Source organism: Dokdonella sp. (genome assembly GCF_035511235.1).
Taxonomy (GTDB): domain Bacteria; phylum Pseudomonadota; class Gammaproteobacteria; order Xanthomonadales; family Rhodanobacteraceae; genus Dokdonella.
Map to the genome: position 1 here is coordinate 1 of NZ_DATKFQ010000024.1, position 56604 is coordinate 56604.

Sequence of the window (56604 nt, forward strand, 5' to 3'; positions counted from 1 at the left end):
GGCCCGTCCGATTCTCCGAACGCCGAGATCGTTGTCGCTCGCGGCGGGTTGCCGGGCGGTTGGAATGTCCTAACCGCACGCTAACGGAGCGCCGCAGCGGCGTTCAGCGGCTTCCGGCGATCCGAGCGTTCGACGGCGGCGACTGCAGATCGACCGGGATCGGCCGGGCGCCGGCCAGCGAGCGGGCGTGCTGCAGCGCCTCGGCCCAGGTCTGCCGGTGGCCGAGCGCCTGGTGTATGCGCACCTGCAGCAGGGCACCTTCGAAGACGTCCGACGCGGCGGCCGGCAGGCGCCCGACGACCGCACTGGCGGCCTCGGCGCGGCCGCTGCGCAGCAGGTACGGCACGATCGACACGGCGACCGCGAGCGACTGGGCCGGCACGTCGCGGGCATCGGCGTCGGCCTGCGCCGCCGCGAACTCGTCCGCGGCCGACGGCTGGCCGGTGGCGGCGGCCAGCTCGGCGCGCGCCAGACGCAGGCCGATCGGCATGCGGCCGTCGAGCGTCGCGCCGAACATCGGCGCGGCCGCCGCCAGCGCAGCCGCCGCCTCCTCGCCGCGCCCCTGGTCCAGCAGCGCGCGCTGGCCGAGCAGCAGCACCTCCGCCGCCGCGTCCGGCTCGCTCGCCGCGAGCTTGGCGACCGCCGCGCGTGCGGCATCGGCCGCGGCCGCCGCATCGCCGCGGTCCCAGGCCCAGCGCGCGCGCAGCGCGTCGCGGCGGCCGTCCAGACGGGCGTGATCGGCGAGGCCGAGCGCGGCGAGCGTCTCGAACGTCGTATCCAGTTCGGCGTAGCGACCGTCGGCGATCAGCAGCGCGGCGCGGTCGATCAGGATCTCGGCCCGGCTCAGCGGATCGCCGATCCGCGCCAGCAGCGCGCGCGCGGCCTCGTTGGCAGCACGTGCGCCGGCCAGATCGAGCAGCGCCAGCCGTGCATTGACCAGGGCCGAGTAGCCGTGGGCGCGCTCGTTGAGCGCGCCGAACGGTTCCAGCTGGTTCAAAGCCTCGGTCAACGCGGCCACCGCCTGGGCCGGCCGGTCGCGCAGCAGCAAGGCGATGCCGTAGTTGAGGTTCAACCGGGCCAGTGCCAGGCGGTCGCCGGCCTGTTCGAGCAGCACGCGTGCCTCGCCGAGATCGTCCAGACCCTCGCCGACGCGGCCGAGCGTCAGCCGCGCGCCGCCGCGGCCGGCGAGCGCCTTGCCGTAGTCCAGGCGCTGGCGCTCCCGGTCCAGCGACTGCAGCGACTGCTCGAACGCCTGCTCGGCCACCGCGGCCCCATCGCGCATCATCGCGATCGCGCCGAGGCCGTAGTGGATGCGGCCGCGCAAGGCACCGTCGGCCGCAGCGGACTCGTCGTCGAGCAGGTCCTGCAGCATCCGCGCGGCCTCGTCGAGCCGCCCGGCCCGGTGCGCCAGCGAGGCGAGCTGGTAGCGCAGCTCGGGCTGCGCGGAAGCCGGCAGCGGCGTGTCGGTCAGAATGCGCGCGGCGCCTTCGAGGTCGTTCTCGAGCATCGCCGCCTGCGCGCGCTGCAGAACCTCCTCGACCGCCGGATCACGCGTCGCAGCCGGCGGCGCGCTCAGACCGATTTGCGCGAGCAGCGCGTCGGTCGCGACCTGCACGGCGGTCAGGACGTCCTCGGCCTCGCCGGAGGCGATCCGCTGCCGCCCGCCGGCATCGGTCGCGCGCAGGCCGACGCGCCAGCCGCGGGCACTGCGGTCGGCCCGGCTGGCGACGATCCAGCTCGCACCGACGCGCCGTGCCAGCGCGTCGAGGTCTTCGGCAGCGGGCTGCACGGCAAGCAGGGCCAGCGTGGTTTCGCTCGGTGCCACGGCGAGCCCGGCCGCGCGCAGACGCTGCGCGATTATGTCCATCGCCCCCAGCCGCACCCAGGCGTGATCGCGCCCGCTGCCGACCTCCACCGGCACGACCAGCGCACCGGACGGCGACACGGCCGGCAGCGCCGACGGCGCAGGCGCCGGCTGCTCGCGCCAGATCACGGCCAGCGCCAGCGCGGCCAGGATCGCCGCCAGTGCGGCGACGGTGGTGCGCCATCGGAGCCGCGGCTTCGGCTCGGCGTCCGCAGGCGCCGCGGCGGCCGATGCCTCGACCACCGGCTCGCCGCTCGCCGGTGCCGCCGGCACGGACGCCGGCGTGTCGGGCTCGGACGGCGCGACGCTCACCTCGCAGGCCCAGCGATAGCCGAACTTCGGAATCGTGCGGATGCAGCTCGGCTGGCCGCTGCCCTCGCCGAGCAGACGCCGGGCGCGCAGGATCGCCTGCGTCAGCTGCGGCTCGGACACGTCGGTGCGCCCCCAGACGGCCGCACCGAGCTCGTCGCGCCCGACCGCGCGGTCGCGATGCTCGATCAGGTAGACCAGGCAATCGAACACGCGCGCCGGCACCGGCAGCACGACGCCGCCCTGCCGGAACTCGCGCGTGGCCGGGCACAGAAGAAAGTCTCCGAATCGGTAGAGGATGCGTGCGCTCATGCCCTCTCGGCGACGGCGTCGGTGCGGACGGCGACTTTAGCCCAAGCGGTCGCCGAAGCACGCTGCCGGCCGGTCCCGTGGCGCGCGCGCCGCCTGCGCACGCTGACGCCTGCGGGCGATCGGCCGGTCCGGTGCGGTCAGGCCACCGCGCGCAGCGGCTCGGCGCTCGCGACGGGACGGCGCGGCTCGACCGGCTGATGGCGCGCGATCACCTCGAGCAGGTCGGCGAAGACGCCGGCCGCGGTGAGATCGATCCCGGCGCCGGGTCCGGCCACCGTCAGCGGCGCGGCGCGGTAGTAGCTGCTGGACAGGCGCAAGGCGTTCTCGCACGGCAGCAGCCGCGCCAGCGGATGACCGAGCGGCACCCGCTCGGCGCGCAGCCGGGCGACGCCCTCGTGCCAGCTCGCGCGGTAGATCCAGCATTCGCCGGCCGCACGCGCTTCGGCGACGGCCTGCCGCCAGTGCGCATCCTGATCGACCAGCGCATCAAGCAGCCGCGCCGCATCGGGCTCGGCCAGATGCTCGGCGCCGACCAGCGGCTGCAGGTCGATCGCGTCGAGATCGGCCGTGACGCCGAGCGCGCGCAGCAGGATCACCAGCTTGCGTGCCGCATCGGCGCCGGACAGGTCCGCGCCCGGATGCGGCTCGGCGTAGCCGAGCGCGACCGCCTCGCGCACCGCCACCGAGAACGGCACGTCCTGCTGCACGCGGCCGAGCACGTACGACAGCGTGCCCGACAGCACCGCTTCCAGCGTCTGGACGCGATCGCCGGCCGAGGTCAGCTCGCGCAGCGTGCGCAACAGCGGCAGCTGCGCACCGACCGTCGTCTCGTGCAGCAGGCGCGCGCCGGACTGGCGCTGCGCGGCGGCGATCGCATCGGCCAGCGGCGCCGCTGCCGACGGGCCGTGCTTGTTCGGCGTGACGATGTCGATGCCGGCCGCGAGCCAGTCCGGATACTGCGCGGCGACCTCGGCGCTGGCGGTGCAGTCGATCAGGATCAGCGGCCGCTCGGGCCGGCCGAGCAGTTCGTGCGACCACTGCGCCAGCGTGCGGTCCTCGGCGGCGGCGAGCCGTGCCGCCAGCGTGCCGGCTTCGAGGCCCGATGCGTCGATCAGCGCCTTGCGCGAATTGGCCGCGGCGATCAGGCGCAGATCGAAGCCGCGTGCGCGCAAGGCGGCGTGCTGTTCGGCCAGCAGCGCCAGCAGGCGTCCGCCGACACGGCCGCTGGCGCCGATCACGGCCAGGTGCACCGGCACCGGCGCATCGCCGGCGATCAGCTGCCGGTGCAGCGCGCGCAGCGCCGGCTCGCCGTCGGCGGCGGCCAGCGCGACGCGCACGCAGCGCTCGCGCCGCGACCACCACAGGGCCAGCGGCGCCAAGCCGCCGACGGTCAGGGCGTCGCGGCAGCGCGATGCGAGCGACGCGCCGGCGGTGTCGTCGAAGACGCTGAGCAGGGCCACCGGCACTGCGTGCTCGCCGGGCGCAGCGTCGGCGGCGACCAGCGCCGCCGGCGCATCGGCGTAGACGTCGTCGCCGTCGTCGAACGCGCCCGGCGCCGACAGCGCACGGGTGCCGCGCAGCAGCGCCAGGTCGTGCCGCAATGCGAGGCCGCGCAGGGGTTCGCTGAGGTCGCCGCCGATCCGCGTGCTCTGCGCATCGGCAGCGAAGCTGTTGACGATCGTCAGCGGCACCGGCCGCTCGAGCAGCGGCTCCAGCGTGCGCGCATGGATCACGCTGGCGCCGGCATGCGCGAAGCGGTTCGCGTCGGCCAGCGAGAGGTGGCGCAGCAGCTGCGCGCCGGCGACCAGGCGCGGATCAGCGCTGTAGCAGCCGGCGACGTCGGTCCAGATCTCCAGCGGCCAGCCGAGCGCGGCGGCCAGCAGGGCGGCGCTGTAGTCCGAGGCATTGCGTCCGAGCGTGGTCGTGCGGCCGTCCGCCGCCGCGCCGGTGAAACCGGGCACGATGCGCACCTGCGTGCGCCAGAACGCCTCGCCGCGCGCGGCGATCGCCGCATCGGTGGCGCGGCGGTCGACCTCGGCGTGGCCGGCGCGGCCGCCGGTGCGGATCAGCACCTCGGCCGGCACGATCGCCGCCTCGACGCCGCGCGCCTGCAGCGCGCCGAGCATCAGCCAGGCGCTGAGTTTCTCGCCGCCGGCGAGCACGGTATCGGCCGCCGCCGCGTCGCCGGCGGCCACGCGCGCCAGCGCGTCCTCGAGCTGGCGGCCCAGACGCTCCAGCGTCCACGGCAGGTCGCCCTGCGGCGCCCCGCCGAGCTCGGCGGCGACATCGGCGTGCCGGTCGAGCAGGCCGCGCAGCGCGGCGACCGCCTCGTCCCGCCCGGCCTGCTCGACGAGGCAGGTCAGCCGATCGGTCACACCGGCCATCGCCGACACGACGACCGCGGCAGCGCCGCGCGTGCGGGCCGCCGCGACCGCGTCGGCCGCACGCCCGATCCGCCCCGCGTCGCCGAGCGAGGTCCCGCCGAACTTGACCACCTTGCCGATCATGATCCTTCCTTATGGACGTATGGACGTCTATACGTCCAAAAAGAGGCGCGCATTCAAGCATCCGCCGCCAGGCAAGTCAAGAAAGCCGTCTCGAAGCCGCGGCGCGGCGCCCCGACGGGCGCGCAAGCGCACACGGTGCGGCGGAAAGCGGAATCGGAACGGAGGAACGGCGGCCGCGCGGGTTCGCGGCCGGACCGAAGCGCGCGACGGCGCGGACGCGCCGTCGCGGATCAGGCCGCGCGGAACGCCGCCAGCGCGGCGGCGTGCAATGCCGGCGAACCGGCCAGCGCGCTGCGCGTGGCGAGATCGACCGGCGCACCGTCGAGCGCGGTGAAGACGCCGCCCGCCTCGCGCACGATGACGACCAGGGCGGCGATGTCGAGGACGTTCAGATCGGACTCGATCACCAGATCGATCGCGCCGCGGGCGAGCAGGTGATAGTGCAGGAAGTCGCCGTAGCCGCGGATGCGTCCGCTGCGCCGGATCAGGTCGGCCAGCACCTGCCAGCGGCCGTCGCCGGCCAGCGACTTGAGATTGCCGGTCGAAATCGCGGTCCGCGGCCCGAACTCGGCGATGTCGCCGACGCGCAGCGCGCGCGGCACGCCGCCCTCGCGGCGGTCCTCGATGAAGGCGCCACCGCCGCGCACCGCCCAGGCGCGCTCCCCGTACTCGCCGGCGTCGGACACGCCGAGCATCAGCTCGCCGCGGTGCATCAGCGCGATCTGCGTCGAGAACATCGGGTAGCCGCGCACGAAGGCCTTGGTGCCGTCGATCGGATCGATCAGCCACAGCCAGTCGCCGTCGCCCTCGCGCCCTTCCTCTTCGCCGTAGTAGGCATGGTCCGGAAACTGCGCGCGCAGCACGCGCTTGATCGTCGCCTCGGCCTCGCGGTCGGCCTCGGTGACCGGCGTCTGGTCGTCCTTGGTGACGACCTCGAACGCGCGCTGCCGGTAACGCGGCGCGATCACCGCGCGCGCGGCGTCGGCCGCGGCCAGTGCCACGGTCAGCGCCTGCCGCAGGAACGCCGTATCGCTCATCGCGCCGGTCCGCTCAGAGCAGCGGAAACATGCGGCCCTGCACGACCAGGTGCGAGGAGCCGTCGGCCTGCGGCTGTCCGACGTAGCGCAAGGCCTCGCGCACGCGCACGTCGTCGTTGCGCGCGGCCAGGCGCGCCTCGGCGTCGAAGCGGTCGGGGCGCACGTCGAACACGCCCTCGACCTCGAGGTTGCCCTGCCCGTCGTCGCGCACGACGCCGCCGATGCCGCCCTCGGGCTTCGACGAGAATTCGACCAGGATGTCCGAGAAACGCGCCTCGGCATGACCGGACACGCCGGCGTCGCTCCAGCGGCCGGCGCCGGTCGCGCCCTGCAGGCGGCCCTCGGCGATGCGCGCCTGGCTGAGCACGCCGTTGAACGTGCCGAGCAGGTTCAGCGCGGGAATGTCGAGCGCCGGCGCGGCCAGCTGCGCGGCGAAGCGGAACCGCACGTCGCGCAGGTCGAGGCTGCGGTCCAGATGCCGCGTGACCAGGCCGGCGGCTTCGACGTCGGCGCCCTTGACGTGCACGTCGAGGCGGACCTGACCGCGCAGCAGCGGCGCCTTGTCGATCGTCCACGACAGCTCGCCGAGGTCGCGGCCGAACACGCTCATGCCGTCGGCGCGGCCGTTCCAGATGCTGCCGCGCACGCCGGTCAGCACGACCGGCGCAAAGCGGTGGCCGCCCCAGCGCCAGGCCAGTTCGGCCGGCATCGTCCAGACGAAGACGCCGGCAGCGACCAGCAGCAGGAGGACCAGCACGATCAGGACTTTGAGGATGCGCATGAGTACCGGGAGAGTGAGCGATGGCGAAAACGAGGGCGCGACCGCGCGAGGCGGCGGTGGCGGCCGTGCGACCTTACCTCAGGGCACGTCCTGCAATGTTACCCGTGCGTTGACCAGACCGACGCCGTCGACGCGATCGGCCGAGAAGTCGCTGGCCTGGATGCCGTAGTCGCGCGCCAGACCCTCGAGCCAGGCGGCCAGATCGTCGAACGAGGCGTATTCGAAACTCACGCGCACGCTGCCGCCCGAACCGGGCTCGACGCGGCGCAGGGCCGACTCGAGGCCGGCGCCGCGCGCAGTCGCATCGGCCAGCGCGAGCAGCGACTTGCCCTCGCGGTCGGCGCGCGCCTGCACGCCGGTCGTGCGCAGACCGCCGAGCTCGGCAGCCGCGCGGCGCACCAGCAGCAGCTGCTCGCGCTCGCCCTCGATGCGCAGCGCCAGATCCTCGCGCTGGCGGCCCAGCGGGTGCCAGACCAGCGCCCACAGCAGCAGCGCCACCGCGACCGCGGCGCCGATCGCAAGGATGCGCCGCTCGCGCGGCGGCCGCGCCGTCCACCAGGCCGCGTTCATGCGCCCGCTCCGCTGACGCGGATGCGCGCGTCGACACCGCCCTGCGCGCCATCGGCCGGGCTGGTACCGGTGATCTCGGCGCGCAGGCCCGGCAGCATCGCCAGCCGCTCGCGCAAGGCATCGAGCGCCTGCACGTCCGGTGCGCGCAGCCCGAGCTCGAGCGCGCCGTTGCGGTATTCGATGCCGCGCGTCTGAATGCGCGTGCCGCTGGTCAAGACCGGTGCGATCCGGCCGAGCAGGCCGAGCAGGCCCTCGTCGCTGCCGCCGCGCAGCGTTTCCAGCCGCCGCTGCAGCAGCTGGCCGGGCTCCACCCCGGCCAGTGCGGCGCCGTCGAGCTCCGGCAGGGCTTCGTGCAGGTGCCGGTCGATCGCGGCCTGCAGCGCGGCCGATTCGCGCCTCAGCTGCAGCACGCCCAGACCGCGCTCGGTCAGGCCGAGCAATACCACCAGGGCCGCCAGTGCGGCAGCCAGCCGCCAGAGCCGGCTGCCGGCAGCACGCCGGTGCGCCGGCGCGAACGCGCCTTCGAGCAGATTGCCGGCCGCCGGCAGCGAGGGCGCGAGCAGGCCGAGACCATCCCGTGCGCCGGGATGCGGCGCATCGCCGGTCTGCAGCGATCCCGGTGACCGGATGTCGCTCGATGTCGCACCGATCGGTGCCGGCCCGGTCGCGGCAGGCCGCAGATCGTGAACCGTCAGGTCCGCGGCCGGCACGCCGGTCTGGCGCAGCCAGTCGGCCAGATCGGCGGCCGGGCAGGCGAAGGCCGCATCCGGCGCGAGGCGGACCAGGGCGCGATCGGCTTCGATCAGCGCGGTCGCCGGCAGCAGTGCCAGGGTTTCGGGGATCAGTACGTCGGGGCGGATGCCGTCGGCCGCGAGCCGGTCCAGCCATTCGCGCAGGCGCGTGCGTGCGACGACCAGAACCGCGCGGCGATCGCCTTCGAGGCCGGGCACCACTACCGGCACCACGTGCAGATCCTCGACCGGCGCCAGTAGCCCGTCCTCGACCGCGAACGGCAGCGCGCGCAGCAGTTGGGCCTGGCTGCGCGCCGACAAGGTGGTGCCGGTCAGCAGCACGTCCTCGGAGGGCACCAGCACGACGATACGGCGCGCCTGATCGAGCCGCTGCCGCGGCGGCACGCCCGGCACGGCACGGCCGGTGCCGCCGAGCCAGGACAGGCGTCCTTCGGAATCCAGGCGCAGCAGCAGACGGTCGGTATCGGCGGAGGCCATCGGCAAGCGATCAGTCGGTGGGCGCGGCCGGCGCCCCTGGCCCGACCGAATCGGCCGACATGATCACACAGGACGCCGTGCGAACACGATATTGAGGCTTTCGCAGCGAATGCTTGACGAAACGGCGGGCACACTGCCGCGCCTTTCCGCCGGAGCGCCCCTCACCGATGATCCGTCCGAACCGCCGCGGCCGTGCCGACCGGCCGACGCTGCTGCCGCGCGCCACGCCCGCGCCGACCGCCGTGCTGACCGCCTGCGCACTGGCCGCATCCGCGGCCGTCGGCGCCGGCGTGCCGCCCGACGGCGGTTTGGCCGCGCCGCCGCGCTGGCAGGCCGATACGACTGCCCGCGCCGCCGCGGCCGCCGCCACCACGGCCGACGATGCCGCGCGCGTCTGGATCGACCCGACCAGTCGCGACTCGGTCGCCAACGCGTATTTCGGCCTGTTCGTGCCGCAATCGGGCGTCGCCGCCGGCTGGACCGGCTCGCTCGCCAGCTGTACGTCCGGCACCACTGCGGCGGCCTATCACGCGGCGACGATCGAGCGCGTCAACGTCTTTCGCGCCCTGGCCGGCCTGCCCGGCAACGTGACCGCGATGGCCGCCGGCGCCGTGCAGGGCGCACAGGACGCCGCCTTGATGTTCACCGCCAACGGTCAGATCAGCCATGCGCCGCCGCCGAGCTGGCGGTGCTACACCGCAGCCGGCGCCGGCGCGGCCGCCGCGTCGAACGTCTCGCTGGGCCTGGCCGGGCCGGAAGCGGTCGTCGCCTACATGGACGACTACGGCAGCGGCAACGGCATGGTCGGCCATCGCCGCTGGATCCTCTATCCGCCGCAGGCGCAGATGGCCTCGGGCAGCGTCGACGGTGCGGACGGCTGGCCGTCCAATGCGCTGCGCGTGATCGGCGGCTTCGGGTCGCGGCCCGACACGCCGGCCGGCGTCGCCTGGCCGCCGCCCGGCTACGTGCCGTGGCAGCTGCTGCCGAGCGTGTCGAACCGCTGGTCGTATTCGTGGCCCGGCGCGAACTTCGCGAACGCGCGCGTGACGATGACGCGCAACGGCCAGGCACTCGGTGCGGTGAGCTACGAGCCGCTCGCCAACGACGTCGGCTACGGCGACAACACCCTGGTCTGGCTGCCGCAAGGCGTGAACTACGGCCAGCCGGCCGGCGATACGGTCTACCGCGTCACGATCGACGGCGCCAGCGGCAACGGCATTCCGGCGAGCCTGTCCTACGCCGTCGTGGTATTCCATCCGGAAGCGCGGCCGGAGCGCGTGTTCGGCGACGGCTTCGACGGCTGAGCGAGGCAGCTCGGGACACCGAACCCGTGCCGCGCGGCGCGACGATCAGAACGGAATATCGTCGTCCTCGAACGTATCCGGCGGACGCTGCGAAGCCGGCGGCGCCGAACGCGTCTGCTGCGCCGGCGCGCCGCGCGCGGGACCGCGCTCGCGGCCGTAACCGCCGCCACCACCGCCCCCGCCCCCGCCACCACCGCCGTAGCCGCCACCGCCGCCACCCTCACCGCCGCGCTCGCCGCCACCGCCGAGCATCTGCATCTCGTTGGCGACGATATCGGTCGTGTAGCGCTCGATGCCGTCCTTGTCGGTGTACTTGTTGGTGCGCAGCGAGCCTTCGATGTAGACCTGGCGGCCCTTCTTGAGGTACTCGCCGGCGATCTCGCCGAGCTTGCCGAACAGCACGACGCGGTGCCACTCGGTGCGCTCCTGGTTCTCGCCGGTCTGCTTGTCGCGCCAGGCCTCGGAGGTGGCCAGGCGGATGTTGGTGATCGCGCCGCCGTTGGCGGTGTAGCGGGTCTCCGGATCAGCGCCGAGGTTGCCGACGAGAATGACCTTGTTGATACCACGTGCCATGAACAAGAACCTCCGGAGAATGCGGCCGCAGCGCGCTGGGCGATAGGTCGAGCATAGTACCGCGAAAGCGGCCGCGGCCAGCGCCGATCGCCGCGCCCGGCTGTACGAATCGGCCTCGCCGGCGCCCTGCCGCGGCCATGAAAGCGCCCGGCTTCGCCGTTGCGTTCTGCTGCGTCGCACGAAAGAATGCCGGCCCCGCCGGCCGACCCGTCGCCGGCGGCCCGCAGCTGCCGTTGCGGCGGCATCTGCCTGCTCTGTTCTCTCTCGACACGACGAGGATGCGACCACACCCGTGAACACCCCCCCTGCCCTGCTCCCGGCCGACGCGCCGTGGATCGTGATCAAGTTCGGCGGTACCAGCGTCTCGACGCGGCCGCGCTGGGACAACATCGCACGCATCGCAGGGGCGCACCGAAAACAGGGCAAACGGGTGCTGATCGTGGTATCGGCCTTGTCGGGCATCACCGACCAGCTCAAGGCGATCGGCGAGGCCTGCGCCGACGCGGCGCGCTGCCGCGAGCTCTACGTCGGCATCGTCGAGCGCCACCACAGGCTGTTCCGCGAACTCGGACTGCCGCTGCGCAATGCGCTGGACGGCTGGCTGGCGCGGCTCGACCAGCTGCTCGGCGATCCGCGCCGGCCGGCCGGCGCGCTGTCGTGGCAGGCCGAGGTGCTCGCGCATGGCGAGCTGCTGTCGAGCACGCTCGGCGGCCTGTATCTGAATGCCGGCGGCCTGCCGACGCGCTGGATCGATTCACGCGACTACCTGCGCTGCCGGCCGCTGCCGAACCAGAGCGACTGGGGCCGCTGGCTGTCGGCCTCGGTCGATCCGGTGCCGGACCCGGCCGCCGCGGCCGCGCTGGCCGCGCGCGGCGACGTGTTCATCGCGCAGGGCTTCGTCGCACGCAACGCCGAGGGTGCGACCGCGATCCTCGGCCGCGGCGGCTCGGACACCTCGGCGGCGTACTTCGGCGCCGTGCTCGGCGCCGCGGCGGTCGAGATCTGGACCGACGTGCCGGGCATGTTCAGCGCCAATCCGCGCCAGGTGCCCGACGCGCGGCTGCTGTCGCGCCTGGACTACGCCGAGGCGCAGGAGATCGCGACCACCGGTGCCAAGGTGCTGCATCCGCGCTGCATCCATCCGCTGCGCGAGGTCCGCGTGCCGCTGCTGATCAAGGACACCAACCGGCCCGAACTGCCCGGCACCGCGATCGGCTGGAGCACCGTGCAGGCCGCGCCGTCGGTCAAGGCGATCAGCTCGCGCAAAGGCATCACCCTGGTGTCGATGGAATCGATCAGCATGTGGCAGCAGGTCGGCTTCCTGGCCGACGTGTTCGGCGCGTTCAAGGCGCACGGCCTGTCGGTGGACCTGATCGGCTCGTCGGAGACCAATGTCACGGTCTCGCTCGATCCGTCCGACAACCTGCTCGACTCGGACGTGCTGGCGCGCCTGTGCGCGGATCTGGAGTCGTTCTGCCGCGTCAAGGTGATCGCGCCGTGCGCGGCGATCACGATGGTCGGCCGCGGCATGCGCGCGATGCTGCACAAGCTCTCGGCGGTGCTGGCCGAGTTCGGCGCGCTCGACGTGCATCTGATCTCGCAGTCGTCGAACAACCTCAATCTGACCTTCGTCGTCGACGAGGGCCTGGCCGATGCGCTGATCCCGCGCCTGCACGCGCTGCTGATCCGCGCCGAGGCGATGCGCGTGGACGATGCGGCCGTGTTCGGGCCGAGCTGGCGCGAGCTGGCCGAAGGCGCCGTCGCGGCGGCGCGGCCGGCCTGGTGGCGGCAGCGCCGCGAGGCCCTGCTCGCGCTCGCCGAGTCGGGCAGTCCGCGCTATGCCTACGACCTCGGCGAGGTCCGTACGCGCGCGCGCGACCTGCGCGCACTCGGCGCGGTCGACCGCTGGCACTACGCGCTCAAGGCCAATCCGCATCCGGCGATCCTGCGGGCGCTGCACGAGGAGGGCTTCGCGTTCGAGTGCGTGTCGTGGGCCGAGGTCGAGCACGTGCGCCGCACGCTGCCGGCGCTGCCGCCCGAGCGCATCCTGTTCACGCCGAACTTCGCGCCGCGCGAGGAATACCGCGCGGGCCTGACCGCCGGCGTGCGCGTGACGCTCGACGCCCTGCATCCGATCGTCGAATGGGGCGCGGACTTCGCCGACCGGGACATCCTGCTGCGCGTGGATCTCGGCAGCGGCCGCGGCCACCACGACAAGGTCAAGACCGGCGGCGCGCAGTCGAAATTCGGCGTCGCGCTGGACGAGATCGAGACGTTCCGCGAGCATGCGCGCCGCCATGGCGCGCGCATCGTCGGCCTGCATGCGCACCTGGGTTCGGGCATCCTCGATGCCGGCCACTGGCGCGGCGTCTACGCGCAGATGGCGAGCCTCGCCGAGCGCTTCAACCGCATCGAGATTCTCGACATCGGCGGCGGGCTCGGCGTGCCGTCGCGGCCCGAGGACGCGGCGCTCGATCTCGCCGAACTCGGCGCGACGCTGGCCGAAGTGCGCAGCGCCTATCCTCAGTTCAAGCTGTGGATGGAGCCGGGCCGCTATCTGGTCGCCGAGGCCGGCGTGCTGCTCGGCCGGGTGACCCAGGTCAAGCGCAAGGGCGAGGTGCACTACGTCGGCATCGACGCCGGCATGAACTCGCTGATCCGCCCGGCGCTGTACGAGGCCTGGCACGCGATCGTCAATCTGACGCGGCTGGACGAGGCGCCGACGGACCTGGTCCAGGTGGTCGGTCCGATCTGCGAGACCGGCGACGTGCTCGGCCACAACCGGCGGCTGCCGCCGTGCCGCGAGGGCGACGTGATCCTGATCGCCGAGGCCGGCGCCTACGGCGCGGTCATGAGCTCGCGCTACAACCTGCGCGAGCCGGCCGCGGAGGTCGTGCTGTGAGCGCCGCCATCGCCAGACACGACCGCCCCGGCGCCGATCCTATGAGCGGCACGCGCGATCGCCGATACTCGCCGCGCGCCGCGCCCCGGCCCGGCGCCGCCCGCCCAGGAGTCTCGCCTTGAGCCTGCCCGACCCGCGCGCCGCGCGCGCGTTCCGCTTCATCGGCCGCGACTACGTCGACGGCGAGGCGCGCCTGCGCTATGCGTTCGACGACGGCCCCGAGCTGGTCGAGCGCATCGGCTTTCCGGGCGCGCCGGCGCCGGCCGCGGAAAGGCGCGCGGCGTTCGACCGCGCGCTCGACCTGCTGCACTGGATCGCCGGCGTCAGCTACTACAAGGCCGGCGTGCCGCCGCAGATCCGGATCGAGGGCGCGCTGCCGGACGCGCCGACGGCGGCCTTCCTCGACGCGCTGTACCGGCATGGCCTGGGCGAATTCGCTTGGCACAACCGGCTCGATCTCGGCGCGCGCATCGCGTTTCCGGCCGCTGCCGAGGCGGCGCCTTCTGCACCGGCGCTCGGCCTGCCGAACCGCAGCCTGGTGCCGATCGGCGGCGGCAAGGATTCGCTGGTCAGCGTCGAGATCTTCAAGCGCGCCGGCGAGGCCGCGACCGCGACCTGGATCGGCACCTCGCCGCTGATCGAGGCCTGCGCGGCGCGGACCGGCCTGCCGACGCTCAACGTCACGCGCCAGGTCTCGCCGCTGCTGTTCGACTACAACCGTGCCGGCGCCTGGAACGGCCACGTGCCGGTGACCGCGATCAACTCGGCGATCCTCGTCGCCGCGGCGATCCTCTACGGCTACGACGCGATCGCGTTCTCGAACGAACGCTCGGCCTCGAGCGCGACGCTCGAGTACGAAGGCCAGCCGGTCAACCATCAGTGGAGCAAGAGCTGGGCGTTCGAGCACGCATTCGCCGATCGCGTGCAGGCCCTGGTCGCGGCGGATCTGCACTATTACTCGCTGCTGCGGCCGCTGTCGGAGCTGGCAGTCGCCGAGCGCTTCGCGCGCGAGAACCGCTACGACGCGGTGTTCTCCAGCTGCAACCGCAACTTCCGCATCCTCGGGCCGAAGCCGGCCGACCGCTGGTGCGGGCAATGCCCGAAATGCCACTTCGTGTTCCTGGCGCTGGCGCCGTTCATGCCCAAGCCGCGCCTGCTCGGCATCTTCGGCGCCAACCTGCTCGACCAGCCGGCACTGGCGCCGGGCTTCGATGCGCTGCTCGAATACCGCGACCACAAGCCGTTCGAATGCGTCGGCGAGGGCCGCGAATCGCGCGCGGCGATGGCGTTCCTGGCCGGCCGCGCCGAATGGCGCGAGGACGCGCTGGTCGAGCGCTTCGCAAGGGAGATCCGGCCGCAGCTGGCCGGCGAGGATCTCGCGCTGGCGCCGCTGCTGGCGCCGGCCGGCGAACACCGGATTCCGGCGCGCCTGCTCACCTGGGTCGAGCGCGGCTGAGCCATGCGCATCGCCGATCTGGCCGGCCTGCGCGTCGCGATCTGGGGCTACGGCCGTGAAGGCCGCGCCGCCCTGCTCGCGCTGCGTCGGCGCCTGCCGGAACTGACAGCGACGCTGATCGGCTCGGCAGCCGAGCGCATGCAGGCGCAGGCCGACCTCGATGCGGCCTGCGGCGGCGATGCCGCCGGCACGCTCCAATGGCTGGCCGCGCCGCCCGATGCGGCCGTGCTGTCGGCGTTCGACGTCGTGATCAAGTCGCCCGGCATCAGCGCCTGGCTGCCGGATCTGCTCGACGCGCGCCGCAACGGCACGCGCTTCACCTCGGGCACCGCGCTGTGGTTCGCCGAGCACCCGCAGGCGCGCGTGATCGCGGTCACCGGCACCAAGGGCAAGAGCACGACGACCGCGCTGATCGCGCATCTGCTGCGCGGCCTCGGCCGGCGCGTGGCGCTGGCCGGCAACATCGGCCTGCCGCTGCTCGAGCTGGTCGATCCGCCGCAGCCGCCGGACTGGTGGGTGATCGAGCTGTCGAGCTTCCAGACCGGCGAGGCCGGACCGCTCGCGGTCGGCGTCGTCACGCGGCTCGACGAGGAACACCTGGACTGGCACGGCAGCCGCGAGCGCTACGTCGCCGACAAGCTGCGCCTGGCCGATGCGGCGCGTGTCCTGGTCGTCAACGCGCAGCAGCCCGAGCTGCTGCGGCTGACCGAGCGCCACGGCGATCGAAGAACCTTCGCGCATGCGGCGGGCTGGCATGCCAGCGACGCCGGCATCGCGCGCGGCGCCGCCGAGATCGCGCCGCGCGCGGCATTGGCGCTGCCGGGCCCGCACAACGTGCTCAACGCCTGCGCCGCGCTGGCCGCGGTCGAGGCCGCCGGCGAGGACGCCATTGCCGCCGCGGCGGCGCTGCCGCGGTTCCGGCCGCTGCCGCACCGGCTGCAATGGCTCGGCGAAAGCGAGGGCCTGGGCTACGTCGACGACAGCATCGCGACGACGCCGCAGGCGGTGCTCGAAGCGCTCGGCAGCCTGCCCGACCCGGCCCGCGCGACGCTGATCGTCGGCGGTCACGAGCGCGGCCTGGACTGGCAGCCGTTTGCGCAGGCGGTGCGGCTGCGGCCGCCGCAGGCGATCGTCGTCAACGGCGCCAATGCCGCGCGGATCGGCGCGGTGCTGCGCGAGACCGGCGGTGACTACCAGCTGCAGGTGGTCGCGCGGCTGGCCGACGCGATCGCGGCCGCGCGTGCGTGCACGCCGCCCGGCGGCACGATCGTGCTGTCGCCGGGCGCGCCGAGCTTCGACCAGTTCCGCGACTATGCCGAACGCGGCCGGGCGTTCGCGGCACTGGCCGGATTCGATCCCGACGCGATCGGATCGATCGAAGGGCTCGGCATCGCCTGAGCCGGCGCGCGCCTCGATCTCGAGGCCGCCGTCGCGGTACGCGCAGCGGGCAGCCGAAGCACGCGCGTACAATCGCCGCCTGCGCGGCCGCGCACGATACCGATGAACGACCGATGCTCGAACTGATTGGATTCGACGGCGACGACACGCTCTGGCACAGCCAGGACTACTACGACGCGGCCCAGGCCGAGTTCGAGCGCATCGTCGGCGCCCATGTCGACCTCGCCGACGCGCGCGTGCACGAGCGGCTGCTGGCAATCGAGGCCGGCAACATCGCGCTGTTCGGCTACGGCGCCAAGGGCATGACCTTGTCGATGATCGAGGCCGCCTACGACATCACCTGCGGGCGCATCGGCGCCGCCGACCTGCACCGCCTGGTCGGCCTCTGCAAGGAGGTGCTCGCACATCCGGTCGAGCTGCTGCCGGGCATCCGTGCGGCGGTCGAGGCGGTCGCCGCGCGCTACCGCGTCGTGCTGATCACCAAGGGCGACCTGATCCATCAGCAGGCCAAGGTCGCGCGCTCCGGGCTCGGCGACCTGTTCCATCGCATCGAGATCGTGACCGAGAAGGACCCGGCCGCCTATACGCGCGTGCTGCGCGAATGCGGCAGCGCACCGGCCGCATTCGCGATGGTCGGCAACTCGCTGCGCTCGGACATCGAACCGGTCGTGACGCTCGGCGGCTGGGGCGTCTACATGCCGTACCACTCGACCTGGTCGCTGGAGACCGACACGACGTTCTCGGCCGAGGATGCCCGCGTGGTTCAGGTCAGCGACGCGCGCGGCATTCCCGAGGCGATCGGCCTGATCGCCGGACAGGTCGCCGTGGCGCCGGCCGGCGCCGTCTGACCGGCCCGGCTCGACCGGCGCCACACGAAGAATCCCGCCGCCGCGGCTACGGCGGCCGCACCTGGTCCATAATCGACCGGTCGCTTCGTAGGATGCGCGGGCTTTGCAGCCGGTCCGCACGGGGAACCGGAGCGACGGGGCTGCCCACTCCAGGGGAAGATTTCCGATGCTCCGCATATCCAAGGCCGCGATCGCCGCGCTGCTGGCGTTCGTCGTGCTGCCCGTCCCGGCGATCCAGCCGTACGAACCCTCCCAGGCCGATCCGGCCTCCGACGCCGCCTACCGCGTGCCGTCGCATCAGGTCCACGACAGCGCGCTGGACGTCACGCCGTCGCTCGGTCTCGATGCGGCGCGCGACGCGCAGCTGCAGTCGCGGCTGGCGACGTTCTCGCAGCGCTACGGCCGCGACTGGGAGGTACGCTGGGATGCGCGCGGCGACCGCCCGAACCTGATCCAGGGCAGCGGCGTCGCCCTGATTCCGGGCCGCGGCAACACGCTGACGCCGGCGGCGTTCGGCGTCGCCGATGCGGCCGCGCTCGATCGCGACCGCGTCGCCGCCGAGGGCCTGCGCTTCGTCGGCGAGGTCGCCGACCTGCTCGGCACCTATGGCCTGGACCTGCGCCTGGACGAGGAGCGCTCGGTCGCGTTCGGCGACGGCAACCCGCGCTGGTTTCTCGAGTATGCGCAGTACCACCAGGGCGTCCGCGTCGATGGCGCGTTCGTGTTCGTGCGCATCGCGCACGGCAACGTCGTGCAGTTCGGCGCCGAGCGCATCGCCGACGTCGCGATCGACGCGCGGCCGTCGCTGACGCGCGACGCGGCGTTCGCGGCGGCCTGGAGCGCGCTCGGTTTTCCGGCCGGCACGCGCCTGGCCGAGACCGTCGAGGCCGGTGCGCTGGCGATCTACCCGACCCGTCCCGACGGCGAGAGCCCGGGCGAGGCCTATGCCGGCGTGCGCGGCGGCGGCTACCGCCACGTGCTGGCCTGGCGCCACGTGTTCCGCGTCGAGGGCAATCCGTCGACCTGGCAGGTGCTGACCGATGCGCACAGCGGCCGCCTGATCGACGTGCGCGATCTGAACGTCTACGCCGACGCGACCGTCAGCGGCGGCGTCTACGCGACGACCAATACCGATCCGGAGCTGGTCGTGCCGTTTCCGTTCACGGCGGTCACCAACAACGGCAGCAAGATCACCGATACCGACGGCGTCTACGACTACAGCGGCGGCACCGCCAGTTCCACGTTGAACGGCCGCTACTTCCGCATGAGCGACAGCTGCGGCTCGATCTCGCTGTCCAACAACAGCACCGGCAACCTCGCGTTCGGCAGCGGCAGCGGTACCGACTGCGCGACGCCCGGCACCGGCGGCGCCGGCAATACGCATGCCTCGCGCAGCGGCTTCTACCACCTGACGCGCATCAATGAAAAGGCGCGCGCGATCCTGCCGGGCAACAGTTGGTTGCAGAGCACGGTCACCGCCAATATGAATCTCAACCAGACCTGCAATGCGTACTGGAGCGGCGGCACGCTGAACTTCTTCAAGTCCGGCGGCGGCTGCTCGAACACTGGCGAGATCGCCGCGGTGTTCCTGCACGAGTGGGGCCACGGTCTCGACAGCAACACCGGCGGCGCCGCCAACGAGTACGGCAGCGGCGAGGCAGTCGGCGACACGTTCGCATTCCTCGAGACGCGCGACAGCTGCATCGGCCCGAACTTCCGCCCCGGCGGCCTGTGCCACAACTGCACGAGCTGCACCGGCGTGCGCGACGTCGGCGACTTCAGCCTGCTCGGCACGCGCACGCTGGCGACGCCGGCCAACGTCACCGCCTCGTCCGGCATCAACTGCGGCGCCTACATCGGCCTGACCGGCGTGGCCTGCCCGTACGTGGCCTCGAACGGCTCGGCCTATCGCGGCCCGATGGGCTACGAGGGCCATTGCGAGAGCTACATCGCGTCCAGCGCGAACTGGGACCTGACCCACCTGCTGGTCGACGCGCACGGCGAGGAGGCCGGCTGGCAGCAGATGGACCAGATCTGGTACGCCAGCCTGACGCCGTCCAAGAGCGCCTATCAGGTGCAGAGCGGCGGCCAGTGCAATCCGTCGGCCACCGTCAACGGCTGCGGCGCGACCAACTGGTACACGGTGTTCGTCGCGGCCGACGACGACGACGGCAATCTCGCCAACGGCACGCCGAACGCCTGCCGGATCTGGGATGCGTTCAATGCGCACGGCATCGCCTGCGGCACGCGGCCGGCCTGCAGCGCGGGCGCGGCCGACTTCTCGCTCGGCGTCACGCCGTCGTCGCAAGCGGTCTGTGCCGGCAGCGCCACCAGCTACACGATCCAGATCGGCGCGCAGGGCGGCTTCAGCAATCCGGTCAGCCTGAGCGCCTCGGGCCTGCCCAGCGCCGCATCGGCGAGCTTCTCGCCAAACCCGGCCGCACCGGGCGCGAGCTCGACGCTGACGCTCACGACCGGCGCGTCGACGCCGGCCGGCAGCCATACGATCACGATCGCCGGCAGCGCCAGCGGCAGCGGCGGCCACAGCGCGCAGGCGACGCTCACGGTGTCGACCGCGCTGACCGCCGCGCCGACGCTGCTGACGCCCGCGAACGGCGCGACCGCGGTCGCCAGTCCGGTCGCACTGAGCTGGACCGCGGTGCCCGGCGCGACGGCCTACACGGTCGAGATCGCCAGCGACGCCGGCTTCACCGCGATCGTGACCAGCGCGCCCGGCGTCGCCGGCACCAGCTACGCCGCGCAGGGATTGAACCCCGCCACCACGTACTACTGGCGCGTGCGCGCGACCAACGGCTGCGGCAACGGGCCGCTGTCGAGCGTGTCGAGCTTCGGTACGGCGAGCCTGGTCTGCGCCGAGCCGGCGCTGGCGATTCCCGACAACAACACGACCGGCATCAACAGCACGATCAGCGTGTCCGATCCGAGCCTGCTCGACGGCATGCGCCTGCACGTCAGCAGCACGCACACCTATCCGGGCGACCTGAAGTTCACGCTGAGCCGAAACGGCACCCAGGTGCTGGCGATCGACCGGCCCGGCGTGCCGGCGACGACGTTCGGCTGCGGCACGCCGGCCATCGACGTCGTGCTCGACGATGCAGCCGCCAATCCGGTCGAGAACGCCTGCGCGACTTCGGCGCCGGGCATCGGCGGCACGCTGCGGCCGAACAATCCGCTCGATAGCGCGTTCACCGGCCAGGCGTTCGCCGGTACCTGGACGCTCAACGTCAGCGACAACGCCAGCGGCGACACCGGCACGCTGACGCGCTGGTGCCTGGAACCGAAGATCGCCGCGCCGGCCACGCACACGGTCGGCGGCACCGTCAGCGGCCTCGCCGGCAGCGGCCTGACGCTGCGCCTCAACGGCGGCACGCCGCTGGCGATCGGCGGCAACGGCAGTTTCACGTTCCCGACGCCACTCGCCAGCGGGGCATCGTACGCGGTGGCCGTCGAGGCTCAGCCGTCCGGCCCGAGCCAGACCTGCACGGTCAGCGGCGGCAGCGGCACCGTCGGCAGCGGCGACGTGACCAGCGTCGCCGTCGTCTGCACGACGCGCACGTTCACGGTCGGCGGCACGGTCAGCGGACTCGCCGGCGACGGACTCACGCTGCGGCTCAACGGCGGCGCGCCGCTGGCGATCGGCGGCAACGGCGCCTTCACGTTCCCGACCCCGGTCGCCAGCGGCGCCGCTTATGCGGTGACGGTCGGCACGCAGCCGAGCGAGCCGAGCCAGACCTGCACGGTCAGCGCCGGCAGCGGCACGGTCGGCGACGGCGCGGTCACCAATGTCGCGGTCGCCTGCACGACGCGCACGTTCACGGTCGGCGGCACGGTCAGCGGCCTCACCGGCAGCGGCCTCACGCTGCGCCTCAACGGCGGCGCGCCGCTGGCGATCGGTGGCAACGGCGCCTTCACGTTCCCGACCCCGGTCGCCAGCGGCGCCGCTTATGCGGTGACGGTCGGCATGCAGCCGAGCGATCCGAGCCAGACCTGCACGGTCAGCGCCGGCAGCGGCACGGTCGGCGACGGCGCGGTCACGAACATCGCCGTCACCTGCACGATCCGGACGTACTCGGTCGGCGGCACGGTCAGCGGCCTGCTCGGCCAGGGCCTCACGCTGCGGCTCAACGGCGGCGCGCCGCTGGCGATCGGCGGCGACGGCGCCTTCACGTTCCCGACCGTGGTCGCCAGCGGCGGCAGCTATACGGTGACGGTCGGCACGCAGCCGACCGTCCCGGCGCAGACCTGTACGGTGACCGGCGGCAGCGGCACGGTGAACGCGACCGACGTCACCGACGTCACCGTCGTCTGCCGCAACGACGTGACCGACCGTCTGTTCGCCGACGACTTCGAGGCCGACGGCGACTGAACGTCCGGACGGAACGGGGGGCGCCGCAACGGCGCGCCCCGTTCCGTTCAACTGCGGTTGGCGGCGCGCTGGCGACCATGCGCGCCATGACCGCACCCGCCTCGTCTTACACGTTCGGCATCGAGGAAGAACTGTTCCTCGTCGATCCGGTCAGCCGCTGCGCGGTCACGCGCATGCCCAAGCGCTTCCTGTCCGACTGCCGGCGCGAGCTCGGCGAGCGGATCGGCCGCGAGCTGCTGCAGTCCCAGATCGAGATCGTCTCGCCGGTGTTCGCCGATGCTGCCGAGGCGGCCGCGACGATGACCGACCTGCGCCGGCGCCTGGCCGGCATCGCCTGCCGGCACGGCCTGCGCATGCTGGCGGCCGGCACGCAGCCGCTGACGACCTGGCGCAGCCAGGCCGTCAGCCCGAAGCAGCGCTACGAGCGCCTGCTCGACGACTACCAGATTCTCGGCCTGCGCAACCTCGTCTGCGGCCTGCACGTGCACGTCGGCGTGCCCGAATCGATCGACCGCGTCCGCGTGATGAACCGGATGCTGCCGTGGCTGCCGGTGTTCCTCGCGCTGTCGGCGTCCTCGCCGTTCTGGAGCCGGCAGCCGACCGGCCTGCACAGCTACCGGCAGGCGGCGTATGACGAATGGCCGCGCACCGGCATTCCGGATGCGTTCGAGGATCAGGCCGACTACGACGCCTTCGCCGATCTGCTCGAAAGCAGCGGCGCGATCGAAAGCCGCCAGTCGCTGTGGTGGGCGATCCGTCCCTCGCACCGCTTCCCGACGCTGGAAATGCGCATCGCCGACAGCTGTACGCGACTGGACGATGCCCTCGCGCTGGCGACGCTGTATCGCTGCCTGGTCCACGCCCATGCCGAGAACGACGCCCTCGGCCGCAGCACCGGATCGGCCGCCATGCTGCGCCGACTGACCGACGAGAACCGCTGGCGCGCCAAGCGACACGGCGTCGCCGCGGACTTCATCGACGACGGCGGCCGCCGCCGCGACATCGCCGCCGTGCTCGGCGAAGCCGAACCGTGGCTGCGCCGCTCGGCCGAGGCGCTCGGCGTCGCCGACGTGCTCGGGCCGGTCCGCGCGATCCTGGTCCGTGGCAGCAGCGCCGACCGCCAGCTGGCGATCTATCGCGACGCGCGCGCGGCCGGCGCCGGCCGCATCGAGGCGCTGCACGCGGTCGTGGACTGGCTGATCGCCGCCAGCCTGCCGGCGCCGGGCTTGTCGCGGACCGGCCGTCCGGACGACGATAGCGGCGGACCGCGCCATACGGAACCCGCGCTCGCTGCCGCTCCATGACCGTACCCGATTCACCGCGCAAGCTGATCATCGGCGTGTCACCGCGCATCCTGCGCCAGGTGCCGCGCGAGCTCGGCTTCCGCGGCAAGACGCTGCAGTATCTCGAGCAATCGGTCGCGCACTGGGTCATGGCGCTGGACGCGGTCGTCTTCATGGTGCCGACGGTGGAGCGCGAAAGCATGATCCGGCGCGCCCACATCGACATCCCCGATATCGTCGCCGCGCTCGACGGCCTGATCCTGCAGGGCGGCGCCGACATCGACCCCAGCGCCTACGGAGAGGCGCCGACGCACACCGTCGGCGCCGTCGACGCGCTGCGCGACCGCTTCGAGCTGGACCTGCTGCGCGCGTTCGCGGCGGCCGGCAAACCGGTCCTCGGCATCTGCCGCGGCATGCAGCTGATCAACGTCGCATTCGGCGGCACGCTGCATCAGGACCTGCGCGCCGACGGCGCGACGCCTGCCAGCCACGTCCACGCCGAGCTCTACGACGAGCACAAGCACCCGCTCCGGCTCGACCCCAGGACCTGGATCGGCGCGATCTACGGCGACACCGAGGAAGGCTGGGTCAACTCGATCCACCACCAGGGCGTCAAGGCGCTCGGCCGCGGCGTCGTCGCCGGCGCCTGGTCCGACGACGGCGTGATCGAGGCGATCCGCGTCGAGAGCCCGGCCTTCGTCGTCGGCGTGCAGTGGCACCCTGAGTTCCACGACGGCCGCGACGCCGATCTGCTCGCGGCCGATCCGCTGATGCAGGCCTTTCTCGATGCCGCCGAGCAGGCGCGGCGGCGCTGATTGGAAGCCGGCCGCACCGCGCGGCGCGCGTACGGCACTCGAGCTGACCGAAGTTGCGCACGCCGCGCGCACGGCGTGCAGGCCGCCCCCGTACGGTCGATCCGGCGCGAGCCGCGCCCGGCATGTCCGGGCGGCTTCTGAAACAATCGGGCTTTCCCTGCGAGGACGGCGCCGCGTGAACCGGAACGGCAGCGAAGACGCCGATCGTGGCGGCGCACCGGCGATCCCGAGCCGGCCCGGACGCCGCGATGACTGAACGCGGCATCGACGGCACCACCCTGCTGGCCTGGCGCAACCTCGCGCACGATCGCGCGCGCTTCGCCGCGACGATCGTCGGCGTGGTCTTCGCGGTCATGCTGATGGGCGTGCAGCTCGGCCTGCTGGTCGGCTTCACGCGCACGACCTCAGGCCTGGTCGATCACACCGACGCACCGCTGTGGATCACGCCGGCCGGCACCACGAACCTCGACATCACCGGCCGCCTCGAATTGCGCCGCCGCTACGAGGCGCTCGGCGTACCGGGCGTGGCGCGGGTCGATCCGCTGATGATGCAGTTCGGCTTCTGGACGCGGCCGGACGGCGGCAGCGAGAGCGTCGGCTTGGTCGGCTTCGATCCGGTGCGTGGCGAAGGCGCCCCGTGGCGGCTGGTCGAGGGACGCCTGGCCGATCTCGAACAGGACGACGCGGTCGTGATCGACCGCCTCTACGCCGGCAAGCTCGGCGTCGCGCGCATCGGAGACACCGTCGAGATCAACCGCCGCCGCGCGCGCGTGGTCGGCTTCACGCAAGGCATCCGCACGTTCACGCAGAGCCCGTACGTGTTCATGCACCACCGCCACGCGCAGCGGCTGGCCGGATTCCCCGACACGCAGACCACGTACCTGCTCGTGCATACGCGCCCCGGTGCCGACACCGAGACGGTCCGCGCCGCGCTCGAGCGCCGGCTCGGCGCGGTCGACGTCTGGCACGCGCGCGACCTGGCGCGGCAGGCGCAGACCTACTGGATGATCACCACCGGCGCCGGCTCGGCGCTGCTGCTGGCGGCCGTGCTCGGCCTGATCGTCGGCGTCGTCATCGTCGGCCAGACGCTGTACGCGACCACGATGGACCGCCTGCCCGAATACGCGACGCTGCGCGCGATCGGCGCGCCGACCGCCTATCTCAACCGCGTGATCCTCAAGCAGGCCGCGATCAGCGCCGCGATCGGCTATGCCGGCGGCATGCTGGCGGTGCTGATCGTCGTCGCGCTGTCCTCGCGCACCAACGTGGCGGTCGCGATGCCGCCGTGGCTGGCGGCGGTACTGGCCGCGCTGACGGTGCTGATGTGCGCGTTCGGCGCGGTGGTCTCGGTGCGGCGGCTCATGCGGATCGATCCGACGGCGGTGTTTCAATGAGCGATGCCCCGGTGAGCGGCCGCCGCGTGGTGCATCTGCGCGACGCGCGCGTGACCTACGGCCGCGGCGCGACCGCGTTCGAGGCGCTGCGTGGCGTCGACCTCGGCATCGACGCCGGCGAGCTCAGCCTGCTGCTGGGGCCCAGCGGCTCGGGCAAGACGACGCTGCTGCAGGTGATGGGCTGCCTGCTGCGTTCGAGCGGCGGCGAGGTCGCCCTGTTCGGCCATTCGCTGGCCGGCCTCGACGCCGAGGCGCTGGCGCGGCTGCGGCTGCGCCACGTCGGTTTCGTGTTCCAGCACTACAACCTGTTCCCGACCTTGCGCGCCTGGGAGAACGTCGCGATCGCGCTCGATCTGAAGGGCGTGCCGCGCGCGCGCCGCCGCGGCGAGGCCGAGCGCCTGCTCGACCGGCTCGGCCTGGCCGACCGGCGCGATCACTTTCCGGCCGAGCTCTCCGGCGGCCAGAAGCAGCGCGTGGCGATCGCGCGTGCCCTGGCCGGCGCGCCCGAACTGCTGCTCGCCGACGAGCCGACCGCGGCGCTGGACGGCCGCACCGGCCAGGAAGTGGCCGCCGTGCTGCACGAGCTGGCGCACCGCGAAGGCTGCGCGGTCGTCGTGGTCAGCCACGATCCACGCATGGAGCGCTTCGGCGACCGTATCCTTCACCTGGAGGACGGCCGGCTCATCGACGATCGCCGTCCGTCCGCGCCGGATGCCGGCGCAGGTTTCGTCCACGGCCCAAGTCCCTGATGCGCGCCTACGCTCCGCTGTGCCTGTTGCTGCCGTTGCTCGCCGCCTGCGCGCGCGCGCCGGATTCTGCGCCCGCGCCCGCGGCCGAGGAGCCGCGCGTCGCCGCCGGCGGCCTGGTCGAGCCGGCCGGCGAGGAGCGCGTGATCATCCCGCAGCTGTCCGGACGCCTGGCGCGCGTGCTGATCGACGAGGGCGACGCGGTCAGCGCCGGCCAGCTGATCGCCGAGATCGAGAACGCCGAGTATCGCGCCGCGCTGGCCGCGGCCGAGGCACAGGTCGCGCTGCGCCGCGCCGAGCGCGAGCGGCTGCGCAACGGCGCGCGCCGCGAGGACGTCGACCAGGCGGCCGCGGTGCTGGCCGCGGCGACCGCGCAGCAGCGGCTGGCGGCGGCCGAGGCGAAGCGCCGCGCGACGATCGCCGAGCGCGGCCTGATCAGCGCCGAACAGCGCGAGCAGGCCGAGGCGCAGGCCGCCGCGACCGAAGCCGAACGCCGCCGCGCGGCCGCCGCGCTGGCCCTGCTCGAGGCCGGCGCGCGCCGCGAGGATCTGGACGCCGCCGACGCGGCGCTGGCCGCGGCCGAGGCCGAGCGCGATCGTGCCCAGGCGCTGCTCGAGAAGAGCCTGATCCGCTCGCCGATCGACGGCACCGTGCTCAAGCGCGACCAGCGCGAGGGCGAGACCGTGGTCGCGCTGGCGCCGATACCGCTGGCGCGCATCGGCGACCTGCGCCGCCTGCAGGTGCGCGCCGACGTCGACGAGCTCGACATCGGCCGCGTCCGCGCCGGCCAGGAGGCGAGCGTGTATTCCGACGCGTTCGCCGGCCAGCGCTTCGCCGGCCGCGTGAGTCATGTCAGCCGGCGCATGGGGCCGCGCAACCAGTCCTCGGGCGATCCGGCCGAGAAGCAGGACGCCAAGATTCTCGAAGTGCTGATCGCGCTGGACGGCCAGCCGCCGCTGCCGGTCGGGCTGCGCGTGGACGTGTTCATCCGTGCGCTGCCGGTCACGCAGAGCGAAGACTGAAGCGGCGGGGTGGCACCGGTGGCGCCGCCCCGCTTGCGAGGACTGCAGCGGGTCCGGCCGGCCGGACCCGCGCGTGCATCAGGGCTGCGCCAGCTCGACATCCTGCACGAAGACCAGCCCCTTCGGCGTCGCCTCGATGCGCTGGTCGAAGTGCTTGAACCACTGCTCGTACAGCGCGTACATGCGGACCTGGCCGTCCATCATCGCACGCTGCTCCTCCGGCATCGCCTCGGCGAAGCGCTTGGTGGCATCGCCGATCAGGCCGTAGAGCCGGCTGCTGTAGCGGAACGACAGCAGCTGCGCGTCGGTCGCGGCCGGCTCGGCGATCCAGCTGCCGAGGTCGCCGCCGGCGCTGCCGGTGCCGAACGCGATGCCCAGCGCCTGCGGCACCATCGCGGCCTGCGCGAACTCGACGAAGCTGGCCGCTTCCGGCGGCAGCACCAGATCGACCGGCGTGCCGTCGGGACGGATCTGCACGTCGCGCAGCGCCGGCACGGCGAGCTGCGCCATGCTGACCAGGGTCGCCGGATCGCCGCTGGCGACCAGCAGCTTGGCGGCGAAGTCGGGCTTGTCGGCGGTCCAGTCGAAGCGGTCCAGACTGATGCGCAGACCGGTCAGATCGCTGAGCGGCGGCGGCACGGTCTGGCCGATCTTCGCCTTGAGGTCGGCCGCGCTGCCGTTGAGCGAAGCCAGGGCCTCGCACTGGTACGGCGCGGCGAGGATCGCGTCGGCCTGCTTCTCGACGAAGTCCTTGAGCTTGAGCACCGGCACCGACAGGCTCAGATCGAGCAGGTTGCGGGCGGTCGAAGCCGAACCGGGCGGCGGCACCGCCAGCGCCTGCACCGACTGCGCGAGGGCTGGGTCGAGCTCGAGCAGGCTGCGCATCGTCATGTGCCCGGCATCGAGCGCGGTGTAGCCGAAGCTGGCGCGCGGCATGTGCGCGACGATCGCCTCGGCCTCGGCGCGGCAGGTCGCGTCGAGCGCCGGCGGCGTCTCGGTCGCCAGTTTCGCGAAGGCCTGGTAGCCCGGGTCGCGGTCGATCAGTGCGACGACGCGGCGCAGGTCGACCCAGCCGCTGCCGTACGGCAGATAGCCTTCGGCGGTGTTCAGCGCAACCAGCTCGCCGGAGGCGGCCAGCGAGGATTCGGGCCGGTCCAGGCCGAGCAGGCGGCGCTTGAGCGCCTCGTCGGCACTGGTCGGCGCCAGCGTCGCGACCAGATGGCGGCCCTGGATCGCGATCAGCCCCTGCACCTCCTCGGCACCGACGATCCACAGATCCTGCTCGCCGATGCGGCCGGTGCCGAGCTTCGCGCCGGCCTTGCTCTCGACGCGCGCGACGGCGGCGCGGAACGCGTCCGGATCGGCCAGCTCCACGCGCAGCACCGGAATCAGGCCGACGCCGTAGAACGCCGAGCGGATCTGCATGCCGAGGCCGATCTCGGCCAGCTTCTCGGGCGTGTCGCGCGGCGCGAGTTCGTCGTACAGCGCGCGCACCACGCGCGCCGCGTCGGCGTGCTTGGGATCCTTCTCCAGCTCGGTCACGACCGGCGCGAGCTGCTCGAACATCGCCGGCCAGAACACCTTCATCTGTGCCGCGAAGACCTGCACGGTCGCCTCGGGCAGCGGCTCGACGTTGGCGACCACGTACGGCGTGTCGGCCGGAATGAACGCGAGCGGATCGGAAATGTCGGCCTTCTTGCCGCAGGCGGCGAGGGCCAGGGCCGCGCAGGCGATCGCGAGGCGTTTGACGAGGATGTCCATGGGTGTCTCCCTGATGATGAAGATGAGAGGGCCGGCGGCCCGGCGCGGGCCCCGTCCCCAGATCGGCGCAGCCGGCCCCGGCAACGAGCCCCGGCCGTTCCGCGCGCCGGCAGCCAGGCCGTCGGCGTGCGGTTGAAACCCGACGCGGCGGCCCGTCAGCGCTCCAGCAGCGCGGCCAGCACCGCCATGCGCACGAACACGCCGTTGGCGACCTGCTCGAGCACCAGCGACTGCGCGCCGTCGGCGACCGCGTCGGCGATCTCGATGCCGCGGTTCATCGGCCCCGGATGCAGCACGACCGCGCCGGCGGCGGCGCGCGCGAGCCGCGCCGTGTCCAGGCCGTAGCGCGCGTGGTACTCGCGCTCGTCGGCGATCATCGCACTGGCCATGCGCTCCTTCTGCAGGCGCAGCATCACGATCACCTCGGCGCCTTCCAGCGCCGCGTCGAAATCCTCGAAGCGCGTGCAGCCGGGGAACGCGTCCGGATCCGGCAGCAGCGCCTGCGGACCGCACAGGCGGATCTCGCGTGCGCCGAGCGCGGCGAACACGTCGGCGTCCGAGCGGGCGACGCGCGAATGGCGCACGTCGCCGCAGATCACGACGCGGCGCCCGGCGACCGCGCCGAGCCGGTCGCGGACCGACAGCGCGTCGAGCAGGCCTTGGGTCGGATGCGCATGATTGCCGTCGCCGGCGTTGACGATCGAGGCGGCGCGCGCGTGCCGGGCCAGCCGCTCCGGCGTGCCGTTCTCCTTGTGGCGCACGACGAACGCGTCGCAGTCCATCGCCTCGAGCGTCGCCAGCGTGTCCTCGAGCGTCTCGCCCTTGCTGGTCGAGGAGGCGGCGATGTCGAAGTTGACGACCACCGCGCCGAGCCGCCGCGCGGCCAGCTCGAAGCTGGTGCGCGTGCGCGTGGACGGCTCGAAGAACAGGTTGGTGACGGTGCGGCCGGCCAGCAGCGGCGGCAGCGCGGCGCCGCCGCCGCGGCGCTGCGCGTCGCGCAGGTCGGCGGCACGGTCGAGCAGGGCGGTGATGCGCGCGGCGCCCAGGCCGTGCAGCGAGATCAGGTGGCGCAGGCGTCCTGCGGCGTCGAGTTGGTCGGTCATGACGGGATCACGGCAACGGAATCGTCGGGGGCGGCCATCCAGGCTTCGAGGATGACCTCGGCGGCGAGCGCGTCGATCGACGCGGCGTCCTTGCGCCGCGCGGCGCCCTGGGCGCGGCGGTCGGCAAAGCGGCGGCTGGCCTCGCGCGAGGTATAGCGCTCGTCGGTCGCATAGACGACACGGCCGTAGCGCCTGCCGAGCGCGGCGGCGAACGCGCGCGCGCCGCGCGTGGCGGCCTGTTCGCCGCCGTCGAGCGTCAGCGGCAGGCCGACCACGAACGCATCGGGCTTCCACTCGCGGACCAGGTCGTCCAGGCGCGTCCACTCCGGCGCGGCGCCGTTGCCGATCGTCGTCAGCGCGCGTGCGCTGCCGGCCAGGCGGTTGCCGACCGCCACGCCGATCAGGCGGCTGCCGTAGTCGAAGCCGAGCACGGTGAGGATCGGGTCAGGCGTTGCCGACATAGCCGGCCAACTGCACCAGGTCGCTGACGCCGAGGATCGCCGCGGCGGCCTGCCAGCGCCGGTCCAGCGGCGTCTCGAACAGGATCTGTTCGCTGACCGGCGCGGTCAGCCAGGCGTTCTCGCGCAGCTCCTGCTCGATCTGGCCGGCGCCCCAGCCCGAGTAGCCGAGCGTCACCAGCGACTGGCGCGGCCCGTTGCCCTCGGCGATCGCGGCGAGGATGTCGCGCGAGGTGGTCACGCTGATCCGCTCGGAGATGCGGAACGAGGATTCCCACTCGCCGTGCGGCGAGTGCAAGACGAAGCCGCGCTCGGGCTGCACCGGCCCGCCGATCAGCACCGGCGCGTCGTTGACGTCGGTCAGTTCCGAGCGCATCGACATCTGGTCGAGCAGGTCGCCGAGACGGTACTCGGACAGGCGGTTGATCTGCAGGCCCATCGCGCCGTCCTCGCCGTGCTGGCACACGAACGTGACGCTGCGCGCGAAATTGGCGTCGCGCAGCCCGGGCATCGCGATCAGCAGTTGGTTGGCCAGTCCGCTCGAAGCTTGCATGGGCCGCATTGTACGGCGCCGCGCCCGCCCTGCGCGCACCCGGCATTCACCGGACGGACAGCGAACGCGGCCCGATCACTGCGTGCGCAGCACGTCGCCCGGCAGGAACTGCCAGGTCCGCGTGATGTAGAGCTCGTCGACCTTCTCGGCGGTGTCGGGCACGGCCGGGAACGGCGAAGACAGATGGATGCTGCGCTCGGCGGCTTCGTCGAGCGCCTTGTGGCCGCTGGACTTGATCACGTCGACGCTGCGCACGCTGCCGTCGCGGTTGAGACCGACCGTCATGATGACCTCGCCCTTGAGCTGGTGGCGGCGCGCATCGTCGGGGTAGTTGAGGTTGCCGACGCGCTCGACGCGGGCGACCCAGGCGCGCATGTAGGCCGCGAACGCATGCTCGCGCGTATTGGCCGAGATGTACTTGCGCTTGGGCCGCTTGGCGTAGCGCTGCGACTCGCGCTGCAGCTCCTCGGCCAGCCGCGCCATCTCGAGCCGGCGCTGCAGCGCCTCGCGCTCGGCGAGCTGCGGCACCGGCTCGGTCTGGGGCGCCTCGCGGTCGGTCCGCACGCTGAAGTCCGAGCGCTCGCGCGTCAGCATCTCGGCCCGGCGTGCCGTGCTCGGCCGCGGCGCGCCGTCCTCGGTCGGCAGCGGCGCGATGCCCTCGGTCGCCTTCGGCACCGGACTCGACAACCGCTCGCTCGGCCGCAGCGGCTGGTCGGCGTCGCCGCCGCCGCTGTTGGCGGCCTGGGCCAGGAAGTCGGCCTTGTCGGGCTGCTCGCCGCTGGCCGACTGCACCAGGATCACGTCCAGCGACGGCAGGTGCGGCGCGGCCTTCTCGTACTCGAACGTCAGGCCCAGCGCGATCACGGCGTGCGCGACCACCGAGAACAGCAGCGTCACGCCGAGCCGGTCGGCGATGCCCGGCGCCGCCATCAGCGCGGGCCGGCCTCGAGCCGGTCGAACAGCTGGCCGGCGATGTTGAGCCCGTACTGCGCGTCGAGCTCGCGGATGCAGGTCGGCGAGGTGATGTTGATCTCGGTCAGGTAGTCGCCGATCACGTCGAGGCCGACGAAGACCAGGCCGCGCCGGCGCAGCTCGGGCGCGACCTCGGCGGCGATCCAGCGGTCGCGCTCGGACAGCGGCACGCCGACGCCCTTGCCGCCGGCGGCCAGGTTGCCGCGGAACTCGTCGCCCTGCGGAATGCGCGCCAGCGCATACGGCACCGGCTCGCCGTCGATCAGCAGGATGCGCTTGTCGCCGGCGTCGATCTGCGGAATGAACTGCTGCGCGATCGCGAGCTGGCGGCCGTTCTCGGTCAGGGTCTCGAGCAGCACGTTGAGATTGGGATCGCCGTGGTGCGAGCGGAAGATGCCGCGGCCGCCCATGCCGTCGAGCGGCTTCAGCACGACCTGGCCGTGCTCGGCCGTGAAACGCTTGAGCTCGGCGGCGTCGCGCGCGACCAGGGTCGGCGCGATGCACTGCGGAAACTGCAGCGCGAACAGCTTCTCGTTGGCGTCGCGCAGGCTGCGCGGGTCGTTGACGACGCGGGCGCCGCCGCGCTGCGCGAGCTCCAGCACCATCGTGTCGTAGACGAACTGCGCGTCGACCGGCGGGTCCTTGCGCGCCAGGATCAGGTCGATCGTGCGCAGGTCGCGCCAGACCGCGTCGCCGCGGCGGAACCAGTCGTCCGGATCGTCCTGGACCGACAGCGGCGCCAGCCGCGCGTACGGCTCGGCGCCGCGCAGCGCGAGATCGCCCTGGGTCATGTAGAGCAGCGTCCAGCCGCGCCGCTGCGCCTCGAGCAGCATCGCGAACGTGGAGTCCTTCTTGACCCGGATCTTCTCGATCGGATCCATCAGGACGGCAAGGGTCGAGGGCATGGGCACTCCGCGTCGGGCCGTCGGCCGGAAAATGGGATGGGCACACCGTTTCCGGTCGTCACCCGCGGCATATACTACAGCCACGATCGCGAGGGGACGCCGGCCGGCCAGGTCTCGAGCCTGGCTTTTTGTCGTTCTTTCTTGCGCTTACAAAAGAAACTTGACAGTCTCGCTAAGCGACGGTTAAGAAGCTCGACTCGGCTTGGTGGTTGGGGAATCCGCAGGTGGACGAGGCAAGAACTGACAACCTGGGCGGCCTGAAGGTCATGGTCATCGACGACTCCAAGACCATCCGCCGCACCGCCGAGACCCTGCTGCGCAAGGAAGGCTGCGACGTCATCACGGCCACCGACGGTTTCGAGGCGCTGGCCAAGATCTCCGACCAGCAGCCGCACATCATCTTCGTCGACATCATGATGCCGCGCCTGGACGGCTATCAGACCTGCGCGCTGATCAAGAACAACCAGCTGTTCAAGTCCACGCCGGTCATCATGCTCTCGTCGAAGGACGGCCTGTTCGACAAGGCGCGCGGCCGCATCGTGGGATCCGAGCAATACCTGACCAAACCGTTCACGCGTGAGGAACTGCTCGGCGCGATCCGCCGGCACGTGGACCTCAAATGAGTGGACCGGCCATTCGACGCGATGGGGGCACGCGATGGCACACATATTCATCATCGACGACTCGCCGACGGAAGTCCGCGTGCTCACCGGCTTCCTCGAGAAGGCCGGGCACCGCGTCAGCAGTGCGCCGAGCGCCGAGGAAGGCATCGACCAGGTGCGCCGGGCGAGACCTGATCTGGTGATCATGGACATCATCATGCCGGGCATGAACGGGTTCCAGGCCACGCGCCAGCTCAGTCGCGACGCGGCCACCTCGGCGATCCCGGTCGTCATGGTGACCACCAAGTCGATGGAGACCGACCGCATCTGGGCGCTGCGCCAGGGCGCCAAGGCGTTCATGACCAAGCCGGTCGCCGAAAAAGAACTGCTCGGCCAGATCGACGACCTGCTGTCGGCCTAGAGGACCTCACGATGTCGACCTCCGCCCCTGCCTTCCTGAGTCCGTTCGAAGCCCTGGCCGAGTACGAGCGCCGCAGTCTGGCGCACGCCGCCGGCGCGCCCGAGCAGGCCGAGGCGCCGGGCCTGTGGCGCGGCATCGGCTTCCGCGTCGGCCAGCGCTACCTGGCCAGCACGATCGGCGAGGTCAACGAGATCCTGACGCTGCCGGCGATCGCGATCGTGCCGGGCACGCGTTCGTGGCTGCTCGGCGTCGCCAACGTGCGCGGCAGCCTGGTGCCGGTGATCGATCTGAAGGATTTCGTCGAAGGCACGCCGACCCAGCTGACCGAGAACAGCCGCGTGCTGATCGTGCGCCAGCAGGCCGGGCGTGTCGGCCTGCTCGTCGACGAGGTGCTCGGCCAGCGCAGCTTCGCCGACGAGCTGCGCGAGCAGGCGGTGGCCGAGGACGACGCGCGCTACGAGCGCTACGTGCGCGAGCGCGTGCCGCTCGGCGAGGTGCTCTGGGGCATGTTCAGCATGGCGGCCCTGGTGCGCGCACCCGAATTCCAGCAAGCGGCGGCGTGAAGCAGCGCGCCTCGCCGCCGACCGGACCAGCCGCGGCGCGCAGCGCGCGGCGGAACGCGAAACGGGCTGCGCCGCCGACGGCGGCGCCGGTCACCAGGAGAGTCATGCCAGGTATGGCAAGGGGGCGTACGGATGTCCTGATGACGCTGATCTGGCCGTATCGAGTTTCACGTTGAGGTAGAGAACCGATGAGCACTACTAGCGGCAATCTGGCGGCGAAGGAGCGGGGCGGCAACTGGTGGCAGATCGTCCTGCTCGGCCTGCTGCTGGCGTTCGTGATCTTCAACTTCGGCTGGATGTACATCAAGAACGGTCAGGACCGCCAGGCGGTGGCCTACACGACCGAGATCCAGGTGAAATCGCAGGAGCTGGCCAAGTTCGCCTCCGAGGCGGCCGGCGGCAACCTCGATGCGTTCAACCAGCTCGACGCGCGCCGCAAGGAGATCGACGCGCGCGTGCGCTACCTCAACGAGGGCAACCCCGAGGTCGGCATGCCCGGCTACCAGGGCGAGGAAGGCGCCAGCGCCGCGCTGGCCAAGCTCAGCGACGGCTGGCGCGTGCTGTCGGCCAAGGCGGCCGGCATCCTCAGCCGCAAGGAGCTGGTGCTCGACGCGACCGCGACCGCGTCGGACTTCAACACGCGCATGCCGGTGCTCAACTCGCGCATGAACGAGGTCGTCAACATCCTGACCGACCGCAATGCGCCGGCCTCGCAGGTCTACATCTCGGCGCGCCAGATGCTGCTGGCCGACCGCATGATGCGCCGCCTGCAGGAAATCCTCGCCGGCGGCCAGAGCGAGGCCGCGGTCGGCGGCTTCCAGCGCGACGCGCGGCTGTACGGCACGGTGCTGTCGGGCCTGATCAACGGCGCGCCGGAACTGTCGATCCGCCCGCTCGACAACGCCAACGCACGCACGATCCTCGACGACGTCAACGAGCAGTGGGGCATGCTCGGCAATCCGGTGCAGCGCATCATCGACGCCGGCCCCGGCATCGACGAGGTCAAGGCGGCCTCGATCGACGCGTCCAACGAGAGCGGCAACGTGCTGATGCGCGCCGCCGAACTGGCCACGGCGATCGAACGGCTGCCGAACGCGCGCCTGCTGCCGAACCCGATCTTCGGCGCGGTCGCCGGCGCAGCCTCGCTGCTGATGCTGCTGATCCTCGGCTTCAGCCTGATCCGCGACCAGCAGAAGCGCTACCACGTCACCGCCGAGCTCAACCACCGCAACCAGGAGGCGATTCTGCGCCTGCTCGACGAGATGGGCTCGCTGGCCGAAGGCGACCTCACCGTCAAGGCGACGGTCACCGAGGACATCACCGGCGCGATCGCCGACTCGGTCAACTTCGCGGTCGAGGCGCTGCGCTCGCTGGTGACGACGATCAACGAGACCGCCGTACAGGTGGCCGCCGCCGCGCAGGAGACGCAGGCGACCGCGATGCATCTGGCCGAAGCGGCCGAACACCAGGCGCAGCAGATCACCTCGGCGTCGGCCGCGGTCAACGAGATCGCCGTGTCGATCGACGAGGTCTCGCGCAACTCCTCCGAGAGCGCGGACGTCGCGCAGCGGTCGGTGGCGATCGCGACCAAGGGCGTGACCGTGGTGCGCCAGACGATCGACGGCATGGACTCGATCCGCGACCAGATCCAGGAGACCTCCAAGCGGATCAAGCGCCTGGGCGAATCCTCGCAGGAAATCGGCTCGATCGTGGAACTGATCAACGACATCGCCGAGCAGACCAATATCCTGGCGCTCAACGCGGCGATCCAGGCCGCGTCGGCCGGCGAGGCCGGTCGCGGCTTCGCGGTGGTCGCCGACGAGGTGCAGCGGCTGGCCGAACGCTCGGCCGGCGCGACCAAGCGCATCGAGACGCTGGTGCAGACGATTCAGTCCGACACCAACGAGGCGGTCAGCTCGATGGAGCAGACCACCGCCGAAGTGGTCTCCGGCGCGCGCATGGCCGAGGACGCGGGCCTGGCGCTCGGCGAGATCGAAAAGGTGTCCAACGATCTGGCGGACCTGATCCAGAACATCTCCACCGCCGCGCGCCAGCAGTCGCTGGCGGCGACCAACATCTCGGCGACGATGAACGTCATTCAGGAAATCACCACCCAGACCTCGGTCGGCGCCAGCCAGACCGCCGAGTCGATCGGCAATCTGGCCGAGCTCGCGGCGGACCTGCGCCGGTCGGTCGCGGACTTCAAGCTGCCGGGTTGATGCCGGCAGCCGACACCGCCGGAAGATCCCGAGGAGGCATGATGATTGCATTCGTATCCATCATGCGCAGCGAAGGCGACTTCCCTGCCCGTCGCCCAGAGAACGAACGATGAAGCTGCAAGACGACATCGAATTCACGAGCCTAGGCTGGATCAAGCACGAGCTCGACTCGACGCTGCACCAGGCCCAGGAAGCGCTGGAGGCCTACGTCGACACGCCGGCCGACAGCAGCCTGATGCGGATCTGCGGCGGCCACCTGCACCAGGTGCAGGGCACGCTGCGCATGATCGAGCTGTACGGCGCAGCGCTGGTCGTGGAGGAGATGGAGCAGCTGGTCAAGGCGCTGCTCGACGACGCGATCGGCGAGCGCGACGAGGCCTATTCGGTGCTGATGCGCGGCATCGTGCAGCTGCCCGACTATCTGGAACGCCTGCAGGGCGGCCACAAGGACATCCCGATCGTCCTGCTGCCGCTGCTGAACGACCTGCGCGCCTGCCGCGGCGAGAAGCTGCTCTCCGAGTCGGCGCTGTTCGCGCCGGACATGGCGGTCGAGCTGCCGGCCGGCGCCGCCGGCGCGGCTCAGCCGCTGCCGGTCGAACAGCAGCGCCAGGCCGCCTCGCGGCTGCGCCTGGCCTACCAGGCCAGCCTGCTGCGCTGGTTCCGCGGCGAGGACGAGGCGGCCGCGCTGCAGCGGCTGATCGGCGTGCTCGACCGCCTGCGCGAGCTGTCCAGCCGCGTCGAGCCGCGCCGGCTGTGGTGGGTCGCGGCAGCCGTGGTCGAGGCGCTGCAGGACCGTGCGCTCGACGTCGGCGTCACGCTGAAGCTGCTGTTCGGCCGCATCGACCTGGAGATCAAGCGCTTCGCCGAAGGCGGCGAGGACGCGCTGCACGCGCGGCCGCCGCGCGAACTGCTGCAGAACCTGCTCTATTACGTGGCCAACTCCGGCGGCCGCGGCGGCCGCGTCAGCGAGGTCCGCGCGACCTACCAGCTCGACGGACTGCTGCCGAGCGCACGCGAGGTCGAGCACGCGCAGGGCGCGATGACCGGCCACAACCGCAACCTGCTCGACACCGTGTCGGCTGCGATCAAGGACGACCTGCTGCGCGTCAAGGAAGTGCTCGACATCTTCCTGCGCACGCGCGACGCCGATCCGGCGACGCTCGGCGCGCAGACCGAGATCCTCGACCGCGTCGGCGACACGCTCGGCATGCTCGGCCTCGGCGTGCCGCGCCGCGTGGTCGGCGAACAGCGCCAGATCGTCGACGAGATCGCCAACGGCAAGCGGCCGGTCGACGAGAGCAGCCTGCTCGACGTCGCCGGCGCCCTGCTCTACGTCGAAGCCTCGCTGGACGACCACATCGAGCGCCTCGGCGCCGGCGGCCCCGGCGACGAGGACGCCGCCGAGGGCAAGGAGCTGCCGCGCGCCGAGGTGCGCAAGATCCTCGACGCGCTGATGCGCGAGGCGGCGATCAACATCCAGCAGGCCAAGCACGACATCGTCGCGTTCATCGAGTCGCCGTGGGATCACAGCCGCGTCGAGCTGATCCCGCGCCTGCTCGAGGAGATCGCCGGCGCGCTGCGCATGCTCGGCCTCGAAGCCGCGGCGGACCTGATGCCGGGCGTGGTGCGCTTCGTCGAGATCGAGCTGATCCGGCACCGGCGCATCCCGACCGTCGAACAGATGGACAAGCTGGCCGACGCGCTGGCCTCGATCGAATACTACCTGGAGGCCACGCGCGAGCAGCGCAGCGGCCGCGAGCGCATCCTCGACGTCACCCGCGAAAGCCTGGCCTCGCTCGGCTACTGGCCGGTGCCGGCCGCGCCCGAGGCAGCGGCGGCACCCGAGCCGGCGCTCGAGCCTGCGGCGGCGACGCCCGCGGCCGGGCCGGACTGGAGCTCCGATGCGCCGGAAGCGCCGCTCGAGCTGCCCGCGGTCGAGCTGCCGGCGGTCGAACTCGACACCGCGGTCGAGATCGCGCCCGGCGACGACCTGCGCGACCTGATCCTCGGCAGCACGCACAGCCCCGAGCCGCACCGCCACGAGATGGCCGGGCTGCGGCTGACCGATACCGGCTCGGCGCCGCCGGCCGACGAGCAGACCTGGATCGAGATCGAGGAAGAGATCGAGGAGGACGTGCCGGGCGTCGAACCGCTCGCGCTCGGCTTCCAGAACGCGGCCTCCGACGATATCGACGACGACATCCGCGAGGTATTCCTCGACGAGGTCCAGGACGAGGTCGACAGCCTGCAGCGCGTGCTGCCGGGCTGGAGCGCCCAGCTCGGCAACCTCGACGCGGTCAAGACGATCCGCCGCTCGTTCCACACGCTCAAGGGGTCCGGCCGCCTGGTCGGCGCTTTGACGCTCGGCGAGTTCAGCTGGAAGATCGAGAACATGCTCAACCGCGTGCTCGATCGGTCGATCGAGCCGTCGCGTGCCGTGTTCGCACTGACCCAGACCGCGATCTCGACGCTGCCGGACCTGCTCGGCGCGCTGCGCGGCGAGCGCGCGGCGGACGTCGACCTCGCCGGCATCATCGAGACCGCCGATCGTCTGGCCGCCGGCGAGGACGCCTGGCTGCCGCCGGCCGCGGCGCGCCGCACCGTCAAGCGCCTGGTGCGCCGGCGCGTGCCGGCCGTATGGCCGCACTCCGGGGCCGATCGCAGCGACGCTGCGGCCGGCGCAGCCGAGACGATCGCCGTGGACGCCGCGGGTAGCGGTCCGGCGATCGATCCGGTGCTGTACGAGATCCTGCGCAACGAGACCGATACGCATCTGGCCACGGTCGAGGCCTGGCTCGATGCCGGCGATGCGCTGCGCCCCGGCGCGGACGATCCGGTACAGCGCGCCGTGCACACGCTGCACGGCGCGATCGCGATGGTCGACATTCCGGTGCTGACCGCGGTGCTGTCTCCGCTGGAAGGTTATCTGAAGCGGCTCGGCGCACAATCGGCGCCGCTGCCGCCGGCCGGCCGCGCCGCGCTCGGTGACGCCTGCCGCTTGACGCGCGAGGTGATCGCGCGGATCGGCGTCGGCGACCTGTCGGTACCCGATACGGCCGACCTGGCCGAGCGTCTGACCGCATTGCGCGATGCCTTGCCGGAACCCGGCTTCGACCCGCTGCGCGCGGGCTTCGACGAAGAAGCCTTCGAGCCGGCGCCATCCGGCGCGGTTGTCGAGGCCGCGCAGAGCGACGAAGCCGCGCAGAGCGTCGAGGCCGATGGCGAAGCGGCCATCGACGAGGCGGCCGGGACGGACCGGACCGCTGCGGACCGGACGATCGGCGACGAGACGGTCGACGACGCGGCCGCCGAGACGGCGGCCGAGGATCTGCGCGAGCGTGCCGCGCAGGTCGACGCCGGTGCCGAGCTCGAAGATTTCACCGATATCCTGATCGCCCGCTACACCGACGCCGGCACGGACGCGGCCGACACGGCCGGTTCGCCGGCCGCGACCGCCGCGGACGCGCCACTCGAGGCACTGTCCGCGAGCGCACCGCCGACGCCCTCGCCGAGCGATGCCGACGATCGCCCCGACCCGCTGGCCGAGGAGATCGAATGGCTGCTCGCCGAATCGGCGGCCGCGCCGGCAATCGGTGCCGACGCGCCGTTGGACACACCGGCCGAAACCGAGCCAGCCGAAACCGAGCTGACCGGAACCGAGCTGATCGAGATCGAGCTGAGCAGCGACGACATGGCCTGGCTGTCCGACGACGCGGAAGCGGAAGCGGCGCCGCCCGTCACGGCCAACGCCCAAGCTTCTACGCCGTCGTCCACCGAGACGCCGGACCGGGAACCGGCGTTCGAACCGTACCCGCTGCCGGCGTTCGAGGTCGGCGAACCGGTCGCCGAGAGCGCCGCCGCGACACCGGACCCGATCGCGTCGGACGCGCCGGTTCCGGCCGCCGAGCCGGTCGCGGCGGCGGCGAGCCTGTCGACGCGCTGGTGGGATGCCGAGCGCGAGACGCCGCTGATCGCGGACGATCCGCTGCCGGACGGCGCGCTCGCGCTCGACGACGCCGACGAGGACCTGCTCGAGATCTTCGTCCAGGAAGCCAGCGACATCCTCGATCACTCCGATTCACTGGTGGCGCGCCTGCACGAGACGCCCGAAGCCTTCGATCTGCTGTCGGGACTGCAGCGCGACCTGCACACGCTCAAGGGCGGTGCGCGCATGGCCGGCCTGACGCCGATCGGCGACCTCAGTCACGCCATGGAGTCCCTGCTCGAGGCGATCCACGCCGGCGCGCGTCGCATGGACCGCGCCGCGATCGAGTCGTTCGAAGGCGGCTTCGACCGCCTGCACGGCCTGGTCCAGCGCGTCGGCCAGCGCCAGGCGATCGCGATGCCGCAGCATGCGATCGCGCGTTTCGAGCAGCTGGTCGCCGGGCAGACGCCGGCCGGTGCCGAGGATGCCGAGACGCCACAGCCGGTGGCCGCGCCCGCGCAGCCGGCCGCATCCGCGGCGGCAAGCGCCGCAGCGGCGGCACCGGCATTCGCGCCGGCACCGCCGGCCGACGACGACGAGGCGACGCGGGCGCCGCAGGAGATGATCCGCGTCCGCTCCGAGCTGGTCGACTCGCTCGTCAACTACGCCGGCGAGGTGTCGATCTACCGCTCGCGCCTCGAGCAGCAGATCGCCTCGTTTCGTTTCAACCTCGTCGAGTTCGAGCAGACCGTCAACCGCCTGCGCGAGCAGCTGCGCAAGCTGGAGATCGAAACCGAAGCGCAGATCATCGCGCGCTACCAGCGCGAGAACGAGGAATCGGGCGCCGCCACGTTCGACCCGCTCGAACTCGACCGCTTCTCGCAGCTGCAGCAGTATTCGCGCGCGCTCGGCGAGTCGGTCTCGGACCTGGTCTCGATCCAGGGCGTGTTCGACGAGCTGACGCGCCAGTCCGAAACCCTGCTGCTGCAGCAGTCGCGCGTCAGTTCGGACCTGCACGAAGGCCTGATGCGCACGCGCATGGTCACGTTCGATTCGCTGGTGCCGACGCTGCGCCGCACGCTGCGCCAGGCCGCGCAGGAGCTCGGCAAGCGCGCCCAGCTGCGCGTCGAAGGCGCGCAGGGCGAAATGGACCGCAACCTGCTCGAGCGCATGAAGGCGCCGTTCGAGCACATGCTGCGCAACGCGCTCGCGCACGGCATCGAGCCGACCGAGCAGCGCTTGGCCGCCGGCAAGCCGGCCGAGGGCACCGTCAACATCGCGCTCAGCCGCGAGGCGACCGAGGTCGTGCTGAAGGTGTCCGACGACGGCCGCGGCCTGGACCTGGCCGCGATCCGCCGCCGCGCGATCGAGCGCGGCCTGCTCAAGGCCGACGCGCAGCTGTCCGACCGCGACCTGCAGGGCTTCATCCTCGAGAGCGGCTTCTCGACGACCGACCAGATCACCCAGCTCGCCGGCCGCGGCGTCGGCATGGACGTGGTCGCCAGCGAGATCAAGCAGCTCGGCGGCACGCTCGGCATCGACTCGCAGGCCGGCCGCGGCACCGCGTTCACGGTCCGCCTGCCGTTCACGCTGGCGGTGACGCAGGCGATCCTGGTCAGGCTCGGCGAGGCGACCTACGCGATCCCGATGTCCTCGGTGCAGGGCGTGGTGCGCATCGACCGCGACGAACTGCGCCAGCGCCTGCTGGCCGGCAATACGCGCTACGCGTTCGGCGGCGAGGATTTCCATTTCCACGATCTGTCGCAGCTGCTCGGCGTGCCGGGCGGGCGCAACCTCGACGAGACGCAGCTGCCGCTGCTGATGACGCGCACCGGCGACCAGCGCGCGGCGATCCGCGTCGACGCGGTGATCGGCTCGCGCGAGGTCGTCGTCAAGTCGGTCGGTCCGCAGATCAGCTCGATTCCCGGCATCTTCGGCGCGACGATCATGGGCGACGGCTCGGTCGTGATGATTCTCGACCTCGCCCCGCTGGTGCGCCGTGCGGCCGCGCTGCGCGAGGACCAGGGCGCCGACGGCGGCACGATCCTGCCGGACCTGATGATTCCCGAGGCCCAGGCCGAGGTGCGCCAGCAGCCGCTGGTCATGGTCGTCGACGACTCGATCACGATGCGCAAGGTCACCACGCGCGTGCTCGAGCGCGCCAGCCTCGAGGTGGTCACCGCGAAGGACGGCCTGGACGCGGTCGAGAAGCTGCAGGACCGCGTGCCGGACCTGATGCTGCTCGACATCGAGATGCCGCGCATGGACGGCTACGAGCTGGCCACCTACATGCGCAACGACGTGCGCCTGCGCGAAGTGCCGATCATCATGATCACCTCGCGTACCGGCGAGAAGCATCGCCAGCGCGCGCTCGAGCTCGGCGTGCAGCGCTACCTCGGCAAGCCGTACCAGGAGGCCGATCTGATGCAGAACGTCGTCGAGGTGCTGGGGCTCGAACCGTGATGGCCACCGAGACGTCCGTCCCCGTCGCCCTGCTGTTCCAGACCGACGAACTCGGCCGGCATCTGCGCGCGGTGCTCAACGACATCGGCACGCCGATCGTCTACGAGTCCACCACGCATGCGATCGACCGCGTCTCGCTCGAGCAGTCCGGCGCGCGCGTCGTCGTCGTCAACCTCGACTCCGAACTCGACGGCGATCTCGACCAGGTCTACGACCTGCTCGGCGACGGACCGTATCGCGTGCTGATCAACGAAGGCCACGTGTCGAGCCGGCTTTCCGGCTGGGACCAGGCGCGCTGGATGCGCCATCTGGCCGCCAAGATCCTCGATACCCCGGCGGAGACCGATCCGCCGCGGCCTGCCGACGCCGAGCCGGTGCCGGCCCCGCCGGCGCCGGCGAGCGCCACGCCGGCGGACGAGTCCGTCGCTGCGATCGACGGCTCCGCCGTATCGCAGCCCACGACCGCCGAGGCCGCGATCGGCCGTCTCGAGGAGGCCGTCCCGGCGCCGTCCGAAGCGCTCGAAGCGGCAGACCTGCGCGTGGCCGATATCGACGAGGACGAGCCGTTCTCGTTCGACGATCTCGACGTCGCGCCGCCGCTGGCGCCGCCGGAGGCCGGCGAGGCGGCGCAGACGCTCGCGTACGAGACGCTCGAGGCGGTGTCGCTCGACATCGAACCGCTCGATGTCGACGCTCTCGACGTCGCGCCACACACATCCGCATCGACCGACGCCGCGCCGCTCGATTCCGAGCCGATCGATCTCGATCCGCTCGACGCGCGGCTCGTATCCGACGCGTCCGAATTCGATGCGGTCGCCGCACCGCGCATCGCCGCATCGGCCGCGGCCGATGCGGACGCGCAGGTCGATGCCGTCGCGTTCTCCGACGAGGAGGCGCGGCTGTTCGCGGCGTTCGATACCGCCGGCGACGGCGAGCCGGCGCGGCGCGACGCGCCCGCGGCCGATCTGGACGACTGGCTGTCGCGCGCGATGGCCGACGATCCGGACGCCGCGATCGAGCGGCCACACTGGGAAGAAGAGCCGGCCGAGACCGAGGCGCCGGTCGCGCGGCTCGACACCCAGCCGGTGTTCTCCGAGAGCTTCCAGCCGGCCGGCGACGACCCGAAGCCGGCAGTCCCGGCAGTCCCGGCGGTACCCGACTGGAACCTGGTCTCGTTCGATCTCGACGACGAGGGGGCGCCGCAGGCGCCGCCGGCGCCGTTCGGCGTCGAGAAGATCTCGGCCGCCGAGTACATGGCAGCCGCCTCGCCGTATGCCGGCGAAGAGGCCGAGGAGACGATCGAGACCGACGGCCTGTCGTTCGAGCTGGTGCCGATCGAGGACGCGATCGCGCCGCAGCCGGCGCGCGCGGCGCACGAGGTCTGGCTGGACGCCGACGCCGTCGCCGCCGCGAGCGCCGTGCCCGACGCGAAAGCCGGCGCCGCCGTCGATCGCGTCGTCGTGCTCTGCGCGTCGATCGGCGGCCCCGAAGCGATACGCGAGGTGATCGGCGCGATACCCAAGCGCTATCCGGCGCTGTTCGTGCTGGTCCAGCACATGGGCGAGGAATTCATCGACCTGCTTGCGCAGCAGCTGGCAAGGGCCACCGCGCTGACGGTGCGCGTGCCGAGCCACGGCGAGCGCGTCGCGGCCGGCGACCTGCTGATCGCACCGCCGAACCGCGAGCTGCGCATCCAGCGCGACGGCACGGTGCTGATCCAGCCGCAGAACCCGCCGGCGCCGCACCAGCCGTCGATCGACCGGATTCTCGAGTCGGTCGCCGCCACGTTCGGCGCCGACGTGCTGGCGATCGTGTTCTCCGGCATGTCCGACGACGGTGCCGCCGGATGCCGCCAGGTCGCCGAGGCCGGCGGCCAGGTCTGGGTACAGGATCCAGCCACCTGCGTGGTCAGCGAGATGGTCGAGAACGCGCTGGCGACCGGCGTCGTCGGCTTCCAGGGATCGCCGACCTCGCTGGCCGAGCATCTGGCGGGCCTGCGCGACGGCGCCGCCGAGGCGTCCGCATGACGAAACGCCCTGCATTGGCCGCACCGTCCCCACTTCGATTCGAGGACCTCCGCTCCCATGGCTGATCTGCCCCGCGAAATCCGTGGCGTCCTGATACCGGTCAGCAACGGCCGCGTGCTGCTGCCGAATGCGACCGTGGCCGAGGTCATCACCTACGCGACGCCCGAGCGCATCGCCGACGCGCCGGAGTGGCTGCTCGGGCGCCTGGCCTGGCGCGGCTGGCGCCTGCCGCTGTTCTCGTATTCGATGCTGACGCAGGCCAGCCCGACCGAGGGCTACAGCAACGCCAAGGTCGCGGTCCTCAAGGCGCTCGGCGGTCAGGCGCGCATGCCGTTCCTGGCGCTGCTGACGCAGGGCTTTCCGCGCCTGGTGACGGTCACGCAGGATCTGCTGATCCCCAGCGGCGACGCGCGCGAGCGCCGCACCGGCGTACTGGCCGAAGTGCTGGTGCGCGACGATCACGCGCAGATCCCCGATCTGGAGGCGATCGAGGGCCTGGTCGCGCGCGCGCTCGCCGCCTGATACGGCGGCGGACCGAAGCGCGCGCACGCGCCGCTATAATCGGCCGGACCCGATCCGGAATCCGCCGCTCTTGAGTTCATCCGCCCCTTCCGAAGCGCTTCGCCCGATCGCCGACATCGCCGCCGTGCAGGCCCATGCGGCATCCGGCATGCGCGCGGTCGACGCGCTGATCCGCCGCCGTCTGGCTTCGGACGTCGTCCTGATCAACCAGATCGCCGAGCACATCATCGGCGGCGGCGGCAAGCGGCTGCGCCCGATGCTGCACCTGCTGGCCGCCGAAGCGGCCGGCTACGGCGGCGACCACCACATCCCGCTGGCGGCGCTGATCGAGTTCATCCACACCTCGACCCTGCTGCACGACGACGTCGTCGACGAGTCGGACCTGCGCCGCGGCCGCAAGACCGCCAATGCGCTGTGGGGCAATGCGGCCAGCGTGCTGGTCGGCGATTTCCTGTACTCGCGCTCGTTCCAGATGATGGTCGAGCTCGACGACATGCGCATCATGCGCATCCTCGCCGACACGACCAACCGTATCGCCGAGGGCGAGGTGCTGCAGCTGCTCAACATCGGCAATGCCGATACCAGCGAGCAGGCCTATCTGGACGTGATCGAGCGCAAGACCGCCGTGCTGTTCTCGGCCGCCACGCGCCTGGGCGCCGTGCTGGCCGGTCTGCCGGCCGCGCAGGAGGATGCGTTGGCGCGCTACGGCATGGACCTGGGCTTCGCATTCCAGATCGCCGACGACGTGCTCGACTACGTGTCCGACGCGCAGACGCTCGGCAAGAACATCGGCGACGACCTGGCCGAAGGCAAGCCGACGCTGCCGGTGATCCGCGCGATCGCCGGCGCCGGACCCGAGCAGGCCGCGCTGCTGCGCGGCGCGATCGAATCGGGCGACACCGGCGCGCTCGACGGCATCGTCGCGGCGATCCGCGACTCGGGCGCGCTCGACTACGCGCACGATCGCGCCGCCGGCTATGCGCGCTCGGCCCGCGCCGCGCTCGCCGCGCTGCCGCCGTCGCCGGCGCGCGATGCACTGGCCGTGCTCGCCGACTACGCGGTCGATCGCCGTACCTGAACCGGGTGCGGCGCTCGCCATATCGATATGGCGAGCGCGACGGAGCCGGCACGGCCGCGACGCGCGATCATCGGTCCATTCCGATCCGGAGGCCGCCGATGGCAACCCGTTTTTCGCTCGCACTGTGCGCGTGGATCGCGCTCGCCGCGCTGCTGCCCATCGCGCGCGCCGCCCCGCCCGCACCGGACGAGGCCGTGATCACGGTGCTCTACGACGCATTCGGCCAGGACGCGAGCTTGCGCAAGGACTGGGGCTATGCGGCGCTGATCGAGTACGGCGGCAAGCGCATCCTGTTCGACACCGGCAACGACCCGGCCGTGCTCGAGCACAATGCGCGCGCGCTGAAGATCGACCTCGAGCGCCTCGATTTCGTCGTGATGTCGCATCGTCACGGCGACCACATGGGCGGCCTGGCGCACCTGCTCGCGATCAATCCGAAGGTGCCGATCTACGCGCCGAAGGAAGGTTTCGGCGTCTACGGCGCCGACCTGCCCGGCAGCTTCTACCGCAAGGATCCGACGCTGCCGGCCGAACGGCGCTACTACGACGGTGCGCCGCCGGCGACGCTGAAGTTCGGCGCGGCCTGGCCCGGCGCCGACTTCCGCCTGGTCGAGGAGACGACGCAGATCGCGCCCGGCATTCATCTGATCGCGTTGGTCTCGGACAAGGCCGGCACGCGCGAACTGCGCGAGCTGAGTCTGGCGCTGGAGACCGGCAGCGGGCTCGTGCTCGTCGTCGGCTGCTCGCATCCGGGACTGGACCGCATCGTCGCCGCGGCGGCCGCGATCGATCCGCGCGTGCACCTGATCGCCGGCGGCTTCCATCACGTCACGGCCGACGATGCGGCGATCGCCGCGCTCGGCCGGCTGCTGCACGATCAGTATCGCGTCGCCTATCTCGCGCCGGGCCACTGCACCGGCGAGCCGACGTTCTCGGCGCTGGCACGGGTCTACGGCGAGCACTATCTGTACGCCGGCCTCGGCAACCGTCTGCGCATCGGCGCCGATCCGGCAGCGCTGGTCGCGCTCGGCGCGCGCCGCCTCGATGCCGAAGACCGGCGCGCGTATCGCAGCGCGCTCGCGACCGGCGACGATCACGGGCATGCGCATCTGGCGCAACACTAGCGCGAGGCATCGCGAAGGACGGGCCTGCGCGTCTCCCGACCGGCCGACGCCAAGCAGCGCTCGGGCGGTGCAACGCGGGCATCTCGCCTGGGACGCCCGCAGCACTCGGCTATGCTAGCGGCATGGAGATCACGCCCCTCAAGGCCGACGCGCTCGGCCGCATCGAGCTGTGCCGCGACGGCGACCGCTGCTGGATCCGGCGCGACACGCGCGAAGTACACGTGCTGCTGCGTCCGTTCGCGCGCAGTGCGGCCGCGCGCGAGGCACGCGTGCTGACCGCACTGGCCGGCATCGACGGCGTGCCGCAGCTGATCGCCTGGGACGACGGCCAGCTTGAGCGCAGCTATCTGGCCGGCGAGCCGATGCAGCGCGGCCAGCCGCGCGACCCGGCGTTCTACCGTGCCGCACATCGCCTGCTCAAGCGGATCCGCGAGCGCGGCGTCGCGCACAACGATCTGGCCAAGGAACCGAACTGGCTCGTGCTCGGCGACGGCCGCCCCGGCGTGCTCGACTTCCAGATCGCCTGGCTGAGTCGGCGCCGCGGCGCGCTGTTCCGGCTGCTGGCGCGCGAGGATCTGCGCCATCTGCTCAAGCACAAGCGCACCTACTGCCCGGACGCGCTGACGCCGACCGAACGGCGCGTGCTGCGCCGCCGCTCGTGGATCACGCGCATCTGGCACGCGACCGGCAAGCGCGCCTACAAGCTGATCGCGCGCAAGCTGTTCGGCTACTGGGACAACGAGGGCCAGGGCCGCATCCGCGACAACGGCGGCTGACCCTCGAGGCCGCCTCGGGATTCTCCGGCACGGCGCCCCGACCCTGCGCCGCGTCATGTCACCGCAGCGCGGCCGGATGCCACCCGGTGATGCGCGTCGACGCAGCGCGATCGCCGCCGCGCCGCATCTAGTGATGCGCGCGCTCGAGCAGGTCCGCGACGTCGGCCATGCACTCGCGCACCGCGAACAGGATCGAGCCGAGCACGGTTTCGGTCGTGGTCTGCACGCACAGCAGCAGCGGCATCTGCGCATCGGTGATGTCGCGGACCAGCAGCCGGCCGAGCGTGCCGTTGATGATGATGTCGGTGCACGCACCGCTCGAGGTCTCGGCGGCCATCGAGCTGCCGAGCGCCTGCAGCGAGCTGGCCATCGCGGCCACGCGGGCCGGCGACAGCGCGCCCTGGCGCTGCGCATAGGCCACCTCGAAGCCGTCATGCGTCGCGACCACGGCGGCCAGAATGCTCTCGTGCTCGGCCAGCAGATCCTGCAGCCGCCGTGTCAGCAGGGCGGTCTCGACCTTGTTCATCGGTTTCATCCGAACGCTCCGGAGCGGGGCAGTCGCGTCGATCGGCACAGGCAGGCATACCCGTGCGCGCTGCCGATGGCGTGCCGGTCCGAGCCGGACGCGTGCAGCCGTGCCGGCCGCCGCGCGACGCGCATCGCGGCGCGGGCATCGGCGTTCGAGCCGCCGTTCGATCGTCGAGGATGCTGCGCTGCCACCGCTTCGCGGAGTCGATGCGGCGCATCGCGCGCATCGTGGCGATACCGATCAGGCGAGCCGATCGTCCGCACCCGGGATGTCCATCCGTCCATCGAATGCCCTTTGCTCGCGCGTCGTCCGGTTGCGCCGATGTCTCAGGTTCCTGCGCGCCGCGGCGATCGGCGGCCCGCATCGTCGAACGAGCAAGGTCCGTGCCGGCAGCACCGCGATGCGCGTCTCAGTCGCCCCGCGGCGGAATGCGATCGCGTTCGCAGTACGCAGACGCCGGTGACAGCTTCTGACAGCCATCGTCAGCTCGCGTCGCCTCGATGCGGCGAGGCCACGCCGAGCCGCCTCGGCGCACGACCGCATCAGGCTCGCGCCGGCAGTCGAAACATCACCGGCACGATGCCGACCGCTGCCGCCGGCGCGCCACCGACGAGGGGCGGCCGGAAGCGCCATTGCCGCACCGCGTCGCGCGCGGCGCGATCGAGCCGCGACGAGCCACTGCTGCGCTCGATCTCGACGCGCTCGATCGACCCGTCCGCAGCTACCGATACGCGCAGCAGCACGGTGCCCTGCTCGCCGCGCCGCAGCGCATCGGCGGGATAGACCGGCTCGCGCACGAACGCGTAGGCGAGTGCGCCTTCGGCGAGCACCGGCGGCGCCGTCGCGGTCGCTATCGCCGTCGCTGCCGGCGCATCGGCGCTCGTCGAGGCGGCATCGGCAGGTGCCGCCTGCGATGCAGGTTCGGAAGCCATGGACGGATCCGACACCGGGATGGGTGTTGCCGGTGACGGTACGGAAGGCGCCGGCGAGACCGGACGCGGCGGCGGCGCGGGCGGCGGCGGTATGGGTGGCGGCGGCAGCGGCGCTTCGACCGGCTCGACCGCACCGATCCATTGCAGCGGCGGCGACGGGTTCACGCGCAGGCGGTCCGGCAGTACCGCCGGCGCACAGACCACCGCGATCGCCACGACATGCAGGGCCAAGGTCGCCCCGAACCCACCCACGCGAACCCCATCGCATCGTGTCAGCGCCTTCATCGCGTCGCCTCCTCGCCGGTTGTCGTGCGAGCCTGCAACGCCGGACCGGTGGCGGCGGGGTCGATTCGATCGATCGGCGGCCAGCGGGCCGCCCGCGATCAGGCGATCACGAGGACAGGCCGGACAGCGCTTGCAGCCGCGGGCGCTGCGCAGCGGCCCATCGGCCTCGCCCGCGAACGGCGGGCTGCCGCGATACGACGGAGGCGCCGGCCGGCGCCGCCGCGGATGCGATGGTTACTTCAGATGCTGCCAGAGGAACGTATAGGCAAGCGCCTGCATGAAAGCCGCCTGCCGATTGTCGGCTGCGCCGCCGTGGCCGCCCTCGATGTTCTCGTAGTAGGTCACGTCGTGGCCCTGCTCGCGCATCTTCGCCATCATCTTGCGCGCGTGACCCGGATGGACGCGGTCGTCGCGCGTCGAGGTCGTGAACAGCACCGGCGGATACTTCACGTCCTTGCGCACGTTGTGGTACGGCGAGAACGTGCGGATGTAGGCCCATTCGTCGGCCTTGTCCGGATCGCCGTACTCGGCCATCCACGAGGCGCCGGCCAGCAGATGGCTGTAGCGCTTCATGTCGAGCAGCGGCACCTGGCAGACCACCGCGCCGAACAGCTGCGGATACAGCACGGTCATGTTGCCCATCAGCAGACCGCCGTTGCTGCCGCCCTGGATGCCCAGGTGCTTGGGCGAGGTGATCTTGCGCTTGATCAGATCCTCGGCCACCGCCGCGAAGTCCTCGTAGGCGCGCAGCCGGTTCTGCTTGAGCGCGGCCTGGTGCCAGCGCGGCCCGTACTCGCCGCCGCCGCGGATGTTGGCGACCACGTAGACGCCGCCCTTCTCGAGCCAGGCGCGGCCGGCGACCGCGGCATAGCCGGGCTGCAGCGGCACTTCGAAACCGCCGTAGCCGTACAGCAGCGTCGGATGGCTGCCGTCGGCGCGCAGGCCGCGCGGCGAGACGATGAAGTACGGTACGCGCGTGCCGTCCTTGGATTTGACGAAGTGCTGCGCGACCTCGAGCCGCGAGGCGTCGAAGAACGCCGGCGTGCGCTTGAGCACCTCGGGCTCGGCCTCGCCGATCACGCCGCGGTACAGCGTGGTCGGCTCCAGGTAGCCGGTGACCGTCATGAAGTAGTCGTCGCTCTCGTCGGCGTCGATCGCCGAGGCCGAGACCGTGCTGAGCTTCGGCGCGCCCGGCAGCGCGGCGCGCTTCCAGGCGCCGTCCTGCGGCGTCAGCACGCTCAGCACGCTCTTGACGTCATCGAGCTGGTTGACGATCAGATGATGGCGCGTCCACGAATAGCCCGACAGCGAGGTCGTCTCGGTCGGTTCGAACAGCACGACCAGGTCGCGCTTGCCGGCCATGAAGTCGTCGAACTTCGCCGCCAGCAGCGCGCCGCCCGGATAGGTCTTGCCGCCGACCGTCCACGGCGTGCGCGTTTCGATCGTCAGCCATTCGCGGTGCACGCTGCCGTTGGCGTCGTCCGGGATCGGCAGCTGCACGCGCTTGCCGTCCTTGCCGAGCACGAAGGTCTGGCTGCTGTAGAAGTCGATCGTGCGCCGCACGAAGTCGCGCTCGAAGCCCGGCGTGTCGTCGTGATAGGCATTGATGCTGAGATCGTCGGCACTGCCCTCGTAGACGACCGGCGCATCGGCGACCGGCGTGCCGCGCTTCCAGCGCCGCGCGACGCGCGGATAGCCCGAACGCGTCATCGCCTCGCTGCCGGTGTCGGTGCCGACGAACAGCGTGTCGGCGTCGATCCATGCGACCGAGGACTTGGCCTCCGGCAGCGTGAAGCCGTCGGCGACGAAGTCGCGCGTCTTCAGATCGAACTCGCGCACGACACTGGCGTCGGCGCCGCCGCGCGACAGCGACAGCAGGCAGCGGCCGTCGTACGGACGCAGGCACTGCGCACCCTTCCAGACCCAGTTCTCGTTCTCCTTCTTGCCGAGCGCGTCGAGGTCCAGGATCGTCTCCCAGGCCGGCTGCTCCTTGCGATACTCGGCGAGCGTGGTCCGCCGCCACAAGCCGCGCTGATGCGTCTTGTCGCGCCAGAAGTTGTAGTAGTAGTCACCCATCTTGACCACGCCGGGAATGCGCGCGTCCGAATCGAGCACCTCGAGGATGCGCTCGCGCATGCGCTCGAAGTCCTTCGATTCGGCCAGGGCGGCGGTCGATTCGGCGTTGCGCGCCTTGACCCAGTCCAGCGCCTTGTCGCCGCCGACGTCCTCGAGCCAGAGATACGGATCGTCCGCGTCGGACGCTGCGGTGGCGGGTGGGGAGGATTCGGCCATGAGCGGTGCGGTGATCAGAAGACCGAGGGCGAGAAGCAGACGAAAGCGCATAAGGTTCATCCGGGAACGACGAGGCCCCGTTCGACCGGGGCCTCGTACGGTGATGCGGGCGAAGAGGCTACAGCAGCGGCACCAGCAGCAGGGCGACGATGTTGATGATCTTGATCAGCGGATTGACCGCCGGACCGGCGGTGTCCTTGTACGGATCGCCGACGGTGTCGCCGGTCACCGCCGCCTTGTGGGCGTCCGATCCCTTGCCGCCGTGATGGCCGTCCTCGATGTACTTCTTGGCGTTGTCCCAGGCGCCGCCGCCGGTCGTCATCGAGATCGCGACGAACAGGCCGGTGACGATGGTGCCGATCAGCAGACCGCCGAGCGCCTTGGGACCGAGCAGGAAGCCGACCAGGATCGGCACCAGCACCGGCAGCAGCGAGGGGATCATCATCTCCTTGATCGCCGACTTGGTCAGCAGGTCGACCGCGCGCGAGTAATCCGGCTTGGTCGTACCTTCCATGATGCCGCTGATCTCGCGGAACTGGCGGCGGACCTCCTCGACGACCGAACCGGCCGCGCGTCCGACCGCTTCCATCGCCATCGCGCCGAACAGGTACGGGATCAGGCCGCCGATCAGCAGGCCGATGATGACCATGTGGTCGGAGATGTCGAACGTGAAGATCGTGTCGGGATGCTCGACGCCGAGCTTGTGCGTGTAGTCGGCGAACAGCACCAGGGCGGCCAGGCCGGCCGAGCCGATCGCATAGCCCTTGGTGACGGCCTTGGTCGTGTTGCCGACCGCGTCGAGCGGATCGGTCACCGCGCGCACTTCCGGCGGCAGCTCGGCCATCTCGGCGATGCCGCCGGCGTTGTCGGTGATCGGACCGTAGGCGTCGAGCGCGACGATCATGCCGGTCATCGACAACATCGCCGTAGCCGCCACCGCGATGCCGTAGAGGCCGCCGAGGTGGTAGGCGCCCCAGATCGCCGCGCAGACCGCGAGTACCGGCCAGGCGGTGGACTTCATCGAGATGCCGATGCCGGCGATGATGTTGGTCGCGTGGCCGGTGGTCGAAGCCTGGGCGACGTGACGGACCGGCTTGTACTCGGTCGCCGTGTAGTACTCGGTGATCACGACCATCGCGCCGGTCAGCACGATGCCGATGACCGCGCAGCCGAACATGTTCCAGACGCCGTAGATGCTGTCGGCCATCAGCGCCTGCGTGACCGGCACGAACGCGACCAGCGCGAGCACGCCGGAGACGATGACGCCCTTGTACAGCGCGTTCATGATCTTGCCGCCCGGGCTGGTGCGCACGAACCAGGTGCCGATGATCGAGGCGAGGATCGACACGCCGCCGAGCACCAGCGGATACAGCGCGCCGTACGGACCGGTGTCGGCGGCCATGACGCCGCCGAGCAGCATCGTGGCGATCAGCGTCACCGCGTAGGTCTCGAACAGATCGGCCGCCATGCCGGCGCAGTCGCCGACGTTGTCGCCGACGTTGTCGGCGATGACCGCGGGGTTGCGCGGATCGTCCTCGGGAATGCCGGCTTCCACCTTGCCGACGAGATCGGCGCCGACGTCGGCACCTTTCGTGAAGATGCCGCCGCCCAGGCGCGCGAAGATCGAGATCAGCGACGAACCGAACGCCAGGCCGATCAGCGCATGCAGCGCGTCGTTCATCGAGTAGCCCATGCGCGCCAGCACGACGTAGTAGCCGGCGACGCCGAGCAGACCGAGGCCGACCACGAGCAGACCGGTGATCGCGCCGCCGCGGAACGCGACCGCGAGCGCGGCGTTGATGCCGTGCCGTGCCGCTTCGGTGGTGCGCACGTTGGCGCGCACCGATACGTTCATGCCGATGTAGCCGGCCAGGCCGGACAGCACCGCGCCGATCGCGAAGCCGATCGCCGTGAGCCAGTCCAGTGCCAGACCGATCGCGACGAACAGGATCGCGCCGACGATGCCGATCGTCGTGTACTGCCTGTTGAGGTAGGCGCGAGCGCCGACCTGGATCGCCTTGGCGATCTCCTGCATGCGTTCGTTGCCGGCCGGCTTGGCCAGCACCCAGCGGATCGACCACACGCCGTAGATCAGCGCGATCAGCGCGCAGATCAGCGAAAACAGGATGCCGTGTTGCTGCAGTAAAGCCATGTAGCTTTCCTCCCCGATGCGTTGCGTTGACGTGCAGGTGGCTCTTGACGGCCGCTGGAAAACACCGCCGGAGTATAGCCGCTGCGACCGGTGCGGCCACGCCGCCCTGCAGCGAGAACGACACGTGCCGGCGGCCGGCCGCTACACTGCCGTCCCGCTTCCCAGCCGCGGCCAGGTCCGCTCCCGCTTCGGTGACCGCGACGACCGATTACTCCCCTGCCCTGACCGGCCTGCGCGGCGTGGCCGCGGTCTGGGTGATGCTGCTGCATCTGTGGCTGCTGGCGGTCGCGCCGGCCGTGGTAGTCGCCGGGCTCGACCTGACGGCGGTGTTCTCGTGCGGCATGCTCGGCGTCGACCTGTTCTTCGTGCTGTCGGGGTTCCTGCTCGGCCAGCCGTTCCTGGCCTGGATCGACCGGCGCCGCCTGTTCCCGGACCTGGTCACGTTCTTCAAGCGCCGCTGCCTGCGCGTGCTGCCGCCGTTCTACGCCCAGCTGCTGATCCTGACCGTCGGCGGCTATCTGGTCAGCGGCGTCTGGCCGATCGACTTCAAGCAGTTCCTGGCCTATCTCAGCATGGAGTTCCTGCTCTATCCGGACATCGGCCCGCTGTTGAACGGCGTGTGGTGGAGCCTGCCGGTGGAATGGCATTTCTATCTGCTGCTGCCGCTGCTGGCCTGGCTGCTGTTCCATGCGCGCGCCTGGCTGGTGGTGACCCTGATCATGGTCTGGGTGATCGCGTTCCGGCTCCTCGCCTACGACCGCCTCTACACCGGCGAGCCGTCGGATCTGATCTGGTGGACCACGATGATGCACCTGCCGGCGCGGCTCGATCAGTTCGTGCTCGGCATGCTGGCCGCCTGGGCGCATCTGCGGCGCGGGCCGCGCGAACCGGCTTGGCTGCCGGCCGCGGCGCTGCTGACCGGACTGGCCGCACTCGCGATACTGGTCGCCGAACTCGGGCGCCGCGGCAACGTGCTCGACGCGGCCGACGTGCCGTGGATGTTCTTCCACTGGACGCTGATCGGCGCGCCGATGGCGCTGATCGTCTACGGCGCGGCCGCCGGCGGCCGGCTTGCGACGGCGCTGTTCGCCGGACCGGTGCTCGCGTTCCTGGGACGGATCAGCTACAGCCTGTATCTATGGCACGGCATCGTGTTCGTGCTCGCGTACCGCACCGGGTTCAGCCAATGGCCGCCGGCAGCGGGCCTGCTCAGGCTGGGCCTGTGGCTGACGCCGGCGGTGATCCTCGTCTCGTGGCTGTCGTACCGGCTGACCGAACGCCCGTTCCTGCGCCCGGCGGCGGACCGGCGCGCGCCGGCACCCGAAGCGCCGCAGCCCCAGGCAGCGGCCTCAGGCCGCGACTGACGCGGTGTCGCTGCGTTCGGCCGGCTTGTTGCCGCGTGCACGCAGCCAGGCCGCGTACTCGTCCAGATCGCCGTCGAAGGCCTCGACGCGGCCGTCGGCGACGCGCCAGAACGTCTCGCAGACCAGGCCGGTCAGATGACGGTCGTGCGAGACCAGAACGATCGCACCGCCGAAATCGCTGAGCGCCTCGGCCAGCGCCTCGCGCATCTCCAGGTCCAGGTGATTGGTCGGCTCGTCGAGCAGCAGCACGTTGGGCTTGCGCCACGCGATCAGCGCCAGCGCGAGGCGCGCGCGTTCGCCGCCGGAGAAGCCGTCGACCGGCTCGAACGCGCGATTGCCGGCGAAGTTCCAGCGGCCGAGGTAATCGCGGAACTCCTGGGTGGCGACGCCCGGTGCGATCTCGCGCAGATGGTCGATCGGACTTTGCCCCTCGTGCAGGGACTCGACCGTGTGCTGCGCGAAGTAGCCCAGCTGCAGCTCCGGATGTGCGGTGCGCTCGCCGCCGAGCAGCGGCAGCTCGCCGACCAGGGTCTTGACCAGGGTCGACTTGCCGGCGCCGTTGGGGCCGAGCAGACCGATCCGGTCGCCGGCCTCGAGTCCGAAGCGCACGTCGCCGAGTACGCGCAGGTCGCCGTAGCCGGCGTCGACGTGGTTCAGGCGCAGCAGCGAATGCGGCAGCTTGACCGGCTCGGCGAAGCCGATCCGGATCTGCCGCTCGGCGCGCACCGCCTCGGTGCCGGTCAGCTTGGCCAGCCGCTTGACGCGCGACTGCGCCTGGCGCGCCTTGCTGGCCTTGGCCTTGAAGCGGTCGATGAAGGCCTGCAGGTGCGCGCGCTCGGCC

General features: G+C 71.8%; 39 protein-coding genes and 1 pseudogene. 22 read left to right on the top strand and 18 right to left on the bottom strand.

Going from position 1 to position 56604, the window contains the following annotated elements; all coding sequences use genetic code 11:
* Positions 1 to 103 precede the first annotated feature (103 nt).
* The 6 genes from VMR06_RS10730 to gspL form a co-directional block, all read right to left on the bottom strand.
* On the bottom strand, positions 104 to 2485 hold the full coding sequence (locus tag VMR06_RS10730; protein ID WP_325376077.1) for a transcriptional regulator: 2382 nt from the start codon (positions 2483 to 2485) through the stop codon (positions 104 to 106).
* 137 nt (positions 2486 to 2622) lie between these two features.
* Positions 2623 to 4992, bottom strand: coding sequence for an aspartate kinase (locus VMR06_RS10735; protein ID WP_325376079.1), 2370 nt, complete (start codon positions 4990 to 4992; stop codon positions 2623 to 2625).
* A 230-nt stretch (positions 4993 to 5222) separates the two neighbouring features.
* Positions 5223 to 6029 carry an inositol monophosphatase family protein gene (locus tag VMR06_RS10740; protein ID WP_325376081.1) on the bottom strand — a complete coding sequence of 269 codons (807 nt, stop codon included), beginning with the start codon at positions 6027 to 6029 and terminating at the stop codon, positions 5223 to 5225.
* A gap of 13 nt (positions 6030 to 6042) precedes the next feature.
* A complete protein-coding gene (gene gspN, locus VMR06_RS10745) occupies positions 6043 to 6810 on the bottom strand; it encodes a type II secretion system protein N (RefSeq protein WP_325376083.1) in 768 nt (255 codons plus the stop codon).
* A gap of 78 nt (positions 6811 to 6888) precedes the next feature.
* Positions 6889 to 7380, bottom strand: coding sequence for a type II secretion system protein M (locus VMR06_RS10750; protein WP_325376086.1), 492 nt, complete (start codon positions 7378 to 7380; stop codon positions 6889 to 6891).
* Positions 7377 to 8609 (bottom strand): type II secretion system protein GspL, encoded by a 1233-nt coding sequence (gspL, locus tag VMR06_RS10755; protein WP_325376088.1) that lies wholly within the window; start codon positions 8607 to 8609, stop codon positions 7377 to 7379. The genes VMR06_RS10750 and gspL overlap by 4 nt, the downstream gene beginning before the upstream one ends.
* Positions 8610 to 8776: 167 nt before the next feature.
* Between gspL and VMR06_RS10760 the strand changes: the two genes are divergently transcribed.
* Positions 8777 to 9913: a hypothetical protein gene (locus VMR06_RS10760; RefSeq protein ID WP_325376090.1), complete on the top strand. Its 1137-nt coding sequence runs from the start codon at positions 8777 to 8779 to the stop codon at positions 9911 to 9913.
* Between the two features lie 45 nt (positions 9914 to 9958).
* Here the strand turns inward: VMR06_RS10760 and ssb are convergent, their stop codons facing one another.
* Positions 9959 to 10486 (bottom strand): single-stranded DNA-binding protein, encoded by a 528-nt coding sequence (gene ssb, locus VMR06_RS10765; RefSeq protein WP_325376093.1) that lies wholly within the window; start codon positions 10484 to 10486, stop codon positions 9959 to 9961.
* Positions 10487 to 10778: 292 nt separating this feature from the next.
* Between ssb and VMR06_RS10770 the strand changes: the two genes are divergently transcribed.
* The 10 genes from VMR06_RS10770 (at position 10779) to VMR06_RS10815 (ending at position 26737) form a co-directional block, all read left to right on the top strand.
* Complete coding sequence (locus tag VMR06_RS10770; protein WP_325376096.1) at positions 10779 to 13388, top strand: bifunctional aspartate kinase/diaminopimelate decarboxylase; 2610 nt, start codon at positions 10779 to 10781, stop codon at positions 13386 to 13388.
* 118 nt (positions 13389 to 13506) lie between these two features.
* Positions 13507 to 14844, top strand: a complete 1338-nt coding sequence (gene murL / locus VMR06_RS10775) for a UDP-N-acetyl-alpha-D-muramoyl-L-alanyl-L-glutamate epimerase (protein ID WP_325376098.1) — start codon at positions 13507 to 13509, stop codon at positions 14842 to 14844.
* A gap of 3 nt (positions 14845 to 14847) precedes the next feature.
* On the top strand, positions 14848 to 16242 hold the full coding sequence (gene murD, locus VMR06_RS10780) for a UDP-N-acetylmuramoyl-L-alanine--D-glutamate ligase (protein WP_325376100.1): 1395 nt from the start codon (positions 14848 to 14850) through the stop codon (positions 16240 to 16242).
* A 113-nt stretch (positions 16243 to 16355) separates the two neighbouring features.
* The gene (locus tag VMR06_RS10785) at positions 16356 to 17090 is read left to right on the top strand and encodes an HAD family hydrolase (RefSeq protein ID WP_325376102.1); all 735 of its coding nucleotides are present in this window, start codon (positions 16356 to 16358) and stop codon (positions 17088 to 17090) included.
* Positions 17091 to 17256: 166 nt separating this feature from the next.
* Positions 17257 to 21477 carry a fibronectin type III domain-containing protein gene (locus VMR06_RS10790; protein WP_325376104.1) on the top strand — a complete coding sequence of 1407 codons (4221 nt, stop codon included), beginning with the start codon at positions 17257 to 17259 and terminating at the stop codon, positions 21475 to 21477.
* 86 nt (positions 21478 to 21563) lie between these two features.
* Entirely contained in the window at positions 21564 to 22781 is a 1218-nt protein-coding gene (locus VMR06_RS10795; RefSeq protein WP_325376107.1) for a carboxylate-amine ligase, read from the top strand.
* On the top strand, positions 22778 to 23575 hold the full coding sequence (locus VMR06_RS10800; protein ID WP_325376109.1) for a type 1 glutamine amidotransferase: 798 nt from the start codon (positions 22778 to 22780) through the stop codon (positions 23573 to 23575). Before VMR06_RS10795 ends, VMR06_RS10800 begins: the two co-directional genes overlap by 4 nt.
* A 248-nt stretch (positions 23576 to 23823) precedes the next feature.
* A complete protein-coding gene (locus VMR06_RS10805) occupies positions 23824 to 24969 on the top strand; it encodes an ABC transporter permease (RefSeq protein ID WP_325376111.1) in 1146 nt (381 codons plus the stop codon).
* On the top strand, positions 24966 to 25718 hold the full coding sequence (locus VMR06_RS10810) for an ABC transporter ATP-binding protein (RefSeq protein ID WP_325376113.1): 753 nt from the start codon (positions 24966 to 24968) through the stop codon (positions 25716 to 25718). Before VMR06_RS10805 ends, VMR06_RS10810 begins: the two co-directional genes overlap by 4 nt.
* Positions 25718 to 26737, top strand: coding sequence for an HlyD family secretion protein (locus VMR06_RS10815; protein WP_325376116.1), 1020 nt, complete (start codon positions 25718 to 25720; stop codon positions 26735 to 26737). Before VMR06_RS10810 ends, VMR06_RS10815 begins: the two co-directional genes overlap by 1 nt.
* A 78-nt stretch (positions 26738 to 26815) precedes the next feature.
* On the opposite strand, the gene VMR06_RS10820 is transcribed toward VMR06_RS10815, so the two are convergent.
* From VMR06_RS10820 to gshB, 6 genes are all read right to left on the bottom strand, one after another.
* Entirely contained in the window at positions 26816 to 28498 is a 1683-nt protein-coding gene (locus tag VMR06_RS10820; protein WP_325376118.1) for a hypothetical protein, read from the bottom strand.
* A gap of 155 nt (positions 28499 to 28653) precedes the next feature.
* Positions 28654 to 29601 carry an aspartate carbamoyltransferase catalytic subunit gene (locus tag VMR06_RS10825; RefSeq protein WP_325376120.1) on the bottom strand — a complete coding sequence of 316 codons (948 nt, stop codon included), beginning with the start codon at positions 29599 to 29601 and terminating at the stop codon, positions 28654 to 28656.
* Entirely contained in the window at positions 29598 to 30062 is a 465-nt protein-coding gene (gene ruvX, locus VMR06_RS10830; protein ID WP_325376123.1) for a Holliday junction resolvase RuvX, read from the bottom strand. The genes VMR06_RS10825 and ruvX overlap by 4 nt, the downstream gene beginning before the upstream one ends.
* On the bottom strand, positions 30046 to 30621 hold the full coding sequence (locus VMR06_RS10835; protein ID WP_325376126.1) for a YqgE/AlgH family protein: 576 nt from the start codon (positions 30619 to 30621) through the stop codon (positions 30046 to 30048). Before VMR06_RS10835 ends, ruvX begins: the two co-directional genes overlap by 17 nt.
* 66 nt (positions 30622 to 30687) lie before the next feature.
* A complete protein-coding gene (locus VMR06_RS10840) occupies positions 30688 to 31542 on the bottom strand; it encodes a TonB family protein (protein WP_325376128.1) in 855 nt (284 codons plus the stop codon).
* Entirely contained in the window at positions 31542 to 32489 is a 948-nt protein-coding gene (gshB, locus tag VMR06_RS10845; RefSeq protein WP_325376129.1) for a glutathione synthase, read from the bottom strand. Before gshB ends, VMR06_RS10840 begins: the two co-directional genes overlap by 1 nt.
* A 266-nt stretch (positions 32490 to 32755) precedes the next feature.
* Here gshB and VMR06_RS10850 point away from each other — a divergent pair, with 266 nt between their 5' ends.
* From VMR06_RS10850 to VMR06_RS10895, 10 genes are all read left to right on the top strand, one after another.
* Positions 32756 to 33112 (top strand): response regulator, encoded by a 357-nt coding sequence (locus VMR06_RS10850; RefSeq protein WP_325376166.1) that lies wholly within the window; start codon positions 32756 to 32758, stop codon positions 33110 to 33112.
* 34 nt (positions 33113 to 33146) lie between these two features.
* Positions 33147 to 33512 carry a response regulator gene (locus tag VMR06_RS10855; RefSeq protein ID WP_325376133.1) on the top strand — a complete coding sequence of 122 codons (366 nt, stop codon included), beginning with the start codon at positions 33147 to 33149 and terminating at the stop codon, positions 33510 to 33512.
* Positions 33513 to 33523: 11 nt separating this feature from the next.
* Positions 33524 to 34075: a chemotaxis protein CheW gene (locus tag VMR06_RS10860; protein WP_325376135.1), complete on the top strand. Its 552-nt coding sequence runs from the start codon at positions 33524 to 33526 to the stop codon at positions 34073 to 34075.
* Positions 34076 to 34263: 188 nt separating this feature from the next.
* Complete coding sequence (locus VMR06_RS10865) at positions 34264 to 36294, top strand: methyl-accepting chemotaxis protein (RefSeq protein WP_325376138.1); 2031 nt, start codon at positions 34264 to 34266, stop codon at positions 36292 to 36294.
* A gap of 109 nt (positions 36295 to 36403) precedes the next feature.
* Positions 36404 to 42682, top strand: a complete 6279-nt coding sequence (locus VMR06_RS10870) for an Hpt domain-containing protein (RefSeq protein ID WP_325376141.1) — start codon at positions 36404 to 36406, stop codon at positions 42680 to 42682.
* Positions 42682 to 44709, top strand: a complete 2028-nt coding sequence (locus VMR06_RS10875) for a chemotaxis protein CheB (RefSeq protein ID WP_325376143.1) — start codon at positions 42682 to 42684, stop codon at positions 44707 to 44709. The genes VMR06_RS10870 and VMR06_RS10875 overlap by 1 nt, the downstream gene beginning before the upstream one ends.
* A 57-nt stretch (positions 44710 to 44766) precedes the next feature.
* Positions 44767 to 45231 carry a chemotaxis protein CheW gene (locus VMR06_RS10880; protein WP_325376145.1) on the top strand — a complete coding sequence of 155 codons (465 nt, stop codon included), beginning with the start codon at positions 44767 to 44769 and terminating at the stop codon, positions 45229 to 45231.
* 148 nt (positions 45232 to 45379) lie between these two features.
* Positions 45380 to 46309 carry a polyprenyl synthetase family protein gene (locus VMR06_RS10885; protein ID WP_325376168.1) on the top strand — a complete coding sequence of 310 codons (930 nt, stop codon included), beginning with the start codon at positions 45380 to 45382 and terminating at the stop codon, positions 46307 to 46309.
* 98 nt (positions 46310 to 46407) lie between these two features.
* Complete coding sequence (locus VMR06_RS10890) at positions 46408 to 47433, top strand: MBL fold metallo-hydrolase (RefSeq protein WP_325376147.1); 1026 nt, start codon at positions 46408 to 46410, stop codon at positions 47431 to 47433.
* 122 nt (positions 47434 to 47555) lie between these two features.
* Positions 47556 to 48209: a serine/threonine protein kinase gene (locus VMR06_RS10895; RefSeq protein WP_325376150.1), complete on the top strand. Its 654-nt coding sequence runs from the start codon at positions 47556 to 47558 to the stop codon at positions 48207 to 48209.
* A gap of 127 nt (positions 48210 to 48336) precedes the next feature.
* Here VMR06_RS10895 and VMR06_RS10900 read toward each other — a convergent pair whose 3' ends face one another.
* The 4 genes from VMR06_RS10900 to VMR06_RS10915 all read right to left on the bottom strand — a co-directional run bounded on the left by VMR06_RS10900 (position 48337) and on the right by VMR06_RS10915 (position 54399).
* Positions 48337 to 48735 (bottom strand): roadblock/LC7 domain-containing protein, encoded by a 399-nt coding sequence (locus VMR06_RS10900; protein ID WP_325376152.1) that lies wholly within the window; start codon positions 48733 to 48735, stop codon positions 48337 to 48339.
* Between the two features lie 545 nt (positions 48736 to 49280).
* Positions 49281 to 49670, bottom strand: coding sequence for an energy transducer TonB (locus tag VMR06_RS10905; RefSeq protein ID WP_325376154.1), 390 nt, complete (start codon positions 49668 to 49670; stop codon positions 49281 to 49283).
* Between the two features lie 519 nt (positions 49671 to 50189).
* Positions 50190 to 52298 (bottom strand): prolyl oligopeptidase family serine peptidase, encoded by a 2109-nt coding sequence (locus VMR06_RS10910; protein ID WP_414648115.1) that lies wholly within the window; start codon positions 52296 to 52298, stop codon positions 50190 to 50192.
* Positions 52299 to 52365: 67 nt separating this feature from the next.
* Complete coding sequence (locus VMR06_RS10915) at positions 52366 to 54399, bottom strand: sodium-translocating pyrophosphatase (protein ID WP_325376160.1); 2034 nt, start codon at positions 54397 to 54399, stop codon at positions 52366 to 52368.
* A 191-nt stretch (positions 54400 to 54590) separates the two neighbouring features.
* Between VMR06_RS10915 and VMR06_RS10920 the strand changes: the two genes are divergently transcribed.
* A complete protein-coding gene (locus tag VMR06_RS10920; protein ID WP_325376164.1) occupies positions 54591 to 55763 on the top strand; it encodes an acyltransferase in 1173 nt (390 codons plus the stop codon).
* A 33-nt stretch (positions 55764 to 55796) separates the two neighbouring features.
* Here VMR06_RS10920 and VMR06_RS10925 read toward each other — a convergent pair.
* A pseudogene (locus VMR06_RS10925) lies at positions 55797 to 56604 on the bottom strand (ABC-F family ATP-binding cassette domain-containing protein); the annotation flags it as partial.

Bases quoted from the DNA above. Each gene is read 5' to 3' on its own strand.
- VMR06_RS10730 (WP_325376077.1), bottom strand. From the start codon at position 2,485: ATGAGCGCACGCATCCTCTACCGATTCGGAGACTTTCTTCTGTGCCCG.
- VMR06_RS10735 (WP_325376079.1), bottom strand. From the start codon at position 4,992: ATGATCGGCAAGGTGGTCAAGTTCGGCGGGACCTCGCTCGGCGACGCG.
- VMR06_RS10740 (WP_325376081.1), bottom strand. From the start codon at position 6,029: ATGAGCGATACGGCGTTCCTGCGGCAGGCGCTGACCGTGGCACTGGCC.
- gspN (WP_325376083.1), bottom strand. From the start codon at position 6,810: ATGCGCATCCTCAAAGTCCTGATCGTGCTGGTCCTCCTGCTGCTGGTC.
- VMR06_RS10750 (WP_325376086.1), bottom strand. From the start codon at position 7,380: ATGAACGCGGCCTGGTGGACGGCGCGGCCGCCGCGCGAGCGGCGCATC.
- gspL (WP_325376088.1), bottom strand. From the start codon at position 8,609: ATGGCCTCCGCCGATACCGACCGTCTGCTGCTGCGCCTGGATTCCGAA.
- VMR06_RS10760 (WP_325376090.1), top strand. From the start codon at position 8,777: ATGATCCGTCCGAACCGCCGCGGCCGTGCCGACCGGCCGACGCTGCTG.
- ssb (WP_325376093.1), bottom strand. From the start codon at position 10,486: ATGGCACGTGGTATCAACAAGGTCATTCTCGTCGGCAACCTCGGCGCT.
- murD (WP_325376100.1), top strand. From the start codon at position 14,848: ATGCGCATCGCCGATCTGGCCGGCCTGCGCGTCGCGATCTGGGGCTAC.
- VMR06_RS10785 (WP_325376102.1), top strand. From the start codon at position 16,356: ATGCTCGAACTGATTGGATTCGACGGCGACGACACGCTCTGGCACAGC.
- VMR06_RS10790 (WP_325376104.1), top strand. From the start codon at position 17,257: ATGCTCCGCATATCCAAGGCCGCGATCGCCGCGCTGCTGGCGTTCGTC.
- VMR06_RS10795 (WP_325376107.1), top strand. From the start codon at position 21,564: ATGACCGCACCCGCCTCGTCTTACACGTTCGGCATCGAGGAAGAACTG.
- VMR06_RS10800 (WP_325376109.1), top strand. From the start codon at position 22,778: ATGACCGTACCCGATTCACCGCGCAAGCTGATCATCGGCGTGTCACCG.
- VMR06_RS10805 (WP_325376111.1), top strand. From the start codon at position 23,824: ATGACTGAACGCGGCATCGACGGCACCACCCTGCTGGCCTGGCGCAAC.
- VMR06_RS10810 (WP_325376113.1), top strand. From the start codon at position 24,966: ATGAGCGATGCCCCGGTGAGCGGCCGCCGCGTGGTGCATCTGCGCGAC.
- VMR06_RS10815 (WP_325376116.1), top strand. From the start codon at position 25,718: ATGCGCGCCTACGCTCCGCTGTGCCTGTTGCTGCCGTTGCTCGCCGCC.
- VMR06_RS10820 (WP_325376118.1), bottom strand. From the start codon at position 28,498: ATGGACATCCTCGTCAAACGCCTCGCGATCGCCTGCGCGGCCCTGGCC.
- VMR06_RS10825 (WP_325376120.1), bottom strand. From the start codon at position 29,601: ATGACCGACCAACTCGACGCCGCAGGACGCCTGCGCCACCTGATCTCG.
- ruvX (WP_325376123.1), bottom strand. From the start codon at position 30,062: ATGTCGGCAACGCCTGACCCGATCCTCACCGTGCTCGGCTTCGACTAC.
- VMR06_RS10835 (WP_325376126.1), bottom strand. From the start codon at position 30,621: ATGCGGCCCATGCAAGCTTCGAGCGGACTGGCCAACCAACTGCTGATC.
- VMR06_RS10840 (WP_325376128.1), bottom strand. From the start codon at position 31,542: ATGGCGGCGCCGGGCATCGCCGACCGGCTCGGCGTGACGCTGCTGTTC.
- gshB (WP_325376129.1), bottom strand. From the start codon at position 32,489: ATGCCCTCGACCCTTGCCGTCCTGATGGATCCGATCGAGAAGATCCGG.
- VMR06_RS10850 (WP_325376166.1), top strand. From the start codon at position 32,756: ATGGTCATCGACGACTCCAAGACCATCCGCCGCACCGCCGAGACCCTG.
- VMR06_RS10855 (WP_325376133.1), top strand. From the start codon at position 33,147: ATGGCACACATATTCATCATCGACGACTCGCCGACGGAAGTCCGCGTG.
- VMR06_RS10860 (WP_325376135.1), top strand. From the start codon at position 33,524: ATGTCGACCTCCGCCCCTGCCTTCCTGAGTCCGTTCGAAGCCCTGGCC.
- VMR06_RS10865 (WP_325376138.1), top strand. From the start codon at position 34,264: ATGAGCACTACTAGCGGCAATCTGGCGGCGAAGGAGCGGGGCGGCAAC.
- VMR06_RS10870 (WP_325376141.1), top strand. From the start codon at position 36,404: ATGAAGCTGCAAGACGACATCGAATTCACGAGCCTAGGCTGGATCAAG.
- VMR06_RS10875 (WP_325376143.1), top strand. From the start codon at position 42,682: ATGGCCACCGAGACGTCCGTCCCCGTCGCCCTGCTGTTCCAGACCGAC.
- VMR06_RS10880 (WP_325376145.1), top strand. From the start codon at position 44,767: ATGGCTGATCTGCCCCGCGAAATCCGTGGCGTCCTGATACCGGTCAGC.
- VMR06_RS10885 (WP_325376168.1), top strand. From the start codon at position 45,380: ATGCGCGCGGTCGACGCGCTGATCCGCCGCCGTCTGGCTTCGGACGTC.
- VMR06_RS10890 (WP_325376147.1), top strand. From the start codon at position 46,408: ATGGCAACCCGTTTTTCGCTCGCACTGTGCGCGTGGATCGCGCTCGCC.
- VMR06_RS10895 (WP_325376150.1), top strand. From the start codon at position 47,556: ATGGAGATCACGCCCCTCAAGGCCGACGCGCTCGGCCGCATCGAGCTG.
- VMR06_RS10900 (WP_325376152.1), bottom strand. From the start codon at position 48,735: ATGAACAAGGTCGAGACCGCCCTGCTGACACGGCGGCTGCAGGATCTG.
- VMR06_RS10905 (WP_325376154.1), bottom strand. From the start codon at position 49,670: ATGGCTTCCGAACCTGCATCGCAGGCGGCACCTGCCGATGCCGCCTCG.
- VMR06_RS10910 (WP_414648115.1), bottom strand. From the start codon at position 52,298: ATGCGCTTTCGTCTGCTTCTCGCCCTCGGTCTTCTGATCACCGCACCG.
- VMR06_RS10915 (WP_325376160.1), bottom strand. From the start codon at position 54,399: ATGGCTTTACTGCAGCAACACGGCATCCTGTTTTCGCTGATCTGCGCG.